Origin of the sequence: Aphanothece microscopica RSMan92 (assembly GCF_046613545.2) — a bacterium.
GTDB lineage: Bacteria > Cyanobacteriota > Cyanobacteriia > PCC-6307 > Cyanobiaceae > NIES-981.
The window spans coordinates 1-52,486 of the sequence record NZ_JBKKKY020000011.1; the positions used below are offsets into that span (position 1 = coordinate 1).

At 69.6% G+C, this 52,486-nt stretch carries 58 protein-coding genes and 1 pseudogene (1 of these 59 cut by a window edge); 30 read left to right on the forward strand and 29 right to left on the reverse strand.

The genetic code is table 11. The annotated features are described in order from the left end of the window. On the reverse strand, positions 1 to 1,251 hold a 1,251-nt coding region (locus ACLD7X_RS04735), incomplete at its 3' end, for a transglutaminase family protein (protein WP_411422346.1). A gap of 187 nt (positions 1,252 to 1,438) precedes the next feature. On the opposite strand from ACLD7X_RS04735, the gene ACLD7X_RS04740 reads away from it, so the two are divergent. Continuing rightward, complete coding sequence (locus ACLD7X_RS04740; protein WP_411422347.1) at positions 1,439 to 2,563, forward strand: potassium channel family protein; 1,125 nt, start codon at positions 1,439 to 1,441, stop codon at positions 2,561 to 2,563. Between the two features lie 31 nt (positions 2,564 to 2,594). On the opposite strand, the gene ACLD7X_RS04745 is transcribed toward ACLD7X_RS04740, so the two are convergent. After that, positions 2,595 to 3,191, reverse strand: a complete 597-nt coding sequence (locus ACLD7X_RS04745; protein WP_411422348.1) for a hypothetical protein — start codon at positions 3,189 to 3,191, stop codon at positions 2,595 to 2,597. 22 nt (positions 3,192 to 3,213) lie between these two features. Next, on the reverse strand, positions 3,214 to 4,683 hold the full coding sequence (locus ACLD7X_RS04750) for a M10 family metallopeptidase C-terminal domain-containing protein (RefSeq protein WP_411422349.1): 1,470 nt from the start codon (positions 4,681 to 4,683) through the stop codon (positions 3,214 to 3,216). A 128-nt stretch (positions 4,684 to 4,811) separates the two neighbouring features. On the opposite strand from ACLD7X_RS04750, the gene ACLD7X_RS04755 reads away from it, so the two are divergent. After that, complete coding sequence (locus tag ACLD7X_RS04755; protein WP_411422350.1) at positions 4,812 to 5,003, forward strand: hypothetical protein; 192 nt, start codon at positions 4,812 to 4,814, stop codon at positions 5,001 to 5,003. A gap of 72 nt (positions 5,004 to 5,075) precedes the next feature. Here ACLD7X_RS04755 and ACLD7X_RS04760 read toward each other — a convergent pair whose 3' ends face one another. The 3 genes from ACLD7X_RS04760 to ACLD7X_RS04770 are packed head-to-tail and all read right to left on the reverse strand — an operon-like array spanning position 5,076 to position 7,407. Next, positions 5,076 to 5,558, reverse strand: coding sequence for a YbjN domain-containing protein (locus tag ACLD7X_RS04760; RefSeq protein WP_412006884.1), 483 nt, complete (start codon positions 5,556 to 5,558; stop codon positions 5,076 to 5,078). 34 nt (positions 5,559 to 5,592) lie between these two features. Beyond that, positions 5,593 to 6,492, reverse strand: coding sequence for a trypsin-like peptidase domain-containing protein (locus ACLD7X_RS04765; RefSeq protein WP_411422352.1), 900 nt, complete (start codon positions 6,490 to 6,492; stop codon positions 5,593 to 5,595). A 9-nt stretch (positions 6,493 to 6,501) separates the two neighbouring features. Beyond that, the gene (locus tag ACLD7X_RS04770) at positions 6,502 to 7,407 is read right to left on the reverse strand and encodes an EamA family transporter (RefSeq protein WP_411422353.1); all 906 of its coding nucleotides are present in this window, start codon (positions 7,405 to 7,407) and stop codon (positions 6,502 to 6,504) included. A gap of 147 nt (positions 7,408 to 7,554) precedes the next feature. Between ACLD7X_RS04770 and ACLD7X_RS04775 the strand changes: the two genes are divergently transcribed. Further along, positions 7,555 to 8,682 (forward strand): glutaredoxin family protein, encoded by a 1,128-nt coding sequence (locus ACLD7X_RS04775; protein ID WP_411422354.1) that lies wholly within the window; start codon positions 7,555 to 7,557, stop codon positions 8,680 to 8,682. On the opposite strand, the gene ACLD7X_RS04780 is transcribed toward ACLD7X_RS04775, so the two are convergent. Further along, on the reverse strand, positions 8,660 to 9,178 hold the full coding sequence (locus ACLD7X_RS04780; RefSeq protein WP_425625092.1) for a DUF3122 domain-containing protein: 519 nt from the start codon (positions 9,176 to 9,178) through the stop codon (positions 8,660 to 8,662). The two genes, ACLD7X_RS04775 and ACLD7X_RS04780, sit on opposite strands and share 23 nt — an antisense overlap. A gap of 205 nt (positions 9,179 to 9,383) precedes the next feature. Here ACLD7X_RS04780 and psbA point away from each other — a divergent pair, with 205 nt between their 5' ends. The 3 genes from psbA to ACLD7X_RS04795 all read left to right on the forward strand — a co-directional run bounded on the left by psbA (position 9,384) and on the right by ACLD7X_RS04795 (position 12,481). Then, entirely contained in the window at positions 9,384 to 10,463 is a 1,080-nt protein-coding gene (psbA, locus tag ACLD7X_RS04785) for a photosystem II q(b) protein (RefSeq protein ID WP_411422418.1), read from the forward strand. Between the two features lie 97 nt (positions 10,464 to 10,560). Continuing rightward, a complete protein-coding gene (locus tag ACLD7X_RS04790; RefSeq protein WP_425625093.1) occupies positions 10,561 to 11,211 on the forward strand; it encodes a Tll0287-like domain-containing protein in 651 nt (216 codons plus the stop codon). After that, positions 11,204 to 12,481 carry an NAD(P)/FAD-dependent oxidoreductase gene (locus ACLD7X_RS04795; RefSeq protein ID WP_411422357.1) on the forward strand — a complete coding sequence of 426 codons (1,278 nt, stop codon included), beginning with the start codon at positions 11,204 to 11,206 and terminating at the stop codon, positions 12,479 to 12,481. The genes ACLD7X_RS04790 and ACLD7X_RS04795 overlap by 8 nt, the downstream gene beginning before the upstream one ends. A 12-nt stretch (positions 12,482 to 12,493) precedes the next feature. On the opposite strand, the gene ACLD7X_RS04800 is transcribed toward ACLD7X_RS04795, so the two are convergent. From ACLD7X_RS04800 to ACLD7X_RS04830, 7 genes and pseudogenes are all read right to left on the reverse strand, one after another. Next, on the reverse strand, positions 12,494 to 12,802 hold the full coding sequence (locus ACLD7X_RS04800; RefSeq protein WP_411422419.1) for a VIT1/CCC1 transporter family protein: 309 nt from the start codon (positions 12,800 to 12,802) through the stop codon (positions 12,494 to 12,496). After that, positions 12,735 to 13,211: pseudogene (locus ACLD7X_RS04805) on the reverse strand (VIT1/CCC1 transporter family protein); the annotation flags it as partial. The gene ACLD7X_RS04800 and the pseudogene ACLD7X_RS04805, both read right to left, overlap by 68 nt. A gap of 10 nt (positions 13,212 to 13,221) precedes the next feature. Beyond that, entirely contained in the window at positions 13,222 to 13,983 is a 762-nt protein-coding gene (locus ACLD7X_RS04810) for an amino acid ABC transporter ATP-binding protein (protein ID WP_411422358.1), read from the reverse strand. Then, positions 13,980 to 15,221 carry an amino acid ABC transporter permease gene (locus tag ACLD7X_RS04815; RefSeq protein ID WP_411422359.1) on the reverse strand — a complete coding sequence of 414 codons (1,242 nt, stop codon included), beginning with the start codon at positions 15,219 to 15,221 and terminating at the stop codon, positions 13,980 to 13,982. Before ACLD7X_RS04815 ends, ACLD7X_RS04810 begins: the two co-directional genes overlap by 4 nt. A gap of 3 nt (positions 15,222 to 15,224) precedes the next feature. After that, a complete protein-coding gene (locus tag ACLD7X_RS04820; RefSeq protein ID WP_411422360.1) occupies positions 15,225 to 16,223 on the reverse strand; it encodes an ABC transporter permease subunit in 999 nt (332 codons plus the stop codon). Further along, positions 16,223 to 17,335 (reverse strand): amino acid ABC transporter substrate-binding protein, encoded by a 1,113-nt coding sequence (locus ACLD7X_RS04825; RefSeq protein WP_411422361.1) that lies wholly within the window; start codon positions 17,333 to 17,335, stop codon positions 16,223 to 16,225. The genes ACLD7X_RS04820 and ACLD7X_RS04825 overlap by 1 nt, the downstream gene beginning before the upstream one ends. 85 nt (positions 17,336 to 17,420) lie before the next feature. Continuing rightward, a complete protein-coding gene (locus ACLD7X_RS04830; protein WP_411422362.1) occupies positions 17,421 to 17,759 on the reverse strand; it encodes an ArsR/SmtB family transcription factor in 339 nt (112 codons plus the stop codon). Positions 17,760 to 17,902: 143 nt separating this feature from the next. Here ACLD7X_RS04830 and ACLD7X_RS04835 point away from each other — a divergent pair, with 143 nt between their 5' ends. From ACLD7X_RS04835 to ACLD7X_RS04850, 4 genes are read left to right on the forward strand one after another with little or no spacing between them, the layout of a single operon-like run. Next, on the forward strand, positions 17,903 to 19,087 hold the full coding sequence (locus ACLD7X_RS04835; RefSeq protein WP_411422363.1) for a rhodanese-like domain-containing protein: 1,185 nt from the start codon (positions 17,903 to 17,905) through the stop codon (positions 19,085 to 19,087). A 57-nt stretch (positions 19,088 to 19,144) separates the two neighbouring features. Next, a complete protein-coding gene (locus ACLD7X_RS04840; protein ID WP_411422364.1) occupies positions 19,145 to 19,708 on the forward strand; it encodes a rhodanese-like domain-containing protein in 564 nt (187 codons plus the stop codon). Continuing rightward, positions 19,705 to 20,565, forward strand: coding sequence for a sulfite exporter TauE/SafE family protein (locus ACLD7X_RS04845; protein WP_411422365.1), 861 nt, complete (start codon positions 19,705 to 19,707; stop codon positions 20,563 to 20,565). The genes ACLD7X_RS04840 and ACLD7X_RS04845 overlap by 4 nt, the downstream gene beginning before the upstream one ends. Continuing rightward, complete coding sequence (locus ACLD7X_RS04850; protein WP_411422366.1) at positions 20,565 to 21,020, forward strand: hypothetical protein; 456 nt, start codon at positions 20,565 to 20,567, stop codon at positions 21,018 to 21,020. The genes ACLD7X_RS04845 and ACLD7X_RS04850 overlap by 1 nt, the downstream gene beginning before the upstream one ends. Positions 21,021 to 21,036: 16 nt before the next feature. On the opposite strand, the gene ACLD7X_RS04855 is transcribed toward ACLD7X_RS04850, so the two are convergent. Then, positions 21,037 to 22,053, reverse strand: a complete 1,017-nt coding sequence (locus tag ACLD7X_RS04855) for a lytic transglycosylase domain-containing protein (protein ID WP_411422367.1) — start codon at positions 22,051 to 22,053, stop codon at positions 21,037 to 21,039. A gap of 18 nt (positions 22,054 to 22,071) precedes the next feature. Further along, on the reverse strand, positions 22,072 to 23,958 hold the full coding sequence (locus tag ACLD7X_RS04860) for a mechanosensitive ion channel family protein (RefSeq protein WP_411422368.1): 1,887 nt from the start codon (positions 23,956 to 23,958) through the stop codon (positions 22,072 to 22,074). A gap of 95 nt (positions 23,959 to 24,053) precedes the next feature. Here ACLD7X_RS04860 and def point away from each other — a divergent pair, with 95 nt between their 5' ends. Continuing rightward, positions 24,054 to 24,596 carry a peptide deformylase gene (gene def, locus ACLD7X_RS04865; RefSeq protein WP_411422369.1) on the forward strand — a complete coding sequence of 181 codons (543 nt, stop codon included), beginning with the start codon at positions 24,054 to 24,056 and terminating at the stop codon, positions 24,594 to 24,596. Between the two features lie 33 nt (positions 24,597 to 24,629). Here def and ACLD7X_RS04870 read toward each other — a convergent pair whose 3' ends face one another. The 3 genes from ACLD7X_RS04870 to ACLD7X_RS04880 form a co-directional block, all read right to left on the reverse strand. After that, the gene (locus ACLD7X_RS04870) at positions 24,630 to 25,148 is read right to left on the reverse strand and encodes a hypothetical protein (RefSeq protein WP_411422370.1); all 519 of its coding nucleotides are present in this window, start codon (positions 25,146 to 25,148) and stop codon (positions 24,630 to 24,632) included. 136 nt (positions 25,149 to 25,284) lie between these two features. Further along, a complete protein-coding gene (locus ACLD7X_RS04875; protein ID WP_425625094.1) occupies positions 25,285 to 25,752 on the reverse strand; it encodes an Hsp20/alpha crystallin family protein in 468 nt (155 codons plus the stop codon). 690 nt (positions 25,753 to 26,442) lie between these two features. Continuing rightward, entirely contained in the window at positions 26,443 to 27,129 is a 687-nt protein-coding gene (locus ACLD7X_RS04880; protein ID WP_411422372.1) for a M23 family metallopeptidase, read from the reverse strand. Between the two features lie 137 nt (positions 27,130 to 27,266). On the opposite strand from ACLD7X_RS04880, the gene ACLD7X_RS04885 reads away from it, so the two are divergent. The 5 genes from ACLD7X_RS04885 (at position 27,267) to ACLD7X_RS04905 (ending at position 32,050) form a co-directional block, all read left to right on the forward strand. Continuing rightward, the gene (locus ACLD7X_RS04885) at positions 27,267 to 28,217 is read left to right on the forward strand and encodes a retropepsin-like aspartic protease (RefSeq protein WP_411422373.1); all 951 of its coding nucleotides are present in this window, start codon (positions 27,267 to 27,269) and stop codon (positions 28,215 to 28,217) included. An 85-nt stretch (positions 28,218 to 28,302) separates the two neighbouring features. Next, on the forward strand, positions 28,303 to 29,274 hold the full coding sequence (locus tag ACLD7X_RS04890) for a hypothetical protein (RefSeq protein WP_412006887.1): 972 nt from the start codon (positions 28,303 to 28,305) through the stop codon (positions 29,272 to 29,274). 22 nt (positions 29,275 to 29,296) lie between these two features. Then, the gene (locus tag ACLD7X_RS04895; protein ID WP_411422375.1) at positions 29,297 to 29,797 is read left to right on the forward strand and encodes a hypothetical protein; all 501 of its coding nucleotides are present in this window, start codon (positions 29,297 to 29,299) and stop codon (positions 29,795 to 29,797) included. A gap of 313 nt (positions 29,798 to 30,110) precedes the next feature. Next, complete coding sequence (locus ACLD7X_RS04900) at positions 30,111 to 31,622, forward strand: cyclic nucleotide-binding domain-containing protein (protein ID WP_411422376.1); 1,512 nt, start codon at positions 30,111 to 30,113, stop codon at positions 31,620 to 31,622. A 170-nt stretch (positions 31,623 to 31,792) separates the two neighbouring features. Then, entirely contained in the window at positions 31,793 to 32,050 is a 258-nt protein-coding gene (locus ACLD7X_RS04905) for a hypothetical protein (protein ID WP_411422377.1), read from the forward strand. Positions 32,051 to 32,528: 478 nt separating this feature from the next. On the opposite strand, the gene ACLD7X_RS04910 is transcribed toward ACLD7X_RS04905, so the two are convergent. From ACLD7X_RS04910 to ACLD7X_RS04920, 3 genes are all read right to left on the reverse strand, one after another. Continuing rightward, positions 32,529 to 33,311 (reverse strand): DUF2182 domain-containing protein, encoded by a 783-nt coding sequence (locus ACLD7X_RS04910; RefSeq protein WP_411422378.1) that lies wholly within the window; start codon positions 33,309 to 33,311, stop codon positions 32,529 to 32,531. Next, entirely contained in the window at positions 33,295 to 33,927 is a 633-nt protein-coding gene (locus ACLD7X_RS04915; protein WP_412006888.1) for a DUF1326 domain-containing protein, read from the reverse strand. The genes ACLD7X_RS04910 and ACLD7X_RS04915 overlap by 17 nt, the downstream gene beginning before the upstream one ends. Positions 33,928 to 34,258: 331 nt before the next feature. Further along, entirely contained in the window at positions 34,259 to 34,882 is a 624-nt protein-coding gene (locus ACLD7X_RS04920) for a TetR/AcrR family transcriptional regulator (protein ID WP_412006889.1), read from the reverse strand. A 128-nt stretch (positions 34,883 to 35,010) separates the two neighbouring features. Between ACLD7X_RS04920 and ACLD7X_RS04925 the strand changes: the two genes are divergently transcribed. The 3 genes from ACLD7X_RS04925 to ACLD7X_RS04935 are packed head-to-tail and all read left to right on the forward strand — an operon-like array spanning position 35,011 to position 37,918. Beyond that, positions 35,011 to 36,087 carry an HlyD family efflux transporter periplasmic adaptor subunit gene (locus ACLD7X_RS04925; protein ID WP_412006890.1) on the forward strand — a complete coding sequence of 359 codons (1,077 nt, stop codon included), beginning with the start codon at positions 35,011 to 35,013 and terminating at the stop codon, positions 36,085 to 36,087. After that, positions 36,084 to 37,232 carry an ABC transporter permease DevC gene (gene devC, locus ACLD7X_RS04930; RefSeq protein ID WP_411422382.1) on the forward strand — a complete coding sequence of 383 codons (1,149 nt, stop codon included), beginning with the start codon at positions 36,084 to 36,086 and terminating at the stop codon, positions 37,230 to 37,232. The genes ACLD7X_RS04925 and devC overlap by 4 nt, the downstream gene beginning before the upstream one ends. Positions 37,233 to 37,246: 14 nt before the next feature. Further along, the gene (locus ACLD7X_RS04935) at positions 37,247 to 37,918 is read left to right on the forward strand and encodes an ATP-binding cassette domain-containing protein (protein ID WP_411422383.1); all 672 of its coding nucleotides are present in this window, start codon (positions 37,247 to 37,249) and stop codon (positions 37,916 to 37,918) included. 20 nt (positions 37,919 to 37,938) lie between these two features. Here the strand turns inward: ACLD7X_RS04935 and ACLD7X_RS04940 are convergent, their stop codons facing one another. After that, entirely contained in the window at positions 37,939 to 38,688 is a 750-nt protein-coding gene (locus ACLD7X_RS04940) for an SIMPL domain-containing protein (protein ID WP_411422384.1), read from the reverse strand. Between the two features lie 109 nt (positions 38,689 to 38,797). Next, positions 38,798 to 39,610, reverse strand: a complete 813-nt coding sequence (locus tag ACLD7X_RS04945; RefSeq protein ID WP_412006891.1) for a tetratricopeptide repeat protein — start codon at positions 39,608 to 39,610, stop codon at positions 38,798 to 38,800. Between ACLD7X_RS04945 and ACLD7X_RS04950 the strand changes: the two genes are divergently transcribed. From ACLD7X_RS04950 to ACLD7X_RS04985, 8 genes are all read left to right on the forward strand, one after another. Beyond that, positions 39,609 to 40,127: an NfeD family protein gene (locus ACLD7X_RS04950; protein WP_412006892.1), complete on the forward strand. Its 519-nt coding sequence runs from the start codon at positions 39,609 to 39,611 to the stop codon at positions 40,125 to 40,127. The genes ACLD7X_RS04945 and ACLD7X_RS04950 overlap by 2 nt on opposite strands. 135 nt (positions 40,128 to 40,262) lie before the next feature. Beyond that, the gene (locus ACLD7X_RS04955; RefSeq protein WP_411422387.1) at positions 40,263 to 41,591 is read left to right on the forward strand and encodes a flotillin family protein; all 1,329 of its coding nucleotides are present in this window, start codon (positions 40,263 to 40,265) and stop codon (positions 41,589 to 41,591) included. Then, positions 41,588 to 42,832 (forward strand): flotillin family protein, encoded by a 1,245-nt coding sequence (locus ACLD7X_RS04960; protein WP_411422388.1) that lies wholly within the window; start codon positions 41,588 to 41,590, stop codon positions 42,830 to 42,832. The genes ACLD7X_RS04955 and ACLD7X_RS04960 overlap by 4 nt, the downstream gene beginning before the upstream one ends. Before the next feature lie 320 nt (positions 42,833 to 43,152). Continuing rightward, positions 43,153 to 43,593, forward strand: a complete 441-nt coding sequence (locus ACLD7X_RS04965; protein ID WP_412006893.1) for a hypothetical protein — start codon at positions 43,153 to 43,155, stop codon at positions 43,591 to 43,593. Positions 43,594 to 43,833: 240 nt separating this feature from the next. After that, on the forward strand, positions 43,834 to 44,427 hold the full coding sequence (gene speG / locus ACLD7X_RS04970) for a spermidine N1-acetyltransferase (protein ID WP_411422392.1): 594 nt from the start codon (positions 43,834 to 43,836) through the stop codon (positions 44,425 to 44,427). An 18-nt stretch (positions 44,428 to 44,445) separates the two neighbouring features. Further along, positions 44,446 to 44,751, forward strand: coding sequence for a hypothetical protein (locus ACLD7X_RS04975; protein WP_425625095.1), 306 nt, complete (start codon positions 44,446 to 44,448; stop codon positions 44,749 to 44,751). 53 nt (positions 44,752 to 44,804) lie between these two features. After that, positions 44,805 to 45,179 carry an RNA-binding protein gene (locus ACLD7X_RS04980; protein WP_425625096.1) on the forward strand — a complete coding sequence of 125 codons (375 nt, stop codon included), beginning with the start codon at positions 44,805 to 44,807 and terminating at the stop codon, positions 45,177 to 45,179. A 25-nt stretch (positions 45,180 to 45,204) separates the two neighbouring features. Further along, a complete protein-coding gene (locus ACLD7X_RS04985; RefSeq protein ID WP_411422395.1) occupies positions 45,205 to 45,927 on the forward strand; it encodes an esterase/lipase family protein in 723 nt (240 codons plus the stop codon). Here ACLD7X_RS04985 and ACLD7X_RS04990 read toward each other — a convergent pair. Both ACLD7X_RS04990 and ACLD7X_RS04995 read right to left on the reverse strand, forming a co-directional pair. Further along, a complete protein-coding gene (locus ACLD7X_RS04990; RefSeq protein ID WP_411422396.1) occupies positions 45,882 to 46,640 on the reverse strand; it encodes a chitin deacetylase family protein in 759 nt (252 codons plus the stop codon). The genes ACLD7X_RS04985 and ACLD7X_RS04990 overlap by 46 nt on opposite strands. After that, positions 46,613 to 46,900 (reverse strand): CDGSH iron-sulfur domain-containing protein, encoded by a 288-nt coding sequence (locus tag ACLD7X_RS04995; protein ID WP_411422397.1) that lies wholly within the window; start codon positions 46,898 to 46,900, stop codon positions 46,613 to 46,615. Before ACLD7X_RS04995 ends, ACLD7X_RS04990 begins: the two co-directional genes overlap by 28 nt. Positions 46,901 to 47,198: 298 nt before the next feature. On the opposite strand from ACLD7X_RS04995, the gene ACLD7X_RS05000 reads away from it, so the two are divergent. Together ACLD7X_RS05000 and ACLD7X_RS05005 are read left to right on the forward strand one after the other, a co-directional pair. Continuing rightward, complete coding sequence (locus tag ACLD7X_RS05000) at positions 47,199 to 48,293, forward strand: WD40 repeat domain-containing protein (protein ID WP_412006894.1); 1,095 nt, start codon at positions 47,199 to 47,201, stop codon at positions 48,291 to 48,293. A gap of 270 nt (positions 48,294 to 48,563) precedes the next feature. Then, positions 48,564 to 48,842 (forward strand): hypothetical protein, encoded by a 279-nt coding sequence (locus ACLD7X_RS05005; protein WP_411422399.1) that lies wholly within the window; start codon positions 48,564 to 48,566, stop codon positions 48,840 to 48,842. 183 nt (positions 48,843 to 49,025) lie between these two features. Here ACLD7X_RS05005 and ACLD7X_RS05010 read toward each other — a convergent pair whose 3' ends face one another. Continuing rightward, on the reverse strand, positions 49,026 to 49,271 hold the full coding sequence (locus ACLD7X_RS05010; RefSeq protein WP_411422400.1) for a chlorophyll a/b-binding protein: 246 nt from the start codon (positions 49,269 to 49,271) through the stop codon (positions 49,026 to 49,028). A gap of 170 nt (positions 49,272 to 49,441) precedes the next feature. Between ACLD7X_RS05010 and ACLD7X_RS05015 the strand changes: the two genes are divergently transcribed. Then, positions 49,442 to 50,203, forward strand: a complete 762-nt coding sequence (locus tag ACLD7X_RS05015) for a DUF305 domain-containing protein (protein ID WP_411422401.1) — start codon at positions 49,442 to 49,444, stop codon at positions 50,201 to 50,203. A 10-nt stretch (positions 50,204 to 50,213) separates the two neighbouring features. Here the strand turns inward: ACLD7X_RS05015 and ACLD7X_RS05020 are convergent, their stop codons facing one another. Both ACLD7X_RS05020 and ACLD7X_RS05025 read right to left on the reverse strand, forming a co-directional pair. Then, complete coding sequence (locus tag ACLD7X_RS05020; RefSeq protein ID WP_411422402.1) at positions 50,214 to 50,660, reverse strand: cupredoxin domain-containing protein; 447 nt, start codon at positions 50,658 to 50,660, stop codon at positions 50,214 to 50,216. Beyond that, on the reverse strand, positions 50,657 to 52,486 hold the 3' portion of the coding sequence (locus ACLD7X_RS05025) for a copper-translocating P-type ATPase (protein WP_411422403.1). Its footprint extends 291 nt past the window's final position; 1,830 of the gene's 2,121 nt are visible here — the last part of the coding sequence; its start codon lies beyond the right edge, outside the window; it ends in the stop codon at positions 50,657 to 50,659. Before ACLD7X_RS05025 ends, ACLD7X_RS05020 begins: the two co-directional genes overlap by 4 nt.

Sequence of the window (52,486 nt, forward strand, 5' to 3'; positions counted from 1 at the left end):
GATCTCGCTGCGGTGGTTGTTGCCGGAGCGGTCGGCATGGAGATGGCGCAGGGTCTCGCCGATCAGCTGGCGCTGCTCACCGCTGTGGGCCTCAAGCACGCTGTAGGCGAGCTCCAGGTCGAACAGGTCCCCCAGGGCCTCGTCCGGCCGTGGGGCCTGGGAGGCCGGCCCCACGCCGGAGCCGCTGAACAGGTAGCTGAGGCTCGGGTGGTGCTGGAAGTAGCGCAGGATCCCCACCAGCCAGGCCGGGCGAGGGAAGAACGGGTGGTCCTGCAGATCCCTCCCCCCCCAGAGCAGGTGGTTGCCGCCACCGGTTCCCTCCTCGCCACCACCTGGGGTCTGCTTCCAGCTGCGCAGACCGGCCTCCGCGGCGGCGTCCGCCAGCAGCACGATCCAGTCGCGGTAGGCACTCCAGCTCTCGCAGACCGGCAGGTTGATCTCCAGCACCCCGGGGTCGGCCGTGAGTCCGAGCACGTCCCAGCCCTCGGAGGCATCCACGGGCAGCAGGCCGCTGAAATCCGGGGTGTTCAGCGGAGAGCCGCTGAGCGGACAGCGCGGGATGCCGCTGATCGCGGTGAGCAACGCCTCGGTGGGGCCGCGCTCCAGGGGGGGCAGGAAGATCCCCCAGCCCTCCGCTCCGAAGCCGCCGCTGCCGATCTCCAGGGTGAGCAGTTGGCGGGGGATCTCGGCGGGGAAGTGTTCCAGGGGCAGGCGCAGCCCCGCAGGGCCCTGTGCTCCGGTGAGGCGGCGCTCTTCGGCGGGCAGATCCCAGCGGTGGCTGCGCCACTGGCCGTCCTCCCAGGTGAGGGGGGTGGCCCAGACCGCCCGCTCGGGATCGTCCCCATCGCGGAAACGCTGCGGGTTCAGCTGGATCCCCAGGGCCTCGCCCAGCTGCTCCAGCCAGGCCTCGCCGGCTTCGGCACTGAGGGCCTCCCCCTCGCCGGGGTGTTGGGGCCAGGGGGCGATCGGCCGGCCGTCGAGCCGCGTGACCAGGCGCAGTGCCCAGCGGGGGTTGACCTCCCCTTCGTAGCGCTTGCCGCTGCAGTAGAGGAGCGTGCTGCCGGGCCAGGTGCGTCTCTGGATCGCCGCGGCCATGGCCCGGGCGATCGGCAGCTTGGTGGGGCCATCGGCGGCCACCGACCACTCCAGGCCTTCAGGCTCCACCGGCACGAAGGTGGGTTCGCCGCCGAGGGTCAGGCTGATGCCGGCAGCCTTCAGCCGGGCCTCAGCACGGCTCGCGGCTTCTTCCATCCAGTGCATCAGGGCTGGGGCGGTGCGGGTGAAGGTGGAGGAGGCCGTAGCCCCACACCACGATCCGTCATGGGGCTGCGGATTGCCAAGCTGAGGCGGGATGGGTGGGCCCTTGGGCCCCCTGGCTGGGGCGGGTTTGGGGTTGGTTTAATGACGCAGAGATCCGGATGTCCGGGTCGGGATCCCCATGGCCAGCCTCCGCTGGCGCCCCTGGCGCCGCCGCCCCCCCTCGACGCGGATCCGCCGCCCCTGGCGCGCCCCCCTGGCCCTGGTGCTGCTGGTGAACCTCGCGGCGATGGGCTACCGCCTCACCGAGGGCTGGCCCTGGGCCGATTGCTACTGGATGGTGGCGATCACGATCAGCACGATCGGCTTCGGCGAGGTGCAACCCCTCTCGCCGGCCGGTCGGGTGGTGACCGTGCTGCTCATCCTGGGGGGCCTGGTGGTGGTGCAGATCAGCATCCAGGGGGTGCTGGGTCTCTCCGAATCGGGCTACTTCCGGCGCCTGCGGGAGCGCCGATTCCGCCGCTGGCTCAAGACCATGCAGAACCACGTGATTCTCTGCGGCTATGGCCGCATCGGCCGCGAGATCGCCGAGCAGCTGACCCGGGAGCGGGTGCCGCTGCTGGTGGTGGAGATGGACCACGACCGTCGCATCGCGGCCGAGGACCGGGGCCTCCCCGTGCTGATGGCGGACGCCACGCTGGATGAAACCCTGCTGGAGGCCGGCATCCACCAGTGCCGCTCCCTGGTGGCGGCCCTCTCCAGCAATGCCGCCAACCTCTACGTCGTGCTCAGTGCCCGGGGCCTGGCGCCGAACTGTCGGCTGATCGCCCGCTCCGACAGCGATGAGGCGGAGCGCAAGCTGCGGCTGGCCGGGGCCGACCAGGTGGTGAGTCCGTACGTGAGCGGTGGACGCACCATGGCCGCCACGGCGCTGCGGCCCCTGGCGGTGACCTTCATGGATCTGCTGGCCGGATCCGACTGTGAGGTGGAGGAATTCCGGCTCAGCAGCAATCCCATGGTCCTCGGTTCGCTGAATGGCATGAGCCTGGGCGAACTGCAGCTGGGTCGCCGCACCGGCGCCCTGGTGCTGGCGGTGCAGCCGGGGGAGGCTCCCGTCGCGGGGGGGCTGCAGTACCGCGGTGCGTCCTATCCGGAGCAGGACCGTACCCTGATCGCCAACCCAGGCAGCGACCACCGCCTGGCCCCGGGCCAGATGCTGGTGGTGATGGGCAGCCAGGAGCAGCTGGAGCAGGTGACCAGTCTGCTGGGCGCGGCGCTCGAGAGCGTCGAGCAGATGGCCGGCTGATGCGGCGCCCGCGGCCGCAGCAGCAGGGCGCTCAGCTCTCAGCCTCTTCGAGGATCTGGCGCTGCAGCTCGATCTGGTAGCCCTCCACCATGGCCTCGAGGGCCGCGGCCTCGTGATCATCCACCTGGAGAGCCTCGGCGAGGGTGAGATCGGGCACCTGGGCGGCGCCGATGGCCGTGAGGGCCATCCCCAGGGACGCACCGTCGCGATGCCAGATCGACGCGGCCTCCGCCAGTTTGGTGCGCACCTCCTCCCCCACCGCCTCGCCGCTGCGCTGGGCCAGGGCCACCGCCAGCCGGCGGTCATCGAAGACCGCGGCCGCGGCCAGGTGGGCCGCATGGAGGGCCCCCAGGCTGTAGACGGCCTCGCTGCGGAGCGTCATCAGGCTCTTGGTCATGGCGCGTTCCCGCAGGGTCTGCCACGGCACCGAGGGGGTGGTCTCGGTGCCGGCGGCGGGGGCCCCATCCGGGTCGGCGAGGCTCGGCAGCTTGCGGCTGGCCAGCCCCATCTCCCGGGGGCCGGGGGCGGGATCGAGCCGATCCCCCAGCCGCCTGAACCAACGCCCCAGGGTTGTGCGCATCCCCATGTCCCGCGACCCCAGCAGCTCCTCCCACTCTGGCCGCTCCACGCCAGATCGGCTGGGACGGGCCTCAGAGCACCAGGAAGGCCGGTCGGTTCCCGCCGGCAGCGAAGCTGGCGGCGATCGCCGCGAGGCTGACGCCGGCCAGCCGCACCCTGAACTCTGCGCGGCCGTCGCCGTTCAGATCCCCCAGCAGCTTCGAGGACCCCGGATCGATGCGGGTCTGCCGGAACAACAGTTCCCCGGCCTGGCCGGAGAAGCTGCTCTCCCCGGCGTGCCCGCCGGGGCTGAGCAGCCGGAAGCGGCGGAAGGGCAGGGGTTCGGCGTCGGGCATGCCCGAGAGGTCGATCCGGTCGCGCCGCAGGTCGAAATCCGTGATCACGTCGGAGCTCCGTCGGCCGACCGGGCTGCTGGCGGCGCTGAGGTACAGGAAGCGGTCCCGGCCGCCGCCGCCGCTGAGCCGGTCGGCACCGACTCCGCCGGTGATGACATCAGCCCGCGGGGACCCCTGCAACCGGTCCCGCCGACCGGTGCCGGTGAGGGCGCTGCTGCTCGAGAGACCGTGAACGATCAGCCCCAGGTCAATCGTGGCGGGGGCGCCCGCCTTGCGGGGTGGGATCAGGGGCAGCTGGGTCCCCCCGTAGAGATTCTCCTGGGGGTAGGTGTAGAAGCCCTGCCAGTTCGGTTCCGCTCCATTCGGCTGGGGCCCGATGCCGCCGGCCGAACGGGCGGCGTTGCGCAGCGCGGTGGTGTAGCCGTTCGGTTCGGGGGTGCCGTCCACCGGGGAGGGCAGGCCCGGGGGCAGTCCGCCGTTCCACACGTTGAGGTTGCTCTCCCCCGTGGTGTTGAGATCGGTGCCGTTGAACGGCACCGCCTGGACGAAGCGCCGGATCCCGGCCGGGGTGGTGGGGGGAAAGCCCCCCTGCTGCACCTGCCAGGCGGAGAGGGGGCCGAGGATGCGGTTGCCGCCAGGCCAGATCAGGTCGCCTGGCCGGCCTGCGGCCCGGGGGTTCGTGCCCTGCCCGGCGGCCACGAAGCTCGCCTGGGAGATCAGCTGCTGCTTGACCGCATCCAGGCTGTCGAAGCCGTAGGTCCGCCCACCGCTGCGGAGCTGGATCGGGAACGACCACTCGTTGATGTAGGAGTTGTTGAAACTGAAGCCCCTGGCGTCGTTGGTGAACTCCCAGAAGGAATAGGGCGTGGATCCGCCGGCATCGCTGCCCCCGAACGGGTCGGGAGCGGTGGGGTTCGTGGGGTCGGTGAGGGAGTGGAGCGGTGCCTGGGAGACGTAGAGCCGAACACCGGCGGCGAAGGGCAGCCTCCGGTTGCCGGTGTCGCGGCTGCTGCCCGGCAGGGTGAGGGATCGGGGGTCCTTGGCCAGGGTCCCGGAGCTGATCAGGTAGGGCCTGATCGGATTGGGGGTGCCGGTATCGACGGGGTAGCCCTGGCTGCCGCTGGGCAGGGTGTTGTACTGCCAGATGTAGTAGCGAAGCGGTGCTCCGCTGTGGTTGGTGAGCCGGAGGGTGACCTCAGGGGCCATCAGCGCGCTCCGGATGCATGGAATCCCTGGCGGGCGGCCCGATCATGCCGCGGATTCCGGGTCTACGGGGAACCGCACCCCAGCGCCTCGATCGGCTTTGTAACGTCATGTAAAGACGTGGTTTCGCGATGGACTCCCTCCCCCTTGCCCGCCAGTTCGCCATCGAGGCCCACGCCCGGGCCATCGATTCCTGCGAGAGCATCGACGAGCTGCGCGCCGTGGCGAAGAACCTGCTCCAGGCCTGGCAGCTCCAGGCTTCCGTCAGTGAAGACCTCGTGGCCCAGCTGATGGGACTGCAGCCTCGGCCCCTCGGGCTCTGAACCAGGGTCTCTGAACCTCGGTCTCTGAACTCCCGGGCCGGTTGCCCTCTCCCTGTCCCCCAGGATCCCGCCTCACGCCTGGCCGAGCTTCCTGGCCCCGAATTCCTCGGCAAGGTCGTCATCGCACTGGTCGGCGGCACTCGCCACGTTCAGCAGCATCCGCATGAACCCAGGCGTGTCCAGCTCGGGCAGGGTGCGCTCGGAGGCCACGACCACCCGGTCCTGATCCACGCCGATCGAGCACCCCACCAGAAGCCGGTTGAGTTCCAGGCAGCGTCTGTAGAAGGCCAGCAGGTTGGAGTCCGGCAACCTCAGGATCGCCGAGCGGATCTCCAGGGTCCATTCCTGCAGGATCTCGTTGAGGTGCAGCTCGATCGTCAGCTCGGCGCTGCCCACCTGCAACCCCCAGCTCCAGCCCTCTTCGCCGCTCTCGAGCTCCGCGTCGATCCCCAGGTTGGCCAGCGCGTCGTCCACCAGGTCGACGTAGGACTCCAGGGGTCGGGGTTGCTGGGGCGCCGCAAAGCGCCGCAGCAGTTGCTCCATCAGCCTGGCCACCCTGGCGCCTGCCGCTGTGCCGATTCTGAAGGGCTCAGAGGGCGCTGCCGCAGGTGCTGCAGTAAGGACTCCCGGGCGGGTTCTCGCGGCCGCACACCGGGCAGGGCACCGGCCCGGACCCAGGCTCAGGGGCCGGATCAGGCCTCGGGCCAGCCGGCGCCGGATGGGGCGCGTCCACTGCCCGACCCCCTGAAGCGGGATCCACGCCGTCCACCTTCACGCTGTCCACTTCCACGGCGTCCACCAGGGCGAGCAGCGCGCCGCACTGATCGCAGTAGTGCAGGTCGGCCGAGGCCGCGCCGCAGACGCTGCAGTAGCGACGCTCTCCGGCGCCCAGCTCCTGCCGCACCTGGGCGAACTTCGCGTAGATCACAGCGGCCGGGATTGCGAAGTTGATCCCCTCCGACTCCACCCGGCTGCAGGTGCTCAGCCCCACCAGCTCCCCGCTGGCGTTGTAGATCGGCCCGCCGCTGTTGCCCGGGTTGATCGCTGCGTCGATCTGCAAGTAGGCCTGGCCGTCGATGCGGCGATCGAGGCCGCTCACCACCCCCCGGGTGAGGGAATACTCGAGGCCGTGGGGATGGCCGATGGCGATCACCTCCTCCCCGACCCGCGGCGGTCGGGCCGCCGGCGGGTGGTCGGCGATCAGTCCCCCCCGCACCCGCTGCAGGGCGGCGGCCAGGGCTGGGGGCTCGAGCTGCAGGAAGGCGAGGTCGGCATCGCGGAAGGCGCGCACCACCGGGGTGCGGTGGCCGCTGCCGTCGACGAACCGCACCAGGGCGGTGCTCCAGCCCTCCACCAGGTGGTGGTTGGTCACGATCAGGCCGGAGCGGCTGAGCAGCAGGCCGGCTCCCCGGCCATCCGGCACGTCGATCGCCACCACCGCATCGGCGCGCAGCCGGTAGATCTGCTCGGCGGTGAGCGGTGGGGCCATGGTCCGTCTCTAGCCCAGGGCGCTCCACAGCACGGTGGCGGCACCCAGCACCATCAGGGCCGCCGCCAGCAGGCGTCGTGCCCCGTTGGCCTCGCCCAGGGCCAGCACGCCCGCGCCGCTGCCCAGCAGGGTGCTCAGCCGTTTGAGGGCGATCACGTGCACCACGGCGGTCTGGCTGATCGCCTGCATCTGCCACACGGTGCCCACCGCGCCGGCCGTGCCGGCCAGCAGCAGGGCGACCACGAGCCGGGGGGCGGAGGCCGCCCCGCGGCGTTCGAGGGGTCGGGCAGGGCCGTCCTGCACGGAGAGTGCCAGCAGGCTGCTGCCGATCACCAGCTGCAGCGCCAGCACCCAGAGCAGGCTGCCGCCGGCCCGCACCCCCAGCTTGTCGATGCTGGCTCCCACCCCCCACAGCACGGCCACCAGCAGCATCCAGCGGCAGCCGGGACTCGACCACAGCCGCCGGAGATCCCCGAGTTCCGCCTCCGCGCGACCCCGGCTCTGGCCCAGCAGCAGGGCGCCCATCACCAGCAGCCCCACCCCCAGCACGGCCAGGGGACCAGGCCGTTCGCCCAGCACCCACCACCCGGCCAGGAGCAGCACCAGCGGCGAGAGGTTGATCAGCGGCAGCACCAGGCTGAGGTCCTCCTGGGCGATGGCCCGGCCATAGCTCCAGAAGGCCAGCGCGTTGAGGCTGCCCCCCAGGGCCAGGGCGGTGAGGAAGGCCGGCCAGCCCACTGCCTGGGGTGTGGCCAGCACCAGCGGCAGGAGGATCAGGGTCGCGATGCCGCTGCACAGGCCGATCACCCGCAGGGTGCTCCAGCCCGAGTGACGCAGCACCTGGCGCAGCGCCAGGTCCCGGATGGTTTCCCCCACGGCCGTGCCGAGGGCCAGCAGCACCCAGGGGGCTGCCACCGGCTAGGGCCTTCGCTGGCTATTGCGAGCCGCCACGGTCATGGCTCCCCCTGGATCAGGCCCACTGTCGCCCTCGCGAGCTCCAGCGGCAGCCACACGGAATCTGCACACTGGAGGGTCGGGGTTCCGGCGTGATCACCGAGGGGTATGGCGAAGGACCGTCGTCACCGACTGCTGCTGGCCATCCTGGGCCTGCTGCTGGCCCTGGTGCCGCTGCTGGCCCCGGCGCCCGCCAGGGCCGGCGGACCGGTCCTGGAGGTGTTCGTGCGCGAGGGCTGTCCCCATTGCGCCCAGGCCGAGCAGTTTCTGCCGGAGCTGCGCCAGCAGCGGCCAGACCTCCAGGTCCGGCTGCGACGGCTGGAAGCGGATCCCGCGGCGATCGACGACCTGCTCCGCGCGTCCAGTCAGGCGGGCATTCAGGCGCCCGGGGTCCCCACGTTCGTGATCGCGGGCCAGGTGCTGGTGGGCTTCGATGGTCCAGCGGGCCGTGGGCGGGAGCTGCTCGCCCTGGTCGACCGACAGGCGCCCAGCTCCGCTCCGGTGCGGCTGGGGCCCTTGGGGGCGCTGGATGTGGGCCGGCTGGGACTGCCGCTGTTCACCCTCGTGCTGGGGCTGCTGGATGGCTTCAACCCCTGTGCGATGTGGGTGCTGCTGTTTCTGCTCTCGCTGCTGGTGCACTGGCGCGACCGGCGCCGCCTGGCGTTGGTGGCCGGCACCTTCGTGCTGGTGAGCGGAGCGGTGTACTACGCCTTCATGGCCGCCTGGCTGAACGTGTTCCTGCTGCTGGGGTTCGCCACCTGGCTGCGGCTCCTCCTCGGGGCCCTGGCGCTCCTGGTGGGTGGCGTCAACCTGCTCGAGTTCTGGCGGGAGGGTTCGCGCTTCACCCTGTCCATTCCGGACTCCGCCAAACCGGGGTTGTACGAGCGGATGCGCGCCGTGACGCTGAGCCGCTCGCTGCTGCCCGCTCTCACGGGGGTGGCGGCCCTGGCCGTCGTGGTCAACGGCGTGGAACTGCTGTGCACGGCCGGCTTCCCGGCGGTCTACACCGCGGTGCTGAGTCAGCAGCAGCTCAGCCCGCTCGCCCACTACGGCTACCTGGGCCTGTACATCGTTGGCTACATCGCCGATGACGCCCTGATGGTGAGCCTGGCGGTGCTGGCCCTCGGCAGCCAGCGGCTCACCGAGCGCGCCGGCCGCTGGCTGAAGCTGATCAGCGGTGGGGTGATGGTGGCGCTGGCCCTGGTGCTGCTGCTCAGGCCGGGCTGGCTGCTGTGAGGGCTGCCCGGCCCGCCGGGTTGGGGGGGTCGGCCGTGGCGACGGGGGGCAGCCCATGCAGCGCCAGCACAATCGCGGGAGGCAGCATCACGGGGGTTGTCTGCCCCTGGCCGTCGGTCGGCACCTCCAGCAGCAGCGGCAGCGCCTCGTGGGGCCTGGGTGTCAGGGCGCCGAGGTCGAACTGAGCCGAGCCCGTGGGGATCAGTTCCGTTCCGGCTGGCACCAGTTCCTCGCTGCGGTTCGGCAGGGACCAGCCAGCGCCGAGGCCATCGCGCAGGAGCAGGGGCCGCTGGTGATCCGCGCCCTGGCCCGGCGAGAGGGCCGTGAGGCGCAGCCGCCAACCGGCCGGATGGTTGGGATCGGGTTGCTCGAACAGGGTCAGGCCCCAGCGATGCCCCGAGCCATCGATCAGGGTCCAGTGCTCCAGGTCGGCGGCGGCGCGGGCCGGGAGCGGCAGCAGCAGCAGGCCCACCAGCAGGGCCATCAGCAGGGGCACGACCCGGGCACGCCCCCGCCTTTGCGTGGTTGAAGGCATCATTCGTTTTGCGTCATACACCGGAGTAACGCTAGTGTTATGTAGCGATGACTGGGAGCGATGGCTGGGTCATGCGGCCGGTCGCCTGGTCTGCGGTCCGTTCTCTAGCCGCGTCTGCAGCTCCGGTCTCCCCGTCTCGCCTGTGTCCTGTGCCTCTTCCCTTGCCATGACCACGACCTCCCTCGCTCCCTCCCGGAGCCACCCGTGGGAGTCCTTCAAGGACTGGATCACCAGCACCGACAACCGGCTCTACATCGGCTGGTTCGGCGTGCTGATGATCCCCGCGCTGCTGGCGGCGGCGATCTGCTTCGTGATCGCCTTCATCGCCGCGCCTCCCGTCGACATCGACGGCATCCGTGAGCCGATCAGCGGCAGCCTGCTCGAGGGCAACAACATCATCACCGCCGCCGTGGTGCCCACCACCAACGCCATCGGCCTGCACTTCTATCCCGTCTGGGAAGCCACCAGCCTTGACGAGTGGCTGTACAACGGCGGCCCCTACCAGCTGATCGTGTTCCATTTCCTGATCGGCATCTTCTGCTGGATGGGCCGGGAATGGGAGCTGAGCTACCGGCTCGGCATGCGCCCCTGGATCGCCGTGGCCTATTCCGCCCCCGTGGCTGCCGCCACCGCCGTGCTGCTGGTGTACGCCATCGGCCAGGGCTCCTTCTCCGATGCCATGCCCCTCGGCATCTCCGGCACCTTCAACTTCATGCTGGTGCTGCAGGCCGAGCACAACGTGCTGATGCACCCCTTCCACATGCTCGGCGTGGCCGGTGTGTTCGGCGGGGCCCTGTTCTCCGCCATGCACGGCTCGCTGGTGACCAGCTCCCTGGTGCGCGAGACCACCGAAACCGAGAGCCAGAACCGGGGCTACAAGTTCGGCCAGGAGGAGGAGACCTACAACATCGTGGCCGCCCATGGCTACTTCGGCCGTCTCATCTTCCAGTACGCCTCCTTCAACAACAGCCGCAGCCTGCACTTCTTCCTCGCCGCCTGGCCCGTGGTGGGCATCTGGTTCGCCGCCCTGGCCGTGGTGAGCTTCTCCTTCAACCTCAACGGGCTCAACTTCAACCATTCGATCCTCGATAACCAGGGCCGGGTGATCGACACCTGGGCCGATGTGCTCAACCGGGGCGGGCTGGGCATCGAGGCGATGCACGAGCGCAACGTGCACAACTTTCCGCTGGATCTGGCTCTGGTGCAGGTCGAGCCCGTGGCGCTGCGCGCCCCCGCGATCGGTTAGTGGGACTTTGACCCCCGCCCAGCCGATGGCCGCTCCCAGGCCCGGATCCGTCCGGGCCTTTCTCCCTTTCCCCCCACCACCCCTCGTTGCCCTCGCCATGAACCCTGTGCTGTCCACCCTGCGGAGGGTGGGGCCGCTGATGGCCACCTCCGCCGCCCTCGTGCTGCTCGGAGTCTTCCTGCTGGGCCTGGCTCCCTCCGCCGCCCTGGCGGCGCCGGCGGAAGCCCCGGTGAATCCCGAAGTCCTGGCCAAGGCCGTGGACCTGATGGAGCAGCTCGACCGGATGCGCATCGGCCTGGCGGCCACGCTCGAGGGCAGCACCGAGGAGCCCACCCTGGACACCATGAAGGAGGTGTGCATGCCGGTGGGCCGCCGCGCCGCGGCCATCGGCCAGGAGAACGGCTGGACCGTGCGCCAGGTGGCTACCCGATACCGCAATCCCGACCATGCCCCCGCCAACGCCCAGGAGCGGCAGGTGATCGATCTGTTCTCCCGCCATCCCCAGATCCAGGGTCTGTGGCAGCCCGCCGCCGAGGGCCAGCCCGCCGGGGTGAGCTACTACCGCCGCATCGCTATGCAGCCCAGCTGCCTGGCCTGCCATGGCAGCAAGGACAGCCGCCCCTCCTTCGTGAAGGAGCGCTATCCCCAGGACCGCGCTTTTGACTTCCAGCCGGGGGACCTGCGCGGCATGTACGCCGTGTCCATCCCGGAGGTCACCCAGGCGTTGGAGACCGCCACCGGTGGCTGAATCCCACGTGCGGGTGCTGATCGCCGGCGGCGGCACCGGCGGCATCACCCTGGCCAGCTGGCTGCGCCGCCTCCGCCCCGACCTCGAGCTGGCCGTGATCGAGCCGTCGCCCCATCACGACTTTCAGTCCGGCTGGGTGCTGGTGGCGGGTGGCTTCGTGGATCCGGCCAGCACCCGCCGGCCCGAGGCCGAGGTGATGCCCGCCGGGGTTCACTGGATCCAGGCCGCCGTGGACGCGTTCGAACCGGATCAGAACCGGGTGCGGCTCTCCGACGGCCAGTGCATGGGCTACGACGTTCTGGTGGTGGCGCTGGGGCTCGAACTCCAGTGGAGCACGGTGCCGGGGCTGGCCGAGAGTCTCGGCCGCCATGGGGTGACCAGCATCTACCGCCGCGACCTGGCGGCCCACACCCACCGCTGCCTGCAGGCCTTCGAGGGGGGCACGGCGGTGTTCACCCACCCCGCGACGGCGATCAAGTGCGGCGGTGCCCCGCAGAAGATCATGCACCTCGCCGATCAGCAGTTCAAGGCGCGCAGCGGCGTGGGGGTGCGCTCCCGGCTTGTGTTCTGCACGGCCCAGCCGGCCCTGTTCCCGGTGGAGGCCTACAGCCGCAAGATGGTGGCCATCGCCGATGAGCGCGGCGAGGAGGTGCGCTACCGGCATGAGCTGGTGGCGGTCAACGCTCCGATGCGGCTGGCCACCTTCCGCGTCCAGGAGCCGGGTCAGGCTCCCCGCGAGGAGGAGATCCGCTTCGATCTGCTGCATGTGGTGCCGCCGATGGCGGCGCCGCGGGTGGTGGCCGAGAGCCCCCTGGCCGTGAACCCCGAGCAGGGCTGGGTGGCCGTGGATCCCCGCACCTGCCGGCACCCGCTTTACGCCAACGTGTTCGCGATCGGCGATGTGGGCGACTTCCCCACGGCCAAGACGGCGGCAGCGGTGCGGCTGCAGGCCCCGGTGGTGGCGGCCAACGTGCTGGCGCAGCTGGAGGGGCGGCCCTTGGATCCCGGTTATGGGGGCTACAGCGCCTGTCCGCTGATCACCAGCGACCACAGCGTGATGCTGCTGGAGTTCGACTACACCAACAGACCGGTGAGCAGCTTCCTGGTGAATCCGGTGAAGGAGCGCTGGTTTGCCTGGTTGCTGGAACGCTTCGCCTTCCCCTGGATCTACTGGAACCGGATGCTGAGCGGCCTGCCCCATGAGGGGGCCTACCTGAAGCCCTTCGAGGGCCTGGCCCGCCGGCTGGGGCTGATGCGCTGGCAGGGCTGAGGGCAGCCCCGCTCAGACCGCCGTGCCGAACAGGCGGCCCACGGCGGCGGTGAGGCCCATGGCCAGGGCGCCCCACACCAGCATCCGCAGGGCGCCCTGACGCCGCGAGGCTCCGCCGGCCCAGGCGGCCAGGGCCCCCAGCCCCGCCAGCACCAGCAGGGCCGTGAGGGTGGTGGCGGCGGCGATCCGCTCCGGCGGGCGCCAGCAGGATCGCCAGGATCGGCACCAGGGAGCCGAGGACGAAGCTGGCGGCTGAGGAGAGGGCCGCCTGCACCGGCCGGGCCCGCAGGGTCTCGCTGAGGCCGAGCTCGTCGCGGGCATGGGCGGCCAGCGGGTCGTGCTGCATCAGCTGGAGGGCCACCCGGGCGGCCAGCTCCCGCTCCAGCCCCCGCTCCACGTAGATGTCGGTGAGCTCGGCCAGCTCCCCGGCCGGGTCGCTATGGAGTTCCATGCGCTCCCGCGCCAGGTCGGCCTGCTCGGTGTCGGCCTGCGACTGCACCGACACGTACTCACCGGCGGCCATGGACAGGGCTCCCGCCACCGTGGCGGCCACCCCCGAGAGCAGCAGCTCGCCGCGAGCGGCGCCGGCGGCGGCGATGCCCACCACCAGGCTGGCCACGGAGATGGTGCCGTCGTTGGCCCCCAGCACCATGGCCCGCATCCACCCCACCCGATCGCTGCGGTGGCGTTCGGTGTGGTGGCGCCGGGCCCGGGGATGCTGTTGCGCCATGCCGCCGCCCTCAGAGGATCTGGTCGAGGAAGCGGCGGGTGCGCTGATGGGCGGGGTTGGCGAAGAACTGCTGCGGTGGCGCCACCTCCACCACCTCGCCCGCGTCCATCAGCACCACCCGGTGGGCCACCTGCTGGGCGAAGCGCACCTCGTGGGTCACCACTACCATGGTCATGCCGTCGGCGGCCAGGCCCTGCATCACCTCCAGCACCTCCCGCACCATCTCCGGATCGAGGGCGCTGGTGGGTTCATCGAAGAGGATCAGCTGCGGGTCCATGCAGAGGGAGCGGGCGATCGCGACCCGTTGCTGCTGGCCGCCGGAGAGCTGGCCCGGAAACTTGTCGGCCTGTTCGGCGATGCCTACCCGCTCCAGCAGCTGCAGGGCCCGCCGCCCGGCCTCCGCCCGGTTGCGCCGCCGCACCAGCACCGGCGCCAGGGTGAGGTTCTCCAGCACGGTGAGGTGGGGGAAGAGGTTGAACTGCTGGAACACCATCCCCACCTCGCGGCGGATGGCGTCGATGTCGCGCAGGTCGGCGGAGAGGGGGCGGCCGTCGATGTGGATGCTGCCCTGCTGGAAGTCCTCCAGGGCGTTGAAGGTGCGGATGAACGTGCTCTTGCCCGATCCCGAGGGCCCCATGATCACCACGACCTCGCCCCGCTCGACGCTGAGGCTGGCCCCCTTGAGGGCCTGGAAGCCGTTGGGATACCACTTGTGCACGGCCTCGGCCCGCAGGATCGGGCCCGGGCTTGCGGGGGAGGAATGGCTGGTCATCGGACGCTGGCGGTGTGACGGGGATCGAGGCGGTGTTCGAGCGCACGGCTGCCCAGGCCCAGGGCGGTGCAGCAGCCCCAGAACAGCACCGCCAGCGTGAGGTACACCTCGCCGTAGTCGCCCAGGAAGGCCGGGTTGGCCATCACGGCGCGGGCGGTGCCGAGCAGCTCCAGCAACCCGATCAGCGAGAGCAGTGTGGTGTCCTGCAGCAGCGAGATGAACTGGCTCACCATCACCGGCAGGGCCACCCGCAGGGCCTGGGGCAGCACCACGTGCTGCAGGGCCTGCAGGGGGCCCAGCCCGAGCGAGCGGGCGGCCTCGAGCTGGCCCCTGGGCACGGCGGCGAGTCCGGAGCGCACCGCCTCCGCCAGGTAGGCGGCGGCGAAGCAGGTGAGCACCCAGGCCGCCCGCCAGACCCGTTCAGGAGCCAGGCCCCCCGGCAGCAGAAAGCCCAGGATGTTCTGGCCGAGGAACAGCAGGGTGATCAGTGGTGCCCCGCGGATGAACTCGATGTAGAGCACCGAGCCCCAGCGCAGCAGGGGCAGATCGCTGCGCCGTCCGAGGGCCAGCATCACCCCCAGCGGGAAGCAGAGCAGGATGGCGAAACTGGCCTGCAGCAGGGTGAGCAGCAGCCCGCCCCACTCGGCGCTGGGCACGGCGGCCAGGCCCAGGCCGCCACTGATCAGCACCATGCCGACCAGATAGAGGCCCGGCCACAGCAGGGCCAGACTGCGCAGGGCCAGCGAGGCCTGGCGTGGGCTCAGGGCCTGTCCCAGCCGTCCGGCCAGCCAGCGCAGACCCAGCAGCAGGGCCGCCAGAGCGGCCCAGCGGCCGCCGATCGCGGCCGAGAGCTCCAGCGCCCAGGGTGTCCAGAGCGCCAGGACGGCGATCAGGGCGCAGGCCCAGCGATCGGGCCCCGGCCAGAGCCTGCCCTGGCGGTCGGGCCGGGGCTGGCTGCGCAGCAGGCCCCAGCTGAGGCCGGCCGCGGCGCAGAGCAGCGCCAGCAGCCCCCACAGCCGCCACTGCTGCTCCAGGGGGTACCGCCCCACGGCGAACAGGGTGCTGTTCAGCCGGATCACGGCCCAGTCGGCTCGGGTGAGGGCCCAGCGCAGCAGAGCGGTGAGTCCGCCGCCGACCACGCCCAGCAGCGCGACGGTGATCAGGGTGTCGGCGGGGCTGGCGAACAGCTCGCGGCGCAGGCGGCCTGGCAGGGTCCGCAGCGGTGAAGGGACGGCCATATCTCAGCGCTCCCGGATCTGCACGAGCCGGTTGAGGCCGTTCATCGCCGCCGAGATCAGCAGATCCAGCACCAGGTAGGCCGCCAGCAGCAGGATCACCATCTCCACCGCCCGGCCCGTCTGGTTGAGGGTGGTCTCGGCCACGGCGTAGAGATCGGGATAGCCCACCGCCACCGCCAGGGAGGAGTTCTTGGCCAGGGAGATGTACTGGGTGTTGAGGCCCGGCACGATCACCCGCAGGGCCTGGGGCAGCACCACGTGACGCACGGTGGCCAGCCAGCCGAGGCCGAGCGAGGAGGCCGCCTCCCACTGTCCAGGGGCCACGGCGGCGATGCCCCCCCGCACCACCTCGGCGATGTAGGCCCCGGAGTACACCACCAGCCCGCAGAGCAGGGCCCCGAACTCCACGCTGAGCCGCAGCGGCGCCTGCCACACCCCGTTCACCAGGGTCGGGCCCGCCCACTGCCAGCCCGGTGCGAAGCCGGCGATGTAGAGGCCGGACTTGGCCAGGGTGACGCCCGGGAGCTGCAGGGCTGCCGCGCCGTTGGGCAGGGCCAGGAACACCACGAAGTACCAGAACACCAGCTGCAGCAGCAGGGGGATGTTGCGCACCACCTCCACGTAGCCCCGCACCAGGCCGCGCAGCAGACCATTGCTGCTGAAGTTGGCCATGCCGGCGGCGGTGCCCAGCAGCGTGGCGCCGACCAGTCCGGCGATCACGACCCGCAGGGTGTTGGCGAGTCCCGCGAGCAGGGCCCGCCAGTAGGGCAGGGCGGCGTTGAACGGAATCGCCGACTCGCCGATGTCGAAGCCGGCGGGCTGGCCCAGCCAGCGCCAGGTGAGCAGAAGTCCCGCCGCGGTGAGGTTGCGGATCAGGTTGCCGAGCAGGAAGGCGATCAGCAGGAGCACCACCAGGGTCACGCCGAGCTGCAGCAGCCAGGGGAGCAGGCGCCGGTGGCGCCACCAGGGAACGGGGCCGGCGGGTCGGGTCGGCAGGCCCATCAGCGGAAGGGCTGGGCGTAGATCAGGCCGCCATCCTTCCAGGAGCGGTTGAGGCCGCGCTCGAGTTTCAACCGGGAGGTGGTGCCCACGTTGCGCTCGAAGATCTCGCCGTAGTTGCCCACCGCCCGGATGGCCCGCACCGTGAAGTCGGCGGGCAGGCCGAGCTGGCGGCCGAAATCCCCCTCCACACCGAAGAAACGGCGCAGATCGGCCAGGTTGGGATTGGCCTTCGCCTCGGCGAGCCTGGCGTCCAGGTTGGCCTGGGTGATGCCCCACTCCTCGGCCTGCATCAGGCTGAACACGATCCAGCGCAGGGCATCGGCCCAGGCGGGATCGGCGTTGATGCTGGCCGGCGCCAGGGGTTCCTTGCTCAGCACGTCGTCGAGCAGGCGGTGGTCGCCGGGGGCGGGGAAGCTGCTGCGCTTGCCGGCCAGCTGGGAACGGTCGCTGGTCACGGCGGCGCAGCGTCCACCCAGGTAGGCGGCGTAGGTCTGGTCGCTGGTCTGGAACTTCAGGGGGGTGTAGGGAACGTTGATCTCGCGCATCCGGTCGGCGAGGTTGAGCTCGGTGGTGGTGCCGCTCTCGACGCAGATCGGCTTGCCGGCCAGGCCCTTCAGGTCGGTGATGCCGCTGCGCACGGGCACCATCATTCCCTGGCCGTCATAGAAGGTGACCGGCGCGAAGCTCAGGCCGTTGCCGCCGGCGGCATCACGGCTCAGGGTGGCCGTGGTGTTCCGGGCCAGCATGTCGACCTCGCCACTGGCCAGGGCCGCGAAGCGCTCGCTGGAGTTGAGGTTGCGGTACTCCACCTTGCCGGGATCGCCGAGCACCACGGCGGCGACCGCCTGGCAGGTGTCCACGTCGAGGCCCGAATAGCGGCCGTCGGGTTCGACGAAACTGAAGCCCGGCAGGGTGCCTTCGACGCCGCAGACCAGCTTGCCCCGCCCGGTGATGCCGGCCAGCTTCTGGCTCTGCACGCCGCCGCCGCCTTCGGGTGCACAGGCGCCCAGGGGCACCAGCAGGGCCAGGGCGGCCAGGCCGGCCGGCAGGTGCCTGGTCGCGGCGGAGCGCCCCGGGCGCAGAGGGGGGTTCCCAGGCAGAGCAGCGGGCATCACACCAAACCTCAGGGGGGCTGGACGTGGCGTGATCCTGTCATGGTCGACCGGCCGGCGCTGTGCTGCTGGTGCCGGGTGCGGATCAGGCGGCCTCGAGCTGGGCGAGCTGGGCTTCCAGCCGCTGCTTCAGGCGGGTCTGCACCAGGTTGCAGAGGTCATCGACCAGATCGCTGTCGGCATGCCAGATCGTGCGCACCCCATCCCGTTCGCAGCGCACCAGGCCGGCGCGCTGCAACTGGCCCAGCTGGCGGCTGATGTGCGACTGGGAGAAGCCGGTGGCCTCGATCAGGGCGGCCACGTCCATCGGTCCCTGCTTCAGCTGGCAGAGCAACTGCAGCCGTGCCGGTTCACTGAGGATCCGGAAGAACTGGCAGTACTCCTCGAGCAGCTGGGGAGAGGGCATGGTGCCCGGGCAGGCCATGGCTGTTCTTTATGACGCTAGAAGCATTGTGCCATGGCGTTCACCGCGCTGCCCAGGGGTGGAGGCGGCGCGGGGACCGGCGGCATGGATTGCGCTGGTCCCCTTTATGCGGCTATCGTCATACCAGTCTGCAGGGATGCCGCATGGCCGTTCCTTCCCCCGGGGGCATCGCCCCCACCGCTCCGGCGCCCACCGCTCCAGCGCCTGCCGTGGTGGGCTCCTCCCTCCTGGCCGCCGCCGCCGGTGGTGCTCCGCTGCTCCTGCGCCAGCTGTTCGATGCCGACACCGGCACCTACACCTATCTGCTCGCCGATGTGGCGAGCCGGCAGGGCGTGATCATCGATCCGGTGTACGAGCAGCACCGGCGCGACCTCTCCCTGGTGCAGGAGCTGGGCCTCGAGCTGGTGGCCTCGCTCGACACCCACGCCCATGCCGATCACGTCACCGGCAGCTGGCTGCTGCACGAGGCCACCGGCTGCGCCATCGGCCTGGCCGCCGCCGCCGGCGCCGAGAACGTGACCCTGCCCCTGGCCCATGGCGATCGGGTGAGCTTCGGCCGGCGCTTCCTGGAGGTGCGCAGCACGCCGGGCCACACCAACGGCTGCGTCACCTACGTGCTCGATGACCACGCCATGGCCTTCACCGGCGATGCCCTGCTGGTGCGGGGCTGCGGCCGCTGTGATTTCCAGCAGGGCAACGCCCACACGCTGTGGAGCTCGATCACCGGCCAGATCCTCACCCTGCCGGACAGCTGCCTGCTCTATCCCGGCCACGACTACACCGGCCGCGGCGTCACCTCCGTGGCGGAGGAGAAGGCCTTCAACGCCCGCCTGGGGGGCAGCGCCACCGAGCGGGACTTCGTGGGGCACATGGAGAACATGAAGCTGCCCCATCCCCACCGCATCGCCGAGGCCCTGCCCGGCAACATGCGCTCGGGCCGGCCGCGGCAGCCGGAGCCCCAGGCCAGCTGGGCGCCGCTGGTGCGCAGCTACGCCGGTCTGCCGGAACTCTCCCCCGCCTGGGTGGAGGCCCACAGCGGCGAGGTGGCCCTGGTGGACGTGCGGGCACCCGAGGAATTCACCGGCCCCGACGGCCGCATCCCCGGCAGCCAGCTCCTGCCCCTGCCGGAGCTGGAGGCCCGGGCCGCCGAGCTGCCCCAGGACCGCCCCCTGGTGCTCGTATGCCATTCGGGCAGCCGTTCGGCCCTGGCCACCCAGCAGCTGCTGAAGGCCGGGCGTCAGCAGGTGGCCAACCTCCGTGGCGGCCTGCGCCGCTGGCGCGACGAGGGCTACCCGGTGGAGACCGGCGCCCCGCCGGCCGGAGCCTGACGCCCCGGCACCCCTTCTTGCTTCCGACCTGATTCCCCCCACCCCAAGCCACCTCCCATGACCACGACCTCCCCCCCCACCAACCTCGGCGCCACCCCCCCCACCGAGCTCGCCCGCATCTCGCCCCAGGAGCTGGCCGACCGGCTGGCCGCCCGGGCGGTGACCGTGATCGATGTGCGTGAGCCGGTGGAATACGCCGGCGGTCACATCGCCGGCAGCATCAACGTGCCGCTGGCCCGCCTCAGCCGCACGGAGCTGCCGGGCGGCCCCCTGGTTCTGGTGTGCCACAGCGGCAACCGCAGCGCCAAGGGGCTGGCCCAGCTGCTGCAGCAGGGCCACCCGGAGCCGGTGGTGGACCTGGAGGGCGGCGTGCCCGCCTGGCAGCAGGCCGGCTACCCCGTGCGTCGGATGGCGGGGGCGCCGCTGCCGCTGATGCGGCAGGTGCAGATTGCCGCCGGTTCCCTGGTGCTGCTGGGGGTGATCCTCAGCCAGACGGTGGCGCCGGGCTGGATCTGGCTGTCCGGCTTTGTCGGGGCCGGCCTGGTCTTCGCGGGGATCAGCGGTTTCTGCGGCATGGCCCGCCTGCTGGCGGCCATGCCCTGGAACCGGGTGACGCTGTGATCGAGGCCACGGCCCTGCTGCTGCTGGCTGGCGGTGGGCTGATCGGCTTCCTGCTGGCGGTGCTGGGGGCGGGAGGTTCGATCCTGCTGCTGCCCCTGCTGGTGAGCGGCGCCGGGCTGCCCACGCGGCAGGCGGTGCCCCTGTCGTTGATCGTGGTGGCCCTGCTGGCCCTGGGGAACGTGGGGCCCTACCTGCGCCGTCGCCAGGTGGCCCTCCGGCCGGCCCTCATCCTCGGCATCCCCGCCCTGGCCGGCAGCTGGATCGGCGGCAGCCTGGTGAAGGCCGGCCTCATCCCCGAAGCCGTCCAGCTGGGGGTGTTCACCGTGGCGGCGCTGGTGGCCTCCTGGCTGCTCACCCGCCCTGGGCGCCACCCTGCCGAGGCCACCCTGCCCCGCGGCCTCGCCGGCGCCCTCCCCCTGGCGGCCCAGGGGGTGGTGGTGGGCCTGCTCACCGGCATCGCCGGCGTAGGCGGGGGGTTCGCGATCGTGCCGGCTCTGGTGCTGATCGCCGGGTTGCCGATGGCCCTGGCCAGCGGCACCAGCCTGGTGCTGATCGCGGTGAACGCCGGGGTGGCCCTGCTGGCCCTCGGCCACTGGCCCAGCAGCGCCGTGCCGCTGCTGCTGCCCCTGCTGGTGGGTGGCGCCGCCGGGGCCTTCCTGGGGCAGTGGCTGGCTCCCCACCTTCCCGATCGACGCCTGCGGCAGGGCTTCTCGGCCCTGCTGATCGGTTCGGCCCTGCTCACCGGAGCGGAGGCCTGGCGCCGCCATGAGCCCGTGGCCCCTGCGGCCGTGCCTGCCGCCCCGATGGCCCGCTCCGGACCCCGGGCCAGTACTCCTGCCCCTTTCGCCCACCCCTGATGGACCAGCGCGTCTTCCAGTTCCGGCTGCGCAGCAGCCATCCCGCCCCCGAGCGCGCCACCAGCGCCCTGGTGGTGGAGTTCCTCACCCCGGCGGGGCTGTGGGAACCCCAGCAGCTCAGCCTCACCATGCCGGGCTTCCGGCTCTACCTGATCTCCCTGCTGCTCTGTCAGCACACGTACCTGGTGGCCAACGCCCGCGAGCGGCGGATCCCCCTGGCCACGGTGGAAGCCGCGTTCACGGTCCGCACCAGCAGCACCTGGATCGTCGAGAGCGTCGAAGGCGACTTCCGCATGCGCCTCGATCCCGCCGCCACGGTCGAGGAGCGCGGGCTGGCCGACGCCGAGGCGATCGCCTGGATGCAGGAGCGCATGGCCCTCTGCCCGATCTCCCGCAATCTCCCCGAGGGGGTGCGCAAGCGGATCGCGCTTCAACCCGCCGAGGCGCCGGCCTGAGCAGGCCCGAGCGGGATCAGTAGCCCGAGGAACCGGGCGGCGGAGCGCTGGCGGGCGACTGCTGCAGGAAGGCCAGCAGCGGCACCCGCTGGGCGTGGTCGTAGCCCACCGGCAACCAGACATCCCCGGCGGCGGTGCCGAAGTGGATCTCCCAGTGGTAGAGGCCGATGTAGGCGCGCGGATCCTCCTCGATCAGGGAGGCGTAGTGGAGCACCGCCCGGCCGTAGTGGTCGCTGTTGTTGTACCCCCAGAGGCCCTTGCGGATGTCCTGGAGTCCGCCGCGGCGGACCAGGTAGCGGGCCGCGGCCTGGATGGCGTCGTGGGGATTGCGGATGTCCCCCTTGCCGATGCCCCGTTCGGCCCAGGTGGTGGGCAGGAACTGCATCGGCCCCTGGGCATTGGCGACCGACACCCCATCGATGCGGCCCATGCCGGTTTCCACCAGGTTCACGGCCGCCAGCACCTCCCAGGGGATGCCCGTGGCCGCCTCGGCCTCCCTGTAGTAGCCGATCAGGGCTTCGGCGGGCTCGGGTTCGATGATCCGCCAGGCCGGCAGGGAGGTGGGCTTGCGGCCGCCTTTGTGCATGGCCAGGAACTCGCGCCGGGCGGCGAGATGGCGGTCGAAGATGCTCTGCCAGCGGGGCTCGAGCTGGGCGCGCACCTGTTGGGCCAGGGCGTTGCGGTGGGAGAGCACGCGGTAGATCACCTGTTGCTGGTGACCCAGGTCGGGCAGCTCAGCCTCGGGGGTCTGCGGGGAGCGGAGGGCGGCCTCCACCTGGCCCAGCAGGGCGGCCAGCTGGCGGGGATCCGAGGGCACCAGGGGGTAGTGGCGGCCGTCGGCGGTGCGGCTCAGGGAGGGATCGGTGGGCAGCAGGCTGGTGAGCTGCGGCTGGGGCTGCTGGGGGACTGCCCGGGGTGCGGCCTCGGGGGCCCAGCTGCTGGCCAGGTAGGGACGCAGCCAGACTCCGAGCCCGAGCAGGGCCAGCGACCCCCCCAGAACGGCTCCAAGGCGGCGTTGCACGGCAAGGGGCATGGCCGTTCTCCCTGGTGATCAGGGTTCCGAGCCTATGGCGGCCGCCCCGATTGCCAGGGCGGACTTCCGCAGCTGGGGGTTGAGGTTCGTCTGGCGCGGAGTGCCCAGGGGGATGCCTGCCCCGCGCAGGTTCTGCAGCAGGCGCAGCCGGAATTCCCGGCTCACGTCCCACTGGCGGCCGGGGGCGGTGTCGATCCAGGTGGTGATGGTCAGGCCGGCGTGGCCGATCGCATCGAGGCCCAGCACGGCGGGTGGCGCCAGGATGCTGTCGGCCCAGGCCGGGTCCTGGTGCAGGTGCTCTCCGGTGGCGCGGGTCACCGCCAGGGCCTCGAGCGGATCGGCGTCACAGTCCACCTCCACGCTCACGTTCACCCGGGACCAGTTGCGGGTGAGGTTGTTGACCTGGGTGATGGCGCTGTTGGGGATGGTGATGAATTCCCCGCCGGGGCTGCGCAGCTGGGTCACGCGCAGGTTGAGACTCTCCACCAGTCCGGTGGCTCCGGCGGTGCTGATCACGTCGCCGACGGCGAACTGATCCTCCGCCAGGATCAGGAAGCCGTTCACCAGGTCGCGGATCAGGTTCTGGGCCCCGAAGCTGATCGCCAGGCCGAGCAGGCCGCCGATGGCCAGGATCGAGCTGCTCGGCACCCCCAGCACCCCCAGTCCGGAGAGCACCCCCACCAGGGCGATCAGCACCACCAGCAGGCCCTTGGTGGCCTCGATGATGGTGGAGAAGCGCAGGCGCAGCCTGCGGCTCTGGTCGGCGGCGCCGCCCTGCACCGGATGGCGCTCCTCCCAGCGGGCCTCGACGCGGTCGAGCAGGCGCGAGCAGAAGCGGATCGCCAGTGTGGTGCAGAACCACACCACCAGCAGCTTCAGCGGCAGGCCGGCGAAGTCGCGGCTGAACATGGCCAGCCCCGGGAACTGGCGCAGCAACAGGTAGACGCCCACGTACCAGAGCAGCAGCAGGGCCCAGAACAGCAGCCACTGCAGCAGGTTCCAGCCGCCCAGCCGCCGTTTGATCGGCAGGCGGTTCAGGGTGGCCTCCAGGAACCGGTGCCGCCCGAGCAACAGGCTGTCCTGGCCGGCACCTTCGTGGCCCTGCTCGGACGGGGACGGGGCCTCCTGATCGGCCTGGTCGCGGATCGCCTGCAGCTTCTGCTGCAGCACCAGCTGGCGTCGGGCGATCCGCCGTTTCAGGAAGAGGATCACGCCTGTGGCCACCACCATCGCCAGCAGGATCCGCAGGAAGCGCCACAGGCTGCGCGTGAGGTTCTCCGGCTGCAGACTGATGTCGTAGTCGCGGATTTCCCGCTCCAGCTCACGGCGCCAGCGCTGGGCCAGCTCCTGCACCGGGACGCCATGGAAGTTGGCATCGGCACTGGTGACCGATGCCAGCACCATCGGACGGGGATGGTCCTCGTCGCGCACCGTGATCACGGTGACGTTGTTGAGCTTGGCCGTCTCCACGCGCATGCTGTCCCCACCCATGCCCCGCTCCAGGGCCGCCAGCTCCACCCGGGCATGGATCTCGCGGGCCCGCTGCTCCACCGGAACGCTTCCCTCCGGCGGCTGGCTGCGGTCGTAGACCGTGGGGGAGGCGATCTTGAACAGTTCGCGCCCGTTGATCGGTGAGGTCACGGCGGACACCTCGATGTCGCCGAACCGGTTCACGCTCTCCGGCACCACCCGGCCATTGGTGCCGGTGAGGTTCTCGCCCAGGCTGATCTGGGCGTGGCCCGGGCTGGACGGCAGCCACACCAGCAACACGGCCAGCACAAGAGCGAGCACTGGACCCAGCAGCTGACGCGGCAGGGCGGCCGGAGCCCCGATCACCGCTCCGGCGGAGCCGCGCGGACCGGCAGGTCGCTGCGCTCTTGGTCGGGTCGGGCGGGTCGGCACCATGCTCCGGACGCTGTTGCAGGGATGGTTACACAGCCAGCCAGGGCCCGGCTTCGCCAGGCTGGAGCCCGTATCGGACCGCGCACTGGAGCTCGGCAATGGCCATTCGTCCCGTTCTGCGCCTCGGGGATCCCCGCCTGCGTCAGGTGGCGACGCCGCTCTCTGGCGAGGCGATCGGTTCCGGGGAGCTCCGCGCCCTGCTCCAGGATCTGCGCGACACCATGGCCGCCCGCGATGGCGCCGGCCTGGCCGCACCCCAGATCGGCGTGCCGCTGCGGGTGGTGATCTTCGGGGTCAGCGCCAATCCCCGCTACCCCGAGGCACCGCCGATTCCTGAGACGGTGCTGATCAATCCCCTGATCTCGCCGCTCGGCCTGGAGCGCGAGAGCGGCTGGGAGGGGTGCCTCAGCGTGCCGGGATTGCGGGGTCGGGTGCCCCGCTGGAGCCGTATCCGCTACGAGGGCCTCGACGCGGAGGGGCGTCCCCTGGCGCGGGAGGTGGCGGGCTTCCATGCCCGGGTGGTGCAGCACGAGTGCGATCACCTCGATGGGGTGCTGTTCCCCGACCGGATCGAGGAGCGCACCACGTTGGGCTTCACCGAGGAGCTGGCGGCAGCGGGGCTTCTCCCGACCGCGGGCTGATCGCTTCGCCCAGCTGGCGCGGGCAGGGCCAGCTCAGGCGGCCTGGGCTGCCTCCGCCGTGGGGTCGCCTTCGAAGAAACGGCGCAGGTTCACGCCGGCCTCGAAGGCGGCGCGGCTGAGATCCGCCTGCTGCTCCGGGCTGAGGCCATCCCAGAAGGCGTGGAACAGATCCAGCGAGGCCTTGCCCATGCCGACCACCCCCACCAGCGTCAGCGGCAGGCTCATCCAGGGGAAGACCAGCAGCACCACCCCCAGGGCGGCGCTCACCACGGCCCCCTGCTTGCTGGATTCCCAGACCGTGGCGCCGATCGTCTGGATCTGGGTGGCACGGTCGATCTCGCCGCGGCGCCGCATCGCTTCGGTGCGCATGGCGCTGAGCAGGGCCTGGTAGATCGCGTAGACGGCGATGCCGCCGAGGGTGGATTCGGTGACGAACTCCCCCCCGCCCAGGGCGCCGCCGCTGCCGTTGAGATCCAGGGAGGCCAGGCCTGCCGCCGGGGCGACTTCCCAGCCGGCGCGTGGAATGCGGAAGGGATCGCGTTCGCGGCCCATGGCTCGGGATCGTGCAGGTGAGACTCATTCTGACCCGGTTGCCGCGGCCTGGGGGCCCTGAGTACAGCGAACCGCCCCCGGCACAGGCCGGGGGCGGCATGGATTCAGGACCGGTGAGGACGGTTCAGCGCCGGGTTCAGCCTTCGACCTTCACGGCCACGGAGGTCACCTTGTGGGCCTTGGGGGCGGTGATGGTGAGCAGCCCGTCGCGGTAGACGGCGTTGAGCTGCTGGGCCTCGATCGGCATCGGGAAGCGGAAGCTGCGGCTCCAGGTGCCGTAGCGGAACTCGCTCAGCAGCGGGCCGGCCCCGGCGCTGGGCTGCTGCTTGGAGGTCTGGGCGCTGCCCGCTTCAGCCTGTCGCTCGGCCGCCGGTGCGGACCGCTGGCTGCGGCGCTCGGCGCTGATCACGAGGGTGCGATCGGTGGCTTTGACGTCGATCGCGTCGCGGTCGACGCCGGGAAGTTCGAGCGTGATCGCATACCCCTCGGGAGTTTCATGGACCTCGGCGGCGGGTACACGCTCGGCTCCCTGCAGCTGCTGGGTGAGTTGTTGCTCGAGGCGATCGAACAGTTCGAAGGGGGAAGATGTACGCAGACTCAGCATGGTTCTGGTGGCGAAGGTGCGGTGGTGGCGGGGTCTCATCGCCCCCGTGGCAACACTGTCGCCGCTGCCGAAAGGTTCCGGGATCGGGTGAACCGAACGCCGCGATTCGGCCCTCACGACTGTGTTCGGCAGACCGCCATCGGTTGGAGGGCGAACCGACCGTGGCTCGAGCTCCCGGCCGGGATCGGCCTCCTGAACCACGCCCCACAACAAAGCCCCACAACAAAGCCCGGGACAGCTGTCCCGGGCTCTTGTCTGCTCAGCCGTGGTGCCTGCCCGGAGGGGCGGGGCGCAGCTGTGCGGTCGGTGGATCGTCAGATCGCTGGTGTATGAGGTTGTGGTGGCGGAGCTGCCGGCGCTGGCACCTGGGGCCAGGTGTCTAGGGGGACGTCCCGTCGGATCCGGGGCACCTGGGAGCGAGGTCGAGGACTGGCTCGTGAACGGTGCGGTGGACGGCGACGGCTGAAGGGGGTGATACAGCCTGCGACACGCCTGGGACGTCAGTGATCCGTTGAGAGTGTTGGAGCAGGGGCCGGATCGTCAGCGCGCTCCTGAAGTCTGCTGCGGGGGGGTGTCTTCCATCCGTGGAGCCTCCGAATCCCGATGCGCACAGCTTCGTCGAGCAGCCCCGGCGGGGCAATGGGTGTTTGTGCCTGTCCTTGGGGCCTGGCCCTGGGGCTGGCCGGATGCTCAGGCGAAGGACACGTAGTCGCGGGGGTTCTGGGGGAGGCCGTTGTGGAAGATCTCGAAGTGGAGATGGGGCCCCGTCACCCCGCCGGTGGCTCCCACCACCCCGAGGGGCTCTCCCTGGCGGATCGTGGCGCCCTGGCGCACATCGATGCGGGCCAGGTGGGCATAGGCGCTGGTGAGTCCATCGCCGTGGCTGATCTCCACGAAGTTGCCGTAGCCCGACACCACCCCGGCGATCACCACCGTGCCGGTGGCGGACGCCACCACCGCCTGGCCGGCATTGCCGCCGATGTCGATGCCCTTGTGCAGCCGCAGTTCCCCGGTCACCGGATGCACCCGGTTGCCGAATTCACTGGTCACCACGCCGCCCACCGGCGCGCGGAAGCCCGTTGGCTTCCCCTGGCCCGCCGGAAAGACCGGTGGTGGTGCCTGCAGCAGTTTGGTGGCGAAGGTGGGCCCCAGCAGCTGGGTCTGCATGGTGTCGAGGTACACCGCCTGGCAGAACAGGATCAGGGCCCGTTCGGTGATCGGTCCGTAGAGCCCATCGAGATCGCCGCCATAGGCGCCGATCTGGCGGAGCTTGCCCTGGATGTCCCGCAGCAGATTGGTTTTCTGTTCCTGCAGGGCATCGAGGCCGATCACCTTGCCGGAGTCGATCAGGTCCTGCAGGGTGTTGATGGCGGGCACGGTGCCGCATTGAACGGGGGCGCTGCTGTTTTAGATCTGGCCTCGGGTTCTGGCCTGGTTTCCATGCAGCGTTCGAGGCCTCCGGCCGGCGGGGATCGCCCGGGCCTGCGCCGTGCCGAGCGGCAGGCCCGCTGCTGATGCCGGCACCCGGGGCCCTGGCCGCGGCCCTGACCGCGGCCCTGATCCAGCTCGAGGGCCCGGCGCTCCGGCCCGGATCCCTGGCGGGTTCGGTGAGCCTGCCGCTGGAGCGCGCGGCTGGGGGAGACACGCCGGTGCTGAGCCTGCAGAGCGCCGGCCGGCCGGTGCGCTTCCTGGTCGACACGGGCGCCTCCTCCACCCTGGTCTCGCCGCAGCTCGTGCAGCGGCTCGGCCTTCCCAGCGCGCCCATCCCACCGGCCGACTTCGGCCTGGCCGGGGCCGGCCAGGGTTGCCGGGCCCTGCAGCCGCGGCGCACCACGCTGCCGGTGCTGACCGTGCTGGCCCAGCCCCAGCCGGCCGGCCGGGCCGAGGAACCCCTCAGCCTCCGGGATGCCGAGGCCCTGGTGCTGCCGGTGGGAGGACTGCCGCCGGATGTCGATGGCGTGCTGGGGGCCCCCCAGCTGCGTCAGCTGCCCCTCTGGATCGACCCGCTCGGCGGCAGGCTGGCCTTCGGCCGCCAGGCTCTCCACGCCGCGGCGGGGGCGGCCACCCGGGAGGTGACGGTCCCCCTCCGCTGGCACCGCGGCGTGCCGTTGCTGTCCCTCGCCACCGGCCGCGCTGCAGGCAGCGTGCAGGCCCTCGCCGACACCGGTGCGGAAGGACTGTTCATCACCCCCGCGCTGGCGCTGGCCCTCGGGTCGCCGGGACCGGGCCGGCCGCTGCGGGTGGCGGGCTTCTGCGGCGAGCAGCCCGCTCGCTGGATCCAGGTCCACGGGCCCCGCCTGGGGGCGGGCCCTGCCGCTTCGGCGCCTCCACTGCAGGCGATCGTGACCGCCAACCCGGTGTTCACGGCCCTGGGCATCGAGGCGATCGTCGGGCAGGAGCTGCTCCGCCCCCATCGCCAGCTCTGGCGCCTCGATGCCATCCCGCCCTCCCTGCGGCTTCGCTAGGCGGCACCGCCAGCCAGGACGCCGCGGTGGTTGTGGGCCGAGGCGGCCGGCACGATGCTTGGGGCCCACGTCACGACGCACCGCCATGGGGGCTCTGATGGCCTATGTGGTGCTCAAGGGTCTCGAGAGCACCGTGGTGCGGGCCTTGCAGCTGCTCGGTGTGCGCCATTCCGTCGATGGTCTCAACCCCATCAGTGCCTGCAACCTGTTCTTCTTCGCCCTGCTCGTGGTCGGATTGAGCCTGATGGCCGCCGACCGGTCGGCGCTGCGCCGGCAGCTGCCGGGGCTGGAGCGCCATCAGTGGCAGCTGCTGGGGCTGGACATGCTGGCCGGGAGCCTGGCAGGGCCCCTGGGCAGCTACATGGCGATCGAGGCCCTGGCCGTGATCGAGAAGACACTGCTGTTCACCCTGGTGCTGCCGGTCTCGGCACTGCTGTCGTGGCTGTGGCTCGGCGAGCCGCTCCCCCGTCGCTTCTGGTTCACCACCGCCGTGATCGGCCTGGGGCTGGTGCTGGCTTCGGCGGGCCGCGGGGAGCCGATGGGGATGGACCGACTGGCCGGGCTGGGCTGGGGGGGCCTGGGTGTGGCGGGCTTTTCCTGCAGCGCGGTCACGGCGCGGCGGCTGGGGCGGGAGGGTCTCGGCATCGGCCTCACCACCGGGCTGCCGTCGCTGCTGGCCGCCCTGGTGTTCCTCGGGATCGGGCTGGTGCTGTTCGGGCCGGAGCACTTCATGCACCTGCAGCTGTGGTGGGTGGCCGGGGTGATCGGCCTCTATGCCCTCACCGTGGTGCTGGGCAGTGAGTGGAGCCTGCGCCTCTGTTACCGCCGCTTCAGCGTGGCCACCGTGGCGATCGTGGGCTCGCTCACCCTGGTGGTGTCGGTGTTCAGCGCGGCGGCGGTGCTGGCGGAACCCCTGGGCCTGCCGGTGCTGCTGGGCACGGCGCTGGTGCTGGTGGGGGTGCTGCTGGCGGTGCGGCGGGTGCCCTCCCAGGCCTCGGCCAGCGTTCTTTCAGTCAGTGACGCCGAGGCTGGACCAGGCGGGGTGTGTTCACGATGAAGGGGTCCCTTGCCGCTTCGCCATGCTCCTGAGACCGTCATCCCCCGGCCGCCTATGGGCGGGATGCCTGGCCGGCAGCCTCGCCTGTGGGGCCCTGCTCGCTCCCCAGCCGGCCTCGGCGGGGCCCTGCACCTTTCTTCAGCCGATCGGCGGCACCGGCCCGATCGTGAAGAAGCGGGTGCAGCGTCCCAAAGGTCCGATCGGCTCGACGATCGGCCGCACCAACTGGAACACCGACTTTGCGGTGGACGGCTCCTACAGCAGCTACAAGCTCTTCTTCACGGCCGACTCCACCGACGTGGGGAGCTACCCGATCGAGGCCTACCTGAAGTTCACCGACGGCAGCAATCTGCGGGTCGTGAATGAAACCCTGAAACCCGCGCTGGGCACCGGCAAGATGTTCGGCCCGTTCCCGGCGGTCCAGGGCAAGCGCGTCAGTCAGGTGAACTTCAAAGTCGGAACGGCCAAGGAGCCCGGCTCCACCGGCTTCAGCTACCGGATCTCCGTGCAGGGCTGCCGCTGAAGCCAGGGTCCCCCATCCGGGGGGATGGTCCGGCTCACCGCACCGCTGGTGGGTGTCGGTGAGCTGGCCCGGGGGCAGGGGCCAGGGGACGGACGGTCCGCCATCGGCAATTCCGGACCCAGCCGATGGCGGGGCCTCGCCAGACTGCGCAGAATGGGCTTCCATCTCGCAGAGCCCGTCAGCTGCTCGATGCCCTTGTGCCAGACGGGGATTCGCCCAGGGCCTTGCCGGATGCATGGCTTGATGCGCTGGCGCGCCAAGGCCTGATTCACGCTCTCAAGCATTCGTCTTAAGCACTCGCCCAGGCTGGGGAATGGTCATCTTTCACACCATCCTTCTCGCCTTCCTTCTGGAGCTGGTGCTGCTTGCGGTGTTGTTCATTTGCCGCAAGCGCAGGCTTCCACCCATTCCGGTGCGGCTGCCCACGCTGGCCATCATCAGCTGGCTGGTCATCACCATCCTGCGCCAGCAGTCGTTTCCCCCTGACGTCCTTCCCTGGCTGGACACGGTGCAGCTGATCACTGCCAGCTATGCCTATCTGCAGCTGTCGGTATGGCTGACGCTGGAATTTCCCACGATTCTCTCCTGGTGGCCACGCCCACCCAAGATCCTGCGAGATCTTGGCTTGTTGGTGATTGCTGGGGTGATCACGGTGGTTGTCCTGCAGGAACAGGCACGCATCAACGTGGTGGGCCTGGTGACCACGTCTGCCATCCTCACAGCCGTGATTGGCCTGGCTGCTCAGGAATCCCTCAAGGATTTTTTCGCCGGCATTGTTCTACAGCTTGATTCGCCCTTCCAGGAGGGCGACTTCATCGTCGTCAGTGATGAGATCGAAGGGTGGGTCGTGTCGTTGACCCTGATGAGTACCCGCCTTCGGCACGTGCATGGTGCCCTGATCACCATGCCCAACAGCAGGATGTGGTCGACGGAGATCCGACGCTTCGGGCCCTCTGGCCCGATCGCCCGTGAGATTCATCTCAACCTCGACCTCACCCTGCCGCCGGAGCGGGCCACGGAGCTGTTGATGCAGGTGGCTCGGCGCCATCCATTGGTGTTGGCCGAACCTGAACCGACGGCCTTTGTGTATGCCTATGCGGATCATGCCATCACCTATGAACTGGAAGTATGGCAGGAAGATCCAACGGATAACGGCTTCGATATTCTGCGCGGCCAGTTGCTTGCGCAGATCTGGTATGTGCTGGAGCGGGAGGGTACAACCCTGCCCTATCCGGTTCGTGAACTGCGGCCCAAGCGTCTGCCGGCCCCCATCGATGATCCGGCTGGTTATGGCCTGGAAGCTCGGGTGGATCTGCTCAGGGAGAATGTGCTCTTCGGCCACCTCAGTTCCGAACAGTTGGAGCGGATCGCTCCGCTGACCCGATGTCTGCGCTTTGCGGCCGGGGAGGCCGTGGTGGTGGAAGGGGATGAGGGTTTTGCGATGTTCCAGGTCGTCACTGGCCGTGTTCAGGTCATCAAGCTGATGGAGGGCGGCATCGAGAAGAAGGTCGCTGAGCTCGGTGTCGGAACAATCTTCGGCGAAATGAGTGTGTTCACGGACCAACCCCGTACCGCCACCGTGCGGACAACGGAGGAAAGCGTGCTGCTCGAGGTGGAGCGCAACGACCTGCGACCCCTGCTCGAGGGCAATCCCAGACTGGTGGAACGTCTGGCCCAGCTGGTCAATGACCGCCGCGCCCAACTCACCACCCTGAGTCAGGAGGTTCAGGAAGCCCAGGCCAACCAGCTGCTGCAGCAGATGATGGCGATGTTCAGCACCCTGACCGGCGGAGATTCCCGGGAGAATCTGGTCAAGCGTGTCTGAGCCGGCTGCGCGAAGGGGGAACCTCGTTCCCCCCCCCCCCCGCGTGATCGTCCTCTGCGAGCGTCCTGTGCGATCGGGATTGAACCCCTTCGGGACGGGCTGGCAGCCTCGGGATCGGCTTCGGGATCGGACTTGGCCTCGGGCAGGATTGGTGATTGACGCGGATTCCGATGGCCGACCACGAAGGACAGACGCTGAGCCCCAGGGAAATGATCCGGGCCCACGCCTATCCCCTGCTGGCGGCGATCAGCAGCCTGAGCCTGGTGGCGATCGCGGTGCTGATGGTGCCCGGTGCTGTGCGCGATCACCGCTACAACCGCTGCATCGACGAGCAGATCCGGTTGCGGGCCTCGGACCGGCTCCAGGGCCAGGGCGGGCCCGGCAAGCTGATCTATCTGCGCGCCGTGGAGCACTGCGAGGGGCGCTGACGCCATTGGTTCTGCAGCCATGACCCCGGGGCCACCGGCCCAGCTGCTGTTGCTCCCCGGCGCCTCCGGCAACGCCGGCTTCTGGCAACCGGTGGCGATTCGGCTCCGCCATCGGGGGCAGCGGCTGGCTGGGCGGCTTCCATCGGCCCGGCTGGTGGTGCTGCCCGGCGGCGACCATGATCTGGCCCAGGAGCACGCGGCCACGGTCGCGCCCCTGATCGATCAGCCCCTGGGCACTACGCCAGCCGTCCCCCGGGGGAGGTGCATGGCCCGTTCCGCACCGATCAGGGCTGCGTGGTGCTGGATGTCTCCTTCCCCCAGCAGTGCCGGGAGATTGCCCCGTGACCCACCGGATCGCGCTGGCCGAGGTGGCGGATGCCCCTGCCGGCCTTCCCCCGCACCCTGGAGTTCTATGAGCGCGACGGCTTCGCCGGCAGCGGCGGCAGGAAGCTGCGGGCTCTGCTCTCGTGATCCGGATTCAACCGGGACGCAGGGGCAGCATCAGCAGCCCTGCCACCATCGCCCCACCCCCCGCCAGGCGGCCGGCCCAGACGCCGAACGGCAGCAACTTCTCCGCCAGTACGAACAGCGAGATGGCGGCGATCAGGCCCAGATTCATCACCCCTCCCACAAACAGCAACGCCATCAGGATCCAGCAGCATCCCAGGCAGTAGAGGCCGTGTTCGAGCCCCATCCGCACCGCGCCGCACCAGCCGGGCTGCCAGTGCCCCGAGAGGAAATGCACCGGGGAGCGGCAGTGGGCCAGGCAGGCGTGCTTGGCCGGGGTGAACTGGTAGAAACCGGCGGCGATCAGAATCGACCCCCCGATCCAAGGACTGCTGAGCACCAGCATCGGGGAGAGCAGCGCAGCCTGATCGAGGCCCCATTGCAGCAGGGTGGCGACCACTGAAAAGGCGCTCCAGACCAGCAGGTAGCCGCTCAGAAAAACCACCGATGGAGCCAGCACGGTGCCCTGATCCCTGGCCTTGCGAGCCACGGCGCCATAGAGCAGCACCATCGGCGCTGCTGAAGGCACCATCATCGCGATCATCATCACGATCCACATCGCCACCATCGCGGCGGCATCGCCGAGACTCCAGGCCTGCTCCCCCAGTGGCTCGGGGGCCATGGGTGCCTGCATGGTCGCCGCCATGTGGAGGAGATCCGCCCACGCCAAGGTGGTGACGAGGATGAGCGCTGCCGTGAGGAGCCAGCGGTCCCGACGGGCCAGGCGGAGCTGAACCTCAGCGGATGACCCCATCTTGATTCATGTGGAGTTCATTGAACTGGCCGTAGCTGTCACTCAGATCCAGGGTGATTCCGGCCCGCACGCGCGAGCTGCCTGAACCGATCTCGGCCTGGGTGTATTCGAACCCGTTGGGGAGATTGATCCTGGCCTGGAAGTCGCCCTCGCCGAAGGGGTTGGGGATGGGGGTGCCGGTGGAGTCCACCAGATCGGGAACGTGGATCCGACCACGGCGCGCTCCCACATCGATCTCCACGTGAACGGGGGCGTGCAGTGTCTCCAGCACGGAGGTCATCGTGCTGTTGAAGACAAAGAAGTGCGTGGCGCCCGGACGGGTGGCCTCGCCGTGCAGGATCCGTCGGAGAGCCTCCCTCTGCTCGGGGTCGGCCCGCTCATCGATGATCGCCTGCTGGGTGCCGTTGCCCTGCACGATCTCACCGGGCCACTGGAGCACCATCACCCAGCGCAGGCCGTCCAGCACGGTGGTGTTGAAGTGACCTTCCTCGATCACTCCACCCGCCACGGCCTCGCAATGGCCATGGGTGCTGGGAGCGTTGAACTGGCAGGGACAGCCCCAGGCACAGTTGCAGTTCGTGTACTCCATCCCATGGATCATCCAGGTGTCAGCCATCCAGGTATCAGCCATGGCGCCTCCAGCGGGATTGCTGTCTATCAACTTTAAATGGTGTTGATTGATGCCTCCAGGCGCAACGTGCCAATCGTTACCCACTGGTTCATTTCGCTACCTTTCTGATTCAGCCCTGTCTGATCAGCATCGCAGCCTTGCCACGGAAGGGCAGCCGTACTTTGTCGGTGCCCTGCAAGCAAGACCGCCAACAAACAAGACCGCCAACAAACAAGACGGCCAACAAACAAGACGGCCAACAAGCACCAGGACCCCTCGCCCTCGTGCTGGCCCCTGACATCCCCTCCAGGGGCGTCGCCGAGGCGTTCAAGCTCTCTCACCCCACCCGGCTCACCAGGTCCACCAGCACGGCGGCGTAGGTCTGGCGGTCCACCGGGGCCACCTCGCGGCCGTGCAGCAGATCCTGCATCAGGATCAGGTGCACCAGGGCGCCCATGAACACGCGGGCCCGCATCTCGGCGTCAGGGCCGGCCGGCAGGGCTTCGAACAGGTGCACCACCTGGGCCACGCCGGTGCGCTCCAGCTGGGCCACGAAGGTTCTGGCCAGCTCGGGGAAGCGCTCCGACTCGCCGATCACCAGGCGCAGAAAGGAGAGGAACGGAGGCTGGCCCTCGCGGCTGGCCAGGCAGCGGGCGGCCAGTTCGCGCAGGGCGGCGGCGGGCTCGCTCGGCAGGGCCTCCCGGGGGGAGGCGCCGAACAGCTCGCTGAGGCGCTCCCCCACCAGCTGTTCGGTGAGGGCGCGGAACAGGGCCTCCTTGTCGGAGAAGTGGCTGTACACCGTGGCCTTCGACACGGCTGCCGCCCTGGCGACGCGGTCCATCGAGGTGGCGGCGTAGCCGTGGCGGAGGAACTCGCGGCGTGCCCCTTCGAGGATCGCATTCCGCTTGCGCAGGGTCCGCAGGCCCCGGGCGCCGTTGGCGGCCGCCTCGGCAGAGGGCATGGCAGAGGGCACGGCAGAGGGCATGGCGCGGCCCGCTCCACAAACTGAACTGAACGGTATAGTAACTGCATCTGGGAGGGCGAGCGATGGCGTTCCCGCGGCTGCCACTCATGCCCCGCCTGCCACGCATGCCGCACCTGCCACCCCTGCAGCGGCGCAGCTGGTGGCTGCTGGGCGGTGGCGCCCTGGTGCTGGGCCTGGCGGTGCTGGCCGGCCGCGGTCTGCTGCAGCGGCCGGCTGCACCATCAGCGCCCACCGTGCAGCAGCCGATCCGCACCGTCACGGCCCTGGGGCGGCTGGAGCCGATCAGCGAGCTGCGCACGATCGCGGCACCCACCAGCGGAGCGGGCCAGCCCACCCTGCTGAAGCTGCTGGTGGAGCGGGGCGAGGCGGTGAAGGCCGGCCAGCTGCTGGCGGTGCTCGACAACCAGCCCCAGCTGGAGGCCGCCGTGAACGCCGCCCGCGCCGAGGTGAACCTGGCCCGCTCGCGGCTGGCCATCGCCCGCGCCGACGCCGGCAGCGGCGAGGCCAGCCAGCTGGCCAAGGTGCGCTCGCTCGAGGCCCAGCAGCGCACGGCGACCACCGAGGCGCGGCGCTACCAGAACCTGTATGCCAGCGGCGCCGTGTCGGCGGAAGACCGCGACAACCGTCAGCTCACGCTCGACACGGTGAGCGCCGCGCTCGAGGAGGCCCGGGCCCTGCTGGTGCGGCAGCAGGCCCGCAGCACGGCCGGCACCGGCGGCGTGGACCTCGACGTGGAGGCGGCCCAGCGCGGCCTCGAGCAGGCCGAGGCCAACCTGGAGCGGGCCGTGGCCAGCCGTGATGACAACCTGATCCGCGCTCCGATCGCGGGCACCGTGCTGCAGGTGTTCGCCCGCGCCGGCGAGGCGCCCGGAGCCAGGGGGATCGTGCAACTCGGCCAGGTCGGCCGCATGCAGGTGGTGGCGGAGGTGTACGAGAGCGATCTGCCCCGGGTGAAGCCGGGCCAGCCGGTGCGGATCACCAGCCCTGCCCTGGAGCAGCCCCTGGAGGGGCGGGTGGGGCAGATCGGCGCCATCGTGCTGCGCCAGAACGTGATCAACACCGATCCCAGCGCCAACACCGACAACCGGGTGGTGGAAGTTCGTGCACCACTCACGCCCGAGAGCAATCCCCTGGCCGCCCGCTTCACGAACCTGCAGGTGCGGGTGGTGATCGGCCCATGAGAACACCGCTCGGCTGGCTGCAACTGCGCCACGACCGCGGCCGCTTTCTGGTGGCCCTGGCCGGCATCGCCTTCGCCGACCTGCTGATGTTCATGCAGCTGGGCTTCCAGGCGGCCCTGTATGACAGCAACACCCGCCTGGATCGCTCCTTCAAGGCCGATGTGGTGCTGATCAGCCCCCGGGCCCTCAACCTGCAGAACCTCTCCACCTTCCCGCGCCGCCGCCTGCTGCAGGCCCTCGATGTGCCCGGCGTCACGGACGCCCAGGGGCTGTACATCCGCACCGTCACCTGGCGCAATCCCCAGACCCTGCGCAGCGCCACGGTGCAGGTGCTGGGCTTCGACCCCGATGCCGATGTGCTGCGCCTGCCGGAGGTGATGGCCCAGGCCGATCTGCTGAAGCTCCCCGACACGGTGCTGTTCGACCGGGGCGCCCGGGGACAGTACAAGCAGGCGATCGCCCGGATCGACCGGGGCGAGCGGGTGACCAGCGAGATCGAGCGGCGCACGATCACGGTGGGCGGGCTGTTCCGGCTGGGGGCCTCGTTCGGGGCGGACGCCACCTTGATGGCCAGTGACCAGACCTTCCTGCGGATCTTCCCGCGGGTGAGCGCCGCCAGCGTGAGTGTGGGCCTGCTCACCCTGGCGCCGGGGCAGGCCACGGCACCGGTGGTGGAGGCCCTGCGCCGCCACCTGCCGGACGACGTACAGGTGCTCAGCGATGCCGACTTCGTGGCCTTCGAGGAGAACTACTGGCGGGTGGCCAGCCCGGTGGGCTTCATCTTCGGCCTGGGCACGGCCATGGCCTTCGTGGTGGGGGTGGTGATCGTGTACCAGGTGCTCTCCACCGATGTGAATGCCCATCTGCAGGAGTACGCCACCTTCAAGGCGATGGGCTTCCGCAACCGCTACCTGCTGCTGGTGGTGGTGGAGCAGGCCCTGATCCTGGCGGCGCTCGGCTTCATTCCCGGCGCCCTGATGCCGCTGTGGCTCTACGCGGTGGCGGCGAAGGCCACCAGCCTGCCGATCGCGATGACGCTGCAGCGGGCGGTGGTGGTGTTCGTGCTCACCTTGGTGATGTGCCTGGCCTCGGGGGCAATCGCCACCCGGCGGCTGCAGGCGGCCGATCCGGCCGAGCTGTTCTGAGCCGGAGCTCCGCCATGGCCAGCGCGATCACGATCCAGGGGCTCAACCACCACTTCGGCCGGGGGGCGGTGCGGCGCCAGGTGCTGTTCGATGTGGCGCTGGAGGTGGCGGCCGGGGAGATCGTGCTGCTCACCGGGCCCTCCGGCTCGGGCAAAACCACCCTGCTCACCCTGATCGGCGGGCTGCGGGCGGCCCAGGGGGGCTCGCTGATCGTGCTGGGCCGGCAGCTGGTGGGCGCCAGCGCCCTGGAGCTCACCCTGGCCCGGCGCGAGCACGGCTACATCTTCCAGGCCCACAACCTGCACCGCAGCCTCACCGCCACCCAGAACGTGCGCATGGCGCTGGAGATGCGCGGCACCCTGAGCGCCGCCGAGATGGAGCGTCGCTCCCGGGCCCTCCTCGAGGCCGTGGGGCTGGGGGATCACCTGGAGGTGAAGCCCGCCCAGCTCTCGGGGGGACAGAAGCAGCGGGTGGCGGTGGCGCGGGCGCTGGTGGGGGAGCCGCCGCTGCTGCTGGCCGATGAGCCCACCGCCGCGCTCGACAGCCGCTCGGGCCGCGAGGTGGTGACGCTGATGCAGCGGCTGGCGCTGGAGCACGGCTGCACGATCCTGCTGGTGACCCACGACAGCCGCATCCTCGACATCGCCGATCGCACCCTGTCGCTGGAGGACGGGCGCCTGCACTGACACTTCTGCCAGAAGGAGCACTACTCCACCCGGAAGGTCACCCCCATCACGGCGGTGATGTCCTTCTCGATGGTGGTCGTGTCGTAGGAGCCGTAGCTGCTCATCTCGGTGGAGTTGGGCACGGTGATCTGGAAGGAGCCGGTGTCGGCCTGGGTGATCACACCGATGCGGGAGCCGGCCTGGCGGGCGATCTCGCGGGCGCGCAGGCGGGCATCGCGGGTGGCCTTGGCCAGCATGTCCACCCGTTTCTCAGGGAGCCTGGTGTAGGTGTAGGCGGGATCGTTGATGGTGAGCGGCACGCCTTCACCCACCAAGGCTCCGATCTGCCGGGCCACGGCGGCCACCTTGGCCACGTCGGGGCTGCTGATGCGGATCGGCTGGCGGGTGGTGAAGGTGGTGGACTGCAGGGCGCCGGTCCGGGAATCGCGCACGTCGGATTTGTCCGACTTGATCGGCTGGGGGCTGATGGCTTCGGCGGCGATGCCCTGCTGCCGCAGAAACGCGAGGGTGCGCTCCACCTGCGGTTGCAGTTGCTGGTAGGAGGCCTGCAGGCTGGGCGCGCTCTCGGCAACCTCCACCGTCCAGTCCACGAAGTCGCTGGAGATGCGCTCGGTGCTGGAGCCAGTCACGGTGATGGTGTCGTTGCCGCGGCGGAGGCCCTTCACCAGCACACTGCTGGCCACCACCAGGCCGGTGGCCAGCACGGCCATGGCGAACACGAGCGGTGGCGTGCGGCGCAGGGTGTGCAGGAGTGGAGAGAAACGTCCCATGGTCCAGGGCAGAAGTTCTTGTGCTGCTGACTTGTATGGCTGTCTTGATGTTGACTTTTTCTGGTCTGATCTGAATCAGAGATCTGATTTCATCTAGAGTATATCTGGTTCATTCAGAGCAAATCTGGCCATAAAGGCTTTCGCTGATCTTCGAGCCCAATGCGGCACCCCTCTTGAGATCTTGGCAGCCATCTTGTTTATCGCCAAGTTTTGTCTTTGCCAGCCCTCTGTTGCCCCATGCTTCTGCGTATCGGGGTTGTAGCTTGAGGCTTAGGCTGAAATCCTGGACTGCCCCCTTGTAGTCGCCAAGGTGTCTCTTGGCGTCTCCTCGATTGTAGTAAGCCATCGCAAAGCTGGGGTTTTTGGCGATGGCGTTCGAATAGTCTGTGATCGCTCCTGCCTTGTCTCCCGAGAAAAATCTTCTGACGCCGCTGTCGAAGTAGTCGGTGGCTGTCGATCGATCTTGATCATTGGGAGGGGTTGTTGGCTGGGGGTCGATGAGCTCTTTCTCTTGTATTGTCTTAATGCCGGAATCCGCGCTTTCGGCATTCACTTCTGGTTGTTGCTCCTGTGCCGTCGCGTCCTCTTTGATGGCAAGTCTGTCTCCTGCACTGATCTGCTCTGACTCTTTACTCCTGAGCAGCATCAAGCTCCAATTGAGTGATGCCAGGAAAAGCAAGATCAGCAAAATAGGGAGGAAATCGCCACGCAGCTGACTCGTCAGTCGTCGCATCTGAGCACCTGATGCTTCTCCCTTTGCACCGTAAGCCTTGAAAGGCTTTGTGTCACGGGTGTGGGGGGCGCCCTGCCGTGCCGCCGGCGGCGGCGAACGCCAGGGAGGACCGAGTCGCCGGCATCCGGACGGAGCATTGGGAAAATGGAGACCTGGGTGCTCCCCGACCCGCTCGTCGCTCACGGCCATGGTGATCACCTACCTGTTCTGCTTCCTTGCCGGGAGCCTGCTGATCGTGCTCGCGATTGCTTCAGGAGCCGACGCTGATCTCGATGGTGGTGACGGTATGGGTGGGCCCTTCAGCATCCTGCTGAGTACGCCGTTCTGGTCGTTCGGGATGGCCGGCTTCGGCCTCTGCGGACTGCTGATCAGCCTGATTGATCCTCAGCTGGCCCCGACCCTGTCGCTGCTGGTGGCCGCGAGCACGGGTCTGCTGCTGGGTTTCGCGGCCAGTCGCACCCTGCAGCTCCTGGGCGGCCGCCGTGTCAACAGCCTGGTCTCCAGCGAAGATCTCATCGGCTGCGAGGGTCGGGTGACGCTGCCGATGGATCCACGCCAGCGGGGGTTCGTGGAGGTCAGCGTGAGGGGCACCTTGATCCGCCGCCCGGCTGTGAGCACCTCCGAGCCCCTGGCCCTCAACGAACGCGTGATCGTGCTGAGCAACGAGGGGCACACCCTGACAGTCATCCGTGCAGACGATCTGTAAAGAAGTTGTCTCCTGTCAAGAAGTTCACTCGGGCCGCCCAACTGAAGAACTCTACAAAAATGAAGAAAGCCAGTACAAGCCTTCAGCGCCAAACCATGCCTGCTACACCGGCAGAGGCCGGGAGAACCAGCTCAGATGGCAACAAACGCCCTGTTCCTGCAGTCTTACCCACCACCTCTGCCCGTCAACAACCGTGACCCTCAGCTTGGCCTGATTCTCGGTGCCAGCTCTGGGATCTTCGTCGGACTGATCGCCCTGACGATCATCAGCAAATGGATGATCCGCATCTGCAGACCCCATGAAATGCTGGTGGTGACGGGCTCCAGAAGCCCTGACAGGGGCGAGGGCAGCAAGGGTTATCGGGTTGTGGCCAATGGTGGCTGGACCTTCGTCAAGCCCGTTCTGGAGACAGCTCGGCGCATGGATGTCACATTGCTGCCGGTGCTGGTTGAAGTCAGCAACGCCTACTCGAAGGGGGGCACACCGCTGAACATCCAGGCGATCGCCAACGTCAAGGTGAGCACCGACCCCGAGGTGCGCAACAACGCGATCGAGCGGTTTCTGGGCCGCGATCCCAGCGAGATCGTGCAGGTGGCCAAGGAAAACCTGGAAGGCAACCTGCGCAGCGTGCTCGCCCAGCTCACCCCCGAGCAGGTGAACGAGGACCGGCTGCGTTTTGCCGAGCAGATCGCCGACGACGTCGGCGAAGATCTCCGGCGGCTGGGCCTGCAGCTGGACACCCTCAAGATTCAGAGCGTCTCCGACGACGTCGACTACCTCAACTCGATCAGCCGCCGCCGCATTGCCCAGATCGTGCGCGATGCCGAGATCGCCGAAGCGGAGGCGATCGGCCAGGCGGAGCGCATCGAAGCGGAGATGGAGGAGGTGGCCGAGGTGATGCGCACACAGACCGCCACGGCGGTGCTGGAGAAGGGCAATGCGGTGCGCACGAAAGTGGCCCTGATGGAGAAGACGGCCCGCTCCGAAGAGGAGCGCACCCAGGCGGCCGAGCTGGAGGCCCGCGCCCGCGCGGAGCAGCAGCTGCAGAAGGTGCGGGCGGAGCTGGAACGGCTGCGCCTCAGGGCCGAGGCGGTGCTGCCGGCCCAGGCCCGCCAGAAGGCCGAGGAGCTGCGGGCCCGAGGCCGTGCCTCCGCCACGGCGGAAGACGTCAAGGCCAGCGCCCTGGTGAACGATCTGCTCACCGACGTCTGGAATGAAGCCGGCAGCACGGCCGAACTGGTGTTCCTGCTGCAGCAGATCGAGATGGTGCTGCAGCAGGCGGCCCGGCTCCCGGGTCAGCTGCATCTCAAGCGCATCACCGCCATTGACGGCAATGACGCCACCAGCCTCGCCAGTCTGGTGGCGCTCAATCACGTCGTCGTGCGTCAGTTCTTTGAGCAGGTTCACGAGATCCTCGGCATTGATCTGCTGGGGACACTCCGGTCCTCCGCCAGCAACTCATGATCTTTTTCGCCATCGGTCTTTCCGGTCTTGCCGGTCTGGGGGCTTTCTATGTGCTGCTGAGTCGGCTGTATTTCATCTGCCAGCCCAGTGAGGTTCTGATCCTTGCCGGTCTGCGCCGTCGCACCGGCAGCGGCAGCGCCGTGGGTTACCGAACGGTGCGGGGCGGCAGTGCCATCCGCATTCCCGTGCTGGAAGAGGTCATGCGCCTCGACCTCAGCAACATGATCATCGACCTCAAGGTGGACAACGCCTACTCGAAGGGCGGCATTCCCCTCAACGTGGCTGGGGTGGCCAACATCAAGATCTCTGGAGAGGAACCAGGCATTCACAACGCCATCGAGCGGTTGATCGGCAAGTCGCAGGATCAGATCCGCCACATTGCCAAGGAGACGCTCGAGGGCAATCTCCGCGGGGTGATGGCCAGCCTCACGCCAGAGCAGCTCAATGAAGACAAGGTGACCTTCGCTCGAACGCTGCTGGAGGAAGCGGAGGACGATCTGCAGCGGCTTGGGCTGGTGCTCGACACCCTCCAGATCCAGAACATCTCCGATGATGTGCGCTACCTCGACTCCATCGGTCGCAAGCAGCTGGTGGAGCTGCGACGGGATTCCCGCATCGCCGAGGCCGAGGCGGCCTCCCAATCGGCCGTGAAGCAGGCCGAAAACGAGCGCATCACCTCCCTGCGTCGACTCGACAAGGAGCTGGCCATCGCCACCGCCAACGCCCAGAAGCGGATCACGGATGCCCTCACCCGCCGCGACGCCATGGTGGCGGAAGTGGAAGCCGAGGTCGGAGCCGAACTGGCCAGGGCCGAGGCGGAGCTGCCGATGCAGGAGGAGCGGATCAAACAGGTGATCCAGCAGCTGGAGGCTGACGTGATCGCCCCGGCCGAATCGGAATGCCAGACGATGGTCGCCGAGGCCAAGGGGCAGGCCGCCACCATCGTGGAGCAGGGGCGCTCCCAGGCCGAGGGTCTGCGCGAACTGGTGCAGTCGCTGAAGCGATCCGGCGACGATGCCAAGCGTCTGTTCCTGCTGCAGAAGCTTGAACCCCTGCTCACCATGCTCAGCGGCACGGTCGGGGACATCGAGGTCGAGGAGGTGACCCTGATCGGCGAGCGTCAGGGGCAGGTGAACCTCTCGCTGGCCACCCTGCTGAAGCAGCTGCAGGACAGCACGGGCATCCGGCTGCTGCAGGGCGGCCAGCGGCCCTCCGAGCCCAGCTCCGACATGGTCCGCTGAGTGGGCCAGGAGACCGGGTCGCGGCAGGTCCCCTGGTTGATGGCTGTGTCGAGAGGAGGCAGCTGGCGCTGTTCCGCCAGGTGGGGGATCGGCTGCCATCAGCTGCTCCGCGACAGCGGTGCCGCCTACAGGTCCGAGGGCTCAGCTGCTGGCATGAACACCCTGGTGGCCAACCACACCTGAGCATCCATTCGGATCACCCGGCTTCATGATCTGAATCCTTCGTTACCTGTTGTCAGCTCGCCACCGCGGTGTTCAGCGTTCATCAAGGGATCAGCGCTATCGAGATCCACTCCCATGTGCCGGCTGGTCAACGGTGCTTGTCGTTCGTGTTGGCTTTCTTCCCCTTGCTGGCGCCATACGAGCTGGTTATCCGGCCCAACTGGAGCAGCTACTTCAATGTGTTCTTTCTGTTTGCGGCTGTCATTTCGCTGGGGGCTGTTGCCGTCAGTGCGCTGCTGTTCTGGGCTGCAATGGCAAGCCTGAATTCCATGCTCAGGTTCGACAAGGATGATGGCGTCTTCACATACTCGGCTGGCGCTCCCATTGTCCCGAGGCGCACCCTTCAATTCCGACTCAGAGAGATTGCACGTCTGTGGGTTGAGAAGCACGACTGGACCGATGGAGCGCCTAGCTACGCCCTGATGATTCAGATGTCTGATGGGCACAAGCTGCGATCGGGCTCCTCGTGGTCCAGGAGGGAAGTCGAAGACATCGTTCGACGACTCTCGACGTTTCTCGGTATGTCAGCGCCAGTCTGAGACATGGTGGCATCTCCACCACACGCTGCAGACGCACCCGCATGCGCCTCATTCTTCTGGGCAATGCTGGCGCTGCCGCCTGGATGCGTTCCTACCCGACCCGCGAAGCGGAGTGCGGCCTCAGGCTGCACCGGGCGCTGTTTGAGGCCTTCCCAGGGCGAAGCAGGGGGCTCAACCAGTCTGATCGCTACAGCATGGTGCCATGATTGTTTCCACGCTGGTTGCATCAACCTCATGGGCATGACGCTCCTGCTACGTGCTCTGGAACGGAAGGATCTTCGATTTGTTCATCGCTTGAACAACAATCGAAACATCATGTCCTACTGGTTCGAGGAGCCCTATGAATCCTTTGATGAGTTGGAGGAGCTCTACAGCAGGCATATTCACGACAATGCTGAACGGCGGTTCATCGCTGAAGACAGCCTGGAGCAGCTCATCGGGCTGGTTGAGCTGATTGAAATCGACTACATTCACCGCCGGGCTGAATTCCAGATCATCATTGATCCCGTCCATCAGGGTAAGGGCTTCGCCAGGGAGCTGATCGGCAGGGCGTTGGATTATGCCTTCAACATCATGAATCTCCATAAGGTCTATCTCGTGGTGGCCATTGAGAACCAGAAGGCGATTCATCTTTACGAAGACTGTGGCTTCGCGGAAGAGGGCTACTTCGTTCAGGAGTTCTTCAGTGGTGGCCGCTACCAGGATGTGAGGCGAATGTATATTCTGCAGGACACCTATTTGCAGCGTGTTCCCCTGCCGAATCCTTTGCAGGAGTCGGCGGACTCCGGCCCGGGGCGCTCATGCGCGGCACAGTCGCCGAGCCCGGTGAGCTGACTGGTGGCCTCGGGGCGCGTGGGTCCGACTGTCACGCTGGAGGGAAGTGGATGGTTCCCGATGAACGGTGCTTCCGGCCTTCGCCAGCTGGCGCCGCAGGCGATCCTGCTGGCTCTGCCCGTGGCCGCCGCCGCCCAGCCCCTGGCGGGGGGGCGGGCGGTGATCGGGCTCAGCTGCGAGCGCGACAGCTGGACGCTGTTCCGGCTGTCGCGGGCCGGCCAGGAGGTCTACAACTTCGGCGCCGATCCAGCCTGGAGCTACCTGCCCGCGGGCTCGATCGCCGGCACCAGGTTCTGCACCGAGCCGGTGCGGATCGCCGAATGAGGCCTCCCCCGTCACCGTCCGGGTCCCCCGGGGGTGCGAGGGTCATCCCGGCCGTGCTGCATGGCTTCGGCTGCATCCTTGTGCTGCCCTATGTGGCGCTGGCGCTGCTGTTTCTGGTCATCGGCGATCTGGCCCGCTCCAAGGGGCTGTTCGCCCTCCTCGAAACGGCCCTCCACCATCTGAACGGGTTTCTGGTCTGGGGGATCTATGGGCTGCCGCTGCTGTGGCTGGCTCTTGTGGTGATGGGCTTTGTGCCGAGTCTGCGGCGGGCAGGGGCGCTGGCTCTGGCGTTGCTGGCCCTGAGCAGTGGCCTGGTGATCGTCACCCTCTCCTCCACCCCGCTGCAGGCCGACGACCTGGTGTTCCTGCTGCCCTGCCTGGCTGTGGCCGGGATCAGTGCCTGGCGTTGGTGGATCCAGGCGCCCTGATCACCCCGTTGCTGCGTTGCGTTCCATGCCCTGCCAACCGATCCTGGTCCTCGGCGGCTTCCTGATCAGCCCCGAGGCCTATGCACCGATGCTCCAGCGGCTGGAGCAGCTGAGCGGCCAGCCGGTGCGGCTGGTGCCGGTGGGCAAGCCGGAATGGCTGCTCACGGTGTTCGCCTTCGCCTGGGCCCGCATCCTCGATCGCGTCGCCACCGCCGCCCGCGAGCTGGCCAGCCAGTCGCCCACCGGCCAGGTGACCCTGATCGGCCACAGCTCCGGCGGCATCATGCTGCGGCTGTTCCTGGATGACGCCCCCTTCCAGGGCCGCCGCTACGACGGCAAGGCCCTGGCGAGCGCGCTGGTGATGCTGGGCAGTCCCCACACGGCCCTCAAGGCCACGGTGCTGCGCCAGATGGTGCAGCGGCGCCTGCCGGGCTGCCCCTTCGCCGATCGGGTGCGCTACGTGTCGGTGGCGGGGGATCTGGACCTGGCCGAAGCCAGCCCGATGGCCCAGCGCCTGGCGCCCACGGCCTACCGCAACAGCACCGGCGATCCCCACGACCGCGGCGATGGCCTGGTGCCGGTGGCCTCGGCCCTGCTGGAGGGCTCCACCCCCCTGGTGCTGCCCGGCGTGGCCCATGGCGGTGCCTTCGGCACCAGCTGGTACGGCAGCCCCGCGGTGGTGGAGCGCTGGTGGGCGGCCCTTCAGGAGCCCGGATCGAGCAGCTCCGCCAGTGGCACGAAGCTGTAACCCCGGCGCCGCAGCGCGGGGATGATCCGCTGCAGGGCCTGGCGGGTGCGGCCGTTCAGGGCCGGGGTGTCGTGCAGCACCAGGATGCCGCCGGGGTGGGCGTTGGCGAGCACGAACCAGCGCACGAATCCCAGGGGCGGCTTCAGGGTGTCCCACGGGAAGATCGAGCCCAGCACCAGCCGGTAGCGGCGCCCCGCCAGCCACGCCAGCATGCGGTTGTGGAACCAGCCCTGGCCGGGGCGGCACCACCGCCAGGTCACCGATTCGGGGCAGGCGGCCCGCTCCACGCTCCGTTCGGTGTCGCGGAGCTGCTGCAGGAAGACGGCCTCCTCCAGGGCAGCGGAGCGCTCATCGCGCCAGAGGTGGTTGCCGAGGCTGTGGCCCTGCTGCAGCGCCCGGCGCGGGAAGGCCGGATCCCGCTCCAGATGGGAGCCGATCAGGAAGAAGGTGGCCGGCACCTGCAGCTCCTCCAGCAGCTCCAGCAGGGCCTGGGAGCCGGGGCCGCTGGGGCCGTCGTCGATGGTGAGTGCCAGCCGCTTGCGCGCTCCCGTGCCGCAGAAGATCACGCCCGGGTTGAGCGGCGCCAGCACGCCCCGGATCAGCAGCGAGGGCAGCAGCAGCCCGAACACCAGCAGATCCAGCACCACCACCAGGGCCAGGCCGGCCAGCAGCGGGGCCATGGCGCTCACGCCGGCGCCCTTCGGCCAGGCCACCAGCCACGCCACCAGCCGCGCCGGGCCTGCCGGGTGTGGCTGCCGTCGCAGAGGGGGTAGTGGTGGGAGCGGCCGCAGCCGCACAGCGTCACTGTGGTGGGCTGCTCCAACCGCAGTTCGTGGGAGATACGGCCCGTGCCGAGGTGGGCGCCATCACAGAACCAGCCGTGGCGACTGCGGCCGCAGCTGCAGAGCTGGTGAACGCCGGCCGGCAGATCGAGCCGGATCGGCCCCGCTGGCAGGGGCTGCTGCTCTTCCATCGGCGTGCGACCAGCTGGGAGTGGCGGTCACCGACCAGTCTGGGCCACTGAATTGGTGGGACTGAATCGTTGAGCGTTCGCAGAATGGCACCGAAACCTCTGCGAGAATGGGCCATCCGCATGGTCGTTGATGCGAGGCCGGCAGCAGCGCCATGGCCCTCTGTTCTCCTGCGTTTTGAACGAAGAGCGGATTCCGGCGAATCGTCCGCTCAGGCCCAGCGAAGGAGATCAGCTGCTGCGTGGCAGCGGACGGCCACGGGCTGCTTTCTCGGGGCTGCCATGGGGACTGACCGCAGCCTTGCTGGCCCTGAGCTGCTGGTTGGCGGTCGGCGAGCGGGTGCTGGCCCTTGAGCCTGTAGGCGAACCGATTCCAGCGTGCGCCAACCCCGAGCCCAGCTCCGGGCGGTTGGCCTACGACGGGTTGGGCTACCTGGCCGGTGGCGGCGGGTTCCTGTTCACCTGCGCCAACCGGCTGGGTCGGCTCGATCTGACCAACCGCCGCCTGGAGCTTTTACCCGCTGAGACGATCATCGCGGGCCGGCCCGACGGACGTCTGCTGGTGATCGGCACACCGACCTTCTCCGGAGAGGCCAGCTCCCCCCCCGATGGCGGCTACCTGTCAGCAGATGGACAGACACTGGTGATTGTCGGGGTCGATCACCTGGAGGTGCGGTCTGCCAGCGGCGCTCTGCTCGTCAGCACCAGCTATGCGAAAGGTATGGTCGGCGGCGAGGCCGATGCCTTCATGGTCCCGAGTGCCATGGCCCTGGCTCCGGATGGTCAGTCCGTTGTGATCGGATTTCCACGGGGTCTGGCGCAGCTGTGGGGAGTGGATGGAAAACTGAGGCACACCTTTCGCGGCTTTCCGATCACGTCTGCCGATGCGGCGGATCAAGGGGATGGAAACATCCGGTTCCTTGCCTATCACCCCGATGGGCAATCCTTCGTGGCGGTGAGTGGCGATGGCCGGGTGAACCACTGGCGGCTGGAGGGAACGCTGATCCGCTCCTTCCCCACCGGCCTTGTTGCGGGAACCGACGCACCTCGGGCCGATCTATCCCCCGATGGCACGCTGCTGCTGGTGGCGCCGATGGAGGGCAGGCCGGCGCTCTGGTCCCTGCAGGGAGCCCAGCTGCTGGTGCTGGCGGATCCCCAGGCCGGCGACCTGCCGCCCTCCCCGCCGGAGGCGGTGCGGTTCAGCAGCGACGGCACCACCCTGCAGGTGCAGACCCTGGACGAGATCCAGATCTGGAGCCGCCAGGGAACCCTGCTCCAGCGCCTCTCCCGGTACAACCAAGGGATCAGCCTGGCCGGGCTTTCCCCCGATGGTCACTGGCTGGTGGGGGGCAGCCATGAACCGGACGTGAAGGTGCGGCTGTGGACGCTGCCGTGAGCTCCCGCGGGCGACGGGCCCGGCCTCACCCCGAGTCCTATGTGCTGATGGACTGCATGGTGGCCTAACAGCCAGGTGGCCACAACCGGTGGCCAAACAGCCAACGTGCATGACCTCACGCCGGTAGCTCAGCTGCCGTACCAAGGGGAGCCGGCGTGCGACGGATGGTGTGTGACCCGATCGGGCCCAAACAGGGCTGAAAACGGCCAGGGAGGAGGTGACGCCAGCGCCATTCTGCGCTAGTACAGGTGTATCACCTCCGTGGTCGCCATGGTCCCCCTTGCCCTCGCCTCCATCCAGCCCTCCCGCCTCGAGCCGATCGAGGAGTGGCCCGCCCTCGGGGCCGAGCGGCTGGTCGCCAGCCGCAGCCGCTGCGTCTGTCTGACCTGCCATTTCTTCCGGCACCATCCAGGGCCTGGCGGCATTCCCCTGCTCGCCTGCCATCTCCATCAGGGCCTGATCGCCCATGGCGAGCACATCACCCGGCGCTGTGCGGGTTGGACCCAGGAGCTGCACCGCCGCAGCGGCTGGGCCCCGGAGGTGGCCTGAGCCTGATCCCGCGCCCGCGCCCGCGGCCCGGCTCAGGCCACCGGCAGCAGCGCCCGGGCGAATCCCAGGGCCAGGCCGATCTGGCGAAGGGGGAGCCCCAGCACGGTGGAGGCCAGGTCAATGACGATGGAGCGGATCACGGCGCAGGATCGGGTCAGGTCGCGGGGGGGCCGGCGGGCCGGATCAGAGGCAGAACGGCAGCAGGTTGGTGTGGCAGGCGGCATAGCCATCCACCAGGGGGCCCAGGCCGATCTGGTGGAGGATGCTGAAGCCCGTCAGCCCCTCCACCACCACGCCGATCAGCAGGCCGAGCATGGCGGCGCGGCCGTTGAACAGCTCCACCCGGCGCAGCTGCTCCACGTGGACGGCACGGGTGGATTTGGAGGGGGTGCTGGGTTGGGCCTTGAGCTGGGCGGCGCTGCTGGTCATGGCGAATCTTTACGTGATGTAACGAACCGTAACACGGCTTCTCAGGTGCCGCTCGTGTGGCGTCTGCCGCGGGCGCCTGCCATGCGAGAGGGGCTGGCGGCTGGCGGGGGCTTGACTCTCCACCTGACTGGAGCCCATAGCTTGTGCGGGCCTGCCGTTCCTGTCTGTTGATGTCCCGTTCCGCGTTCCCGGCCCTGCGGCGCTGCGGGCTCTCCGCCCTTGCCCTCACGGCCCTGCTCGCCGCTCCGGCCCTGGCTGCGGTGGACCCCCACGCGGGCCATCGGCACGGGGAGCATCGGCAGGGGGAGCAGGGCGATGGCCCCGTCCAGGCCCGGGGCGAGCAGGATCACGACCACGACCATCAGCACGACCACGCCAGCCACGACCTGGGGCCGGCCGGGGCCACCTACGACCTGCGCTTCATCGACGCGATGGTGCAGCACCACACCGGTGCCCTGCGCATGGGTGAGTTCGTCTTCGGCATCGGTGAGCCCGGCGTGGGGGCCCTGGCCAGCACGATCTGGCGTGAGCAGGCCCAGGAGATCCGGGCCATGGGGCTCTGGCGCAAGGCCTGGTATCCCCAGGCGCCGGTCCACCCGGTCAGCCTGGCTCCCGGCGGCGACCCGGACAGCCTTGATGGGCTCACCCGCATGAGCCGCTCGGAGATCGAGGCGATGCGGATGCTCGGCGATGGCCCCACCCGCGACAACCGGGTGGTGTGGTTCCTCGAGGGGATGCTGCACCACCACGGCATGGCGCTGCAGATGGCCCATGACGCCCTCGCCAAGAGCACCAACCCCACCCTCCGCCGGTTTGCGCGGGGGGTGATCGTGGCCCAGCGCGGCGAGATCATCGCCCTGCGCCGGATGCTGGCCGTCGAGGGCCTGCGCAAGCCCGCGTACCACCAGTACGACGCCCTGTTCGCCCCCTAGGCGTTCACCTCTAGGCCTCCACCTCCAGGCTGCCCCGCACCATGGCCATGCCGCAGTGGAAGGGGTAGACGCCGGGCTCCATCGGCGGCAACTCGAGGCTGGTGCGGGCGTCGAGGGGCAGATCGAGGCTGCGTTGGAAGTCGGGCACGATCACCCGGGCCACGCAGCTGCTGGGATCGCGCCGATCGAAGATCAGCCTCACCGGTCGCCCGGCCTGCAGCCGCACCCGCGAGGGGCTGTAGCCCCCATCGACGGTGATGGTCACCTCCTGCCACCCGCCTGCGCCGGTTGCCGCCGGGGCGGCCTCGCCGTGGCGGCCGAGGAACCACCACAGTTCCGCCGCGATCAGCAGCAGGCCGGCGGCGGCCACCGCCAGCCGCAAGGCCAGGGGCTGCTCGATCGTGCGCCAGAGCGGTTCGGCCCTCGTCAGGGCGGCGGCGGGCAGGCAGCAGGTCATCGGCGGGCGGCAGTGGGCAGGGGCGTGGGCCGGAAGCGGCGCAGCCGCAGGGCGTTGCTCACCACGGACACGGAACTGAACGCCATGGCGGCGCCGGCGAGCATGGGGCTGAGCAGCCAGCCGGTGAGCGGGAACAGCAGGCCGGCGGCGATCGGGATGCCGGCCACGTTGTAGGCAAAGGCGAACACCAGGTTCTGACGGATGTTGGCCATGGCGTGGCGGCTGAGCTCGATCGCCGCCGGCACCCCGGCCAGCTGGCCGGAGATCAAGGTGATGTCGCTGGCGGCGATCGCCACGTCGGTGCCGGTGCCCATGGCCAGGCCCACATCGGCCTGAGCCAGGGCGGGGGCGTCGTTGAGCCCATCGCCCACCATCGCCACCGGGCCCTCGCCGCGGGCCTGCAGGTCGCGGATCACCGCGGCCTTGTCGGCGGGGCGCACCTCGGCGATCACCCGATCCAGGCCCAGCTGGGCGCCCACCACCTCGGCGGTGCGGCGGGCATCGCCGCTGAGCAGCACCACCTGGAGCCCCAGCCGCCGCAGGGCGGCCACGGCGGCGGCGGCATCCGGTTTGAGCGGATCGGCGATGCCGAAACAGGCCTCGATCCGCCCGTCCACCGCCACGGCCGCCACGCTGCAGGCGGCGGCCTCCAGCCGGGCCACCAGGGGCTCGAGGGGCGTGACGTCGAGGCCGAGCTCGCTGAACCAGCGGGGGCTTCCCACCAGCAGCTCGTGGCTGCCGCTGCGGCCCCGGATGCCCCGGCCGGCCAGCGCCTCGAAGCCTTCCACGGCGGCCAGCGGGGGCTCGGGGAGCTGGGGGCGCAGGTAGCGCACGATCGCCTCGGCCAGCGGATGCTCCGAGCGCTCCTCCAGGGCCGCCACGGCTGCCAGCAGCTCCGGTGCCGCCAGCCGCCCGCCAGGCAGGCGCTCGAAATCGGTCACGGCCGGCTGGCCGCGGGTGAGGGTGCCGGTCTTGTCGAGCACGAGCGTGCGCAGCCCACCGGCGGTTTCGAGGGCCTCGGCGCTGCGGAAGATCAGGCCGTTCTCCGCCCCCTTGCCCGAGGCCACCATGATCGAGGTGGGCGTCGCCAGGCCGAGGGCGCAGGGGCAGGCGATCACCAGCACGCTCACCAGGAACAGCATCGCCAGCACGGCGTTGCCACTCACCAGGAACCACACCACGAAGGCGGCGATGGCCAGGGCGATCACCGCCGGCACGAACCAGCCCACCACCTGGTCGGCCAGCCGCTGCACCCGGGTGCGGGAGCTCTGGGCCTGGCGCACCAGCTCCACGATCTGAGCCAGCACCGTGTCGGCGCCCACCTGGCTGACGCGGAAGGTGAAGCTGCCGCTGCGGTTGAGCGAGGCGCCGATCACGGTGTCCCCGGGCCCCTTGGCGACCGGGGTGGGTTCGCCGCTGAGCATCGATTCCTCCACCCAGGAGCTCCCCTCCACCACCACCCCGTCGACGGGCAGCTTCTCGCCGGGGCGCACCTGCACCAGATCCCCCACCGCCACCAGCGCCACCGGGATCTCCTGGGGCACCCCGCCTCGCAGCACCCGGGCCGTGGGGGGCTGGAGCTGCAGCAGCCGCCGGATCGCCTCGGAGGTCTGGCCGCGGGCCCTGGCCTCCAGCAGCCGGCCCAGCAGCACCAGGGTGAGGATCACCGCGGCGGTTTCGTAGTAGACGTCGGCCGGCAGGCCCTCGGCCGTGAGCAGCTGCGGGGCGAGGGTGGCCACCAGGGAGGTGAGCCAGGCGATGCCGGTGCCGGCGGCCACCAGGGTGTTCATGTCGGCGCTGTGGCGGCGGAAGGCCGAGGCGGCACC

Excerpts from the sequence above, each read along its gene's own strand:
- ACLD7X_RS04740 (WP_411422347.1), top strand. The coding sequence starts at position 1,439 with ATGGCCAGCCTCCGCTGGCGCCCCTGGCGCCGCCGCCCCCCCTCGACG.
- ACLD7X_RS04750 (WP_411422349.1), bottom strand. The coding sequence starts at position 4,683 with ATGGCCCCTGAGGTCACCCTCCGGCTCACCAACCACAGCGGAGCACCG.
- ACLD7X_RS04755 (WP_411422350.1), top strand. The coding sequence starts at position 4,812 with ATGGACTCCCTCCCCCTTGCCCGCCAGTTCGCCATCGAGGCCCACGCC.
- ACLD7X_RS04765 (WP_411422352.1), bottom strand. The coding sequence starts at position 6,492 with ATGGCCCCACCGCTCACCGCCGAGCAGATCTACCGGCTGCGCGCCGAT.
- ACLD7X_RS04775 (WP_411422354.1), top strand. The coding sequence starts at position 7,555 with ATGGCGAAGGACCGTCGTCACCGACTGCTGCTGGCCATCCTGGGCCTG.
- psbA (WP_411422418.1), top strand. The coding sequence starts at position 9,384 with ATGACCACGACCTCCCTCGCTCCCTCCCGGAGCCACCCGTGGGAGTCC.
- ACLD7X_RS04790 (WP_425625093.1), top strand. The coding sequence starts at position 10,561 with ATGAACCCTGTGCTGTCCACCCTGCGGAGGGTGGGGCCGCTGATGGCC.
- ACLD7X_RS04800 (WP_411422419.1), bottom strand. The coding sequence starts at position 12,802 with ATGCCCGCGACGAGCTCGGCCTCAGCGAGACCCTGCGGGCCCGGCCGG.
- ACLD7X_RS04810 (WP_411422358.1), bottom strand. The coding sequence starts at position 13,983 with ATGACCAGCCATTCCTCCCCCGCAAGCCCGGGCCCGATCCTGCGGGCC.
- ACLD7X_RS04815 (WP_411422359.1), bottom strand. The coding sequence starts at position 15,221 with ATGGCCGTCCCTTCACCGCTGCGGACCCTGCCAGGCCGCCTGCGCCGC.
- ACLD7X_RS04820 (WP_411422360.1), bottom strand. The coding sequence starts at position 16,223 with ATGGGCCTGCCGACCCGACCCGCCGGCCCCGTTCCCTGGTGGCGCCAC.
- ACLD7X_RS04825 (WP_411422361.1), bottom strand. The coding sequence starts at position 17,335 with ATGCCCGCTGCTCTGCCTGGGAACCCCCCTCTGCGCCCGGGGCGCTCC.
- ACLD7X_RS04830 (WP_411422362.1), bottom strand. The coding sequence starts at position 17,759 with ATGGCCTGCCCGGGCACCATGCCCTCTCCCCAGCTGCTCGAGGAGTAC.
- ACLD7X_RS04835 (WP_411422363.1), top strand. The coding sequence starts at position 17,903 with ATGGCCGTTCCTTCCCCCGGGGGCATCGCCCCCACCGCTCCGGCGCCC.
- ACLD7X_RS04840 (WP_411422364.1), top strand. The coding sequence starts at position 19,145 with ATGACCACGACCTCCCCCCCCACCAACCTCGGCGCCACCCCCCCCACC.
- ACLD7X_RS04850 (WP_411422366.1), top strand. The coding sequence starts at position 20,565 with ATGGACCAGCGCGTCTTCCAGTTCCGGCTGCGCAGCAGCCATCCCGCC.
- ACLD7X_RS04855 (WP_411422367.1), bottom strand. The coding sequence starts at position 22,053 with ATGCCCCTTGCCGTGCAACGCCGCCTTGGAGCCGTTCTGGGGGGGTCG.
- ACLD7X_RS04860 (WP_411422368.1), bottom strand. The coding sequence starts at position 23,958 with ATGGTGCCGACCCGCCCGACCCGACCAAGAGCGCAGCGACCTGCCGGT.
- def (WP_411422369.1), top strand. The coding sequence starts at position 24,054 with ATGGCCATTCGTCCCGTTCTGCGCCTCGGGGATCCCCGCCTGCGTCAG.
- ACLD7X_RS04870 (WP_411422370.1), bottom strand. The coding sequence starts at position 25,148 with ATGGGCCGCGAACGCGATCCCTTCCGCATTCCACGCGCCGGCTGGGAA.
- ACLD7X_RS04875 (WP_425625094.1), bottom strand. The coding sequence starts at position 25,752 with ATGCTGAGTCTGCGTACATCTTCCCCCTTCGAACTGTTCGATCGCCTC.
- ACLD7X_RS04885 (WP_411422373.1), top strand. The coding sequence starts at position 27,267 with ATGCCGGCACCCGGGGCCCTGGCCGCGGCCCTGACCGCGGCCCTGATC.
- ACLD7X_RS04890 (WP_412006887.1), top strand. The coding sequence starts at position 28,303 with ATGGGGGCTCTGATGGCCTATGTGGTGCTCAAGGGTCTCGAGAGCACC.
- ACLD7X_RS04895 (WP_411422375.1), top strand. The coding sequence starts at position 29,297 with ATGCTCCTGAGACCGTCATCCCCCGGCCGCCTATGGGCGGGATGCCTG.
- ACLD7X_RS04900 (WP_411422376.1), top strand. The coding sequence starts at position 30,111 with ATGGTCATCTTTCACACCATCCTTCTCGCCTTCCTTCTGGAGCTGGTG.
- ACLD7X_RS04905 (WP_411422377.1), top strand. The coding sequence starts at position 31,793 with ATGGCCGACCACGAAGGACAGACGCTGAGCCCCAGGGAAATGATCCGG.
- ACLD7X_RS04910 (WP_411422378.1), bottom strand. The coding sequence starts at position 33,311 with ATGGGGTCATCCGCTGAGGTTCAGCTCCGCCTGGCCCGTCGGGACCGC.
- ACLD7X_RS04915 (WP_412006888.1), bottom strand. The coding sequence starts at position 33,927 with ATGGCTGACACCTGGATGATCCATGGGATGGAGTACACGAACTGCAAC.
- ACLD7X_RS04920 (WP_412006889.1), bottom strand. The coding sequence starts at position 34,882 with ATGCCCTCTGCCGAGGCGGCCGCCAACGGCGCCCGGGGCCTGCGGACC.
- ACLD7X_RS04925 (WP_412006890.1), top strand. The coding sequence starts at position 35,011 with ATGCCGCACCTGCCACCCCTGCAGCGGCGCAGCTGGTGGCTGCTGGGC.
- devC (WP_411422382.1), top strand. The coding sequence starts at position 36,084 with ATGAGAACACCGCTCGGCTGGCTGCAACTGCGCCACGACCGCGGCCGC.
- ACLD7X_RS04935 (WP_411422383.1), top strand. The coding sequence starts at position 37,247 with ATGGCCAGCGCGATCACGATCCAGGGGCTCAACCACCACTTCGGCCGG.
- ACLD7X_RS04940 (WP_411422384.1), bottom strand. The coding sequence starts at position 38,688 with ATGGGACGTTTCTCTCCACTCCTGCACACCCTGCGCCGCACGCCACCG.
- ACLD7X_RS04950 (WP_412006892.1), top strand. The coding sequence starts at position 39,609 with ATGGTGATCACCTACCTGTTCTGCTTCCTTGCCGGGAGCCTGCTGATC.
- ACLD7X_RS04945 (WP_412006891.1), bottom strand. The coding sequence starts at position 39,610 with ATGGCCGTGAGCGACGAGCGGGTCGGGGAGCACCCAGGTCTCCATTTT.
- ACLD7X_RS04955 (WP_411422387.1), top strand. The coding sequence starts at position 40,263 with ATGGCAACAAACGCCCTGTTCCTGCAGTCTTACCCACCACCTCTGCCC.
- ACLD7X_RS04960 (WP_411422388.1), top strand. The coding sequence starts at position 41,588 with ATGATCTTTTTCGCCATCGGTCTTTCCGGTCTTGCCGGTCTGGGGGCT.
- speG (WP_411422392.1), top strand. The coding sequence starts at position 43,834 with ATGACGCTCCTGCTACGTGCTCTGGAACGGAAGGATCTTCGATTTGTT.
- ACLD7X_RS04985 (WP_411422395.1), top strand. The coding sequence starts at position 45,205 with ATGCCCTGCCAACCGATCCTGGTCCTCGGCGGCTTCCTGATCAGCCCC.
- ACLD7X_RS04995 (WP_411422397.1), bottom strand. The coding sequence starts at position 46,900 with ATGGAAGAGCAGCAGCCCCTGCCAGCGGGGCCGATCCGGCTCGATCTG.
- ACLD7X_RS05005 (WP_411422399.1), top strand. The coding sequence starts at position 48,564 with ATGGTCCCCCTTGCCCTCGCCTCCATCCAGCCCTCCCGCCTCGAGCCG.
- ACLD7X_RS05010 (WP_411422400.1), bottom strand. The coding sequence starts at position 49,271 with ATGACCAGCAGCGCCGCCCAGCTCAAGGCCCAACCCAGCACCCCCTCC.
- ACLD7X_RS05015 (WP_411422401.1), top strand. The coding sequence starts at position 49,442 with ATGTCCCGTTCCGCGTTCCCGGCCCTGCGGCGCTGCGGGCTCTCCGCC.
- ACLD7X_RS05020 (WP_411422402.1), bottom strand. The coding sequence starts at position 50,660 with ATGACCTGCTGCCTGCCCGCCGCCGCCCTGACGAGGGCCGAACCGCTC.